We start from the raw sequence: 55,765 nt of genomic DNA on the forward strand, positions 1-55,765 counted from the left end.
ACCAGCTCGGGGTCCAGCGCCGACGTCGGTTCGTCGAACAGCATGACGTCGGGGTCCATCGACAGCGCCCTGGCGATCGCGACGCGCTGCTGCTGACCGCCGGAAAGCTGCGTCGGCAGCGAAGACTCCTTCTCCGCCAACCCGACCTTCGCGAGGTTGTCCCGCGCGATGCGCTTCGCCTCTTCCTTGCCGCGCTTCAACACCTTGCGCTGCGCGACCGTGAGGTTGTCGAGCACGCTCAGGTGCGAGAAGAGGTTGAACGACTGGAAGACCATGCCGATCTTCGTGCGGGCGCCGTCGATGTCGACGTCCGGGTCGGTGATCTCGCTGCCGTTGACCACGATCTTGCCCTGCTGCGGTTCCTCGAGGAGGTTGACGCAGCGCAACAGCGTCGACTTGCCGGAACCCGACGGGCCGATGATGCAGACGACCTGGCCCCGTTCGACGCGCAGGTCGATGCCCTTGAGCACCTCGAGTTCACCGAAAGCCTTGTGCAGTCCCGAAACCTCGACGATCGCCTGGGTGCTCATACCGTTCCTCCGCCGGGCACTCCGGCCCCGTATTTCTTTTCGAGCCGCTGCTGCAGGATCGACAGCGGGATCGTGATGACGAGATAGCACAGACCGGCGACGACGACCGGCGTCAGTCCTCTGGCTTCGATCAGCGCCTGACGGCTGAACTGCGCCAGTTCCTGCTGCAACGGCGTGGTGCCGAGCAGGAACGCCAGCGAAGAATCCTTCGTCAGCATGATCAGTTCGTTGGCCAGCGGCGGCAGGATGATCCGGAACGCCTGCGGGATCACGACGGTGATCATCGTGCGGGCGGGCGACATGCCGAGCGAACGCGCGGCCTCGACCTGTCCGCGCGGCACCGCCTGGATCCCGGCGCGGATGGTCTCCGCCATGTAGGCCGAGGACACGATGCCCAGCGCCAGCATGATCGCGATGTTGCGCGGCAGGTTCGTGTTGAAGGCCGTCGGCACGCCGATGCCGACGGCGATGAAGATCAGCAGCGCGGGCAGGCCGCGGAAGAACTCGATGTACCCACGCGCCACCCAGCGGTACGGGCCGACCGAGGAAAGCCTCATCAGGGCGAGCAAGAGGCCCAGCCCGAGACCGAGCACGAAGCCGAGAGAGGTGAAGACAATGGTGTTCTTCAGTGCGACGGTGATGACGGCCGGGAACTGGTTGGCGGCGACCTCGAGATCGAAGAACGCCTTGCCGATCCTGCCCCAGTCGGCCAGCAAGGCGAGCACGATGACGATCACCAGCAGCAGGACGTATTGCCCGTTCCGGAACGCCGAACGTCGCTGGCGGCGGCTCAAAGCCATTTCTCTCCTCAAACAAGTGGCGACAAACCGGTGGCCGGTGCGCTCTGCACCGGCCACCGGGAACGGATTATCAGCTGGCGGTCGGGCCGCCGGGCTGCCAGGTCGGGGCCTTGCCGAACCACTTCTGGTAGATCTGCGCGTACGAGCCGTCCGCCGCGGACGCCTTGAGCACCTCGTTGATCTGGCCGAGCAGGGCGGTGTTGCCCTTCTTCACACCGATTCCGTAGAACTCGTTCGTCTTGAACTCCGTGACGACCGTGGTGTCCGGGTTCGCCTTCGCGAAGTCGTAGAGCACGCCGTTGTCGTTGACGCCCGCGTCGATCGTGCCGTTCTTGACGGCCTGCTCCAGCAACGCGAGGTCGTCGAACGTGACGATCTCCGCGCCCTTGGCTTCCTTCTCCGCGTACTTGGCGCCGGTGGTGGCCGACTGGACACCGATCTTCTTGCCCGTGACGTTCGTAAGGTCCTTGATCGGCGACCCGACCTTGACCAGCAGCGCCTGGGTCGCCTCGAAGTACGGGTCGGAGAAGTCGAACTTCTGCTTGCGCTCGTCGGTGATCGTCATGCCCGCGGCGGCCAGGTCGCACTGCCCGCTGTTCATCGATTCACCGGACTCGATGTTCTCGAAGGCGATGTCGACGATGGTCTGCTCGACACCCAGCTTCTTGCCGACCAGGTCGACCAGGTCGACGTCGAAGCCGACGATCTTGTCGCCCTGCTTGACCTGGAACGGCTGGTAGGGCAGGTGCGTGCAGGTGGTGACCTTGCCGGAAGCGACGAGCTGGACGCCTCCTGCCGCGGTACCGCCTTCCTCACCGCAAGCAGTCAGCACTCCTGCGGCTAGGGCGAGCGCCGGGATCAGGGCGAGCGCTTTGAATCGGGCCACGTCGTCACTCCTTGTAGTTCCCATGTGTCGAGAGCACGCATATTGCCACTCATCCGGCGGCAATCACAGCACTACGACGTTACAGCGCCGTTTCGGCCGTCACTGTCCTTGTGCGGGTTATCGCGCCAACGTGGCAGGGTGAGCGGTTACGGCGACGACGACTTTGCGAGGCGGGCGGCGAAACCTCGAGCGTCAAAACCTCGAGCGCGGTTCGACGGCTGTCTCTCGTCGTACGCGGCCGCGTACGACGAGATGTTCACCGCCGACGCACGGTCCGCCAGCCGTATCGAGCACTGTACGAATCGATCTCCGCGCTGACCTCGACGGATCTTTCCGCCGAATGGAGCGAACTCGAACGCGGTGTGGCGCAACGGGTCCGCGCGCTCGAAGCCTTTCTCGCCGACAGGCGGATCCTGCGTGAAGGTGTGCTGCCGCGACGGCTGATCACCTCGTGTGAGCCTGTTCGCCCAGCATCGGGTCCGCCCTGTCGGCGATTACGCCTCGCATCTGCGGCGCGCTGCGGGCGGCGGCCGCGGCGAACGTCGCCGATCCGATGGTCGTCGTCCACTTTGGACGTCTCGGTGCAGCTGACCCGGCTGACGTGAGCCGTCAAGCCCGGCGCCGGAGCAGCAGCTCACGGCGGCGCTGAACAAGTTCGCCCAGGGCCACGCGACGAGGCCGCGGTATCGGGTGGCCGGGTCGGCCGATACCGACGCCTAGCCCAGGAACCCCCGCAACGCCGCCGCGAGGTCAGCCGGGTTCTCCTCGGCCATGTGGTGCCCGGACTCGATGGCGAAGCCGCGGACGTCCTCGGCCCACTCGCGCCATACGGCGACCGGATCGCCGTAAAGATCGGCCATGTCGTCGCGGCTGGACCACAACATGAGCAGGGGGCAGGCGAGTTTCCGCCCGGCCGCCTTGTCGACGTCGTCGGCATCGCGGTCGGGACCCAAGCCCGCGCGGTAGTCCTCGAGCATCGCGTGGACGGTCTCGGGATCGTGGATCGCGCGCAGGAAGTCGGCGTGGTTCTCGGCGCCCATCGCGTCGGGATCGCCGCCGTACCAGGCGTCCGGGTCGGCGTTGATCACGCGCTCGGCGGGCTTCGCGAGCTGCCCGAAGAAGAACCAGTGCCACCATTCACGCGCGAAGTTCGCGTCGGCACGGGCGAGCGCTTCGCCGATCGGGACGCCATCGAGGATGACCAGCTTGGTGACGTTCCCGGGGTGGTCCATCGCCAGCCGGTGCGCGACGTAACTGCCGCGATCATGTCCGGCGACGGCGAACCGCTCGTGGCCGAGATGGCGCATGAGCGCGACGATCGCGTTCGCCATGGCGCGTTTCGAATGCGCGGAGTGGTCTTCGGTGGTCTCGGGTTTCGAGGACTGGCCATAGCCGGGGAGATCCGGGCAGACGACGGTGAACCTGTCGGTGAGCCGAGGCGCGACGTCGTACCAGGTGGTGTGGGTGCGCGGATGGCCGTGCAGCAGGACGAGAGGCGGTCCTGACCCACCGTGACGGACCCTGAGGGTCGCTTCACCGACATCGACGTTTTCGAGCTCGAAACCCTCGAACATGATCCTCCCGCGCTTGCGATGAAAGGTCCTTTCCTGGTGAATTTTGCTGGGAAAGGACCTTTCATCGCAGCGTGAGCGGGAAAATCAGCTCCGGGCGTGCGCGTCCAGGATGTGCGCGACCGCTTCGGTGACCCGCTGCGCGAAGTCGATGTTCAGCCACTCGTCCGGCACGTGGATGTTCGAGTCCGGCCCGCAGGCACCGGTGACCACGAACTGCGCCTCCGGGTACTTCTCACCGAGCAGCCCCATGAACGGGATCGACCCGCCCATGCCGTAGCTCTTGTGCGGCGCGCCGAAGACCTCGCCGCTCACCCGGTGCAGGGCCTCGTCTAGCCACGGTGCGGTGGCGGGCGCGTTCCAGCCGTTCTCGGCCTGGAATCCACTCAGCTCGACCGAAGCGTCGTAAGGGACGTCCGTGGTGAGCACGCGGCGGACGGCCGCCATCGCGGTCTGCGCGTCGACGGTCGGCGGCAGCCGGAAGCTCAGGGTGAGCGTGGTGCTGTCGCGCAGCACGTTGCCCGCGTCGGCCGGGAGCGGGAAGCCCTCCGCGCCGATCACCGAAAGCGTCGGCCGCCACGAGTTGTTGAGCAGCAGTTCGAGGTCGTCGTCGGACACCGTCCGGCCGACCACCGGGAACAGCGTCTTCGCCGCGCCGGGCGCGATCTCGACGACACCGCGAGCTTCCTCGACGCGGTTCTCCGGGATGTCGACGCTCAGTTCGGCGAGCTTGATCTCGCCGGTCTCGACGTTCTCGATCCGGTCGATCAGTGCCCGCAGCACGCGGAACGAACTCGCCACGATGCCGCTGGCCATGCCGGAGTGCTGCGCGGATTCAAGCACCTTCACGGTGACGTTGACGTGCAGCATTCCGCGCAGGCTGGTGGTCAGCCACAGTCGTTCGTAGTCCGTGCCGCCCGCGTCGAGGCAGACGACCAGCGAGACGGCGCCGAGCCGCTCCTTCAGGTGCTCGACGTAGGCGGGCAGGTCCGGGCTGCCGGACTCCTCACCGGTCTCGAGCAGCACGACGGCGCGGGAGTGCTCACCACCGGAGGCGCGGACCGCCTCGATCGCCGTCGTCGCCGCGTAGCCGGAGTAGCCGTCGTCGACCGCGCCGCGGCCGTACAGCCGCCCGTCGCGGATCACCGGCGTCCACGGGTCGAGCCCCTCGGACCAGCCACCGACCGGGGGCTGCTTGTCGAGGTGCCCGTACATCAGCACGGTGCCCTTGTCGGCCGCTTCGGACGTCGCCGGGATGTCGACGAGCAAGAGCGGGCTGCGGCCTTCGAGTTCCACGACCTCGAGCGTCGCGCCGGGGATCTCCCGGGCGGCGATCCAGGATCGGACGTGCTCGACGGCACCCGCGAGGTGGCCGTTCGCCGCCCACTCGGAGTCGAACGCCGGCGACAACGCGGGGATCGCCACCAGGCCGGACAAGCTGGGAAGGACGTCGTGCGCCCAGTTCGAAACCACGGTTTCGCGTACGGATTTCTGCTCCACGTCCGCCATCCTGCCACGGGTCGGCAGGGGTGTTGTGGGTCACAGCGACGGGCACGGATCGTCATCGCTCAAGCCGGGCGATACCCCCATCCGGGCTCGTCGTCCGCTGGTCGGCGCCCGGGTGAAACCCCTACTTTCGGCGGCCCCACACTCGGGCGTCCTAGCATTTTCCCTGATCAGGCACCCTTTCTCAGCAACAAATCAGCATCCGCCACTGACCAAAACGGCGTCCGGCATGCCAGGATGTGCGCACGAACCGTCAACGCCGATGGTGACCCAGCGCTTCAGATCCGACGTGCTGGTCCCCGCCGGCGCAGTCACTGTGGCCGCCACAAGTGGCCGCCAGAGGCGCCGACACCAAGGAGAGCAGCTCATGCCGTCCGAACACTGGACGCACCCGGAACCTGGAGATGGTCCCGCCGCCGTATCGGCGCAACCTTCCCCCGAACAGGTGATCGCCGGTTTGCGAGCAACGAGTGAAGGTGGCGCTGAGCTGACTCAGCTGCTCACCCCCGAAGGCGAACGGGTCCCCTCGCCGCGATTCGACCGCTACGTCGACGACATCGACACTGAAGCCCTCAAGGGCCTGTACCGCGACATGGTCCTGGTCCGCCGCGCGGACCGCGAGGCCAACGCGATGCAGCGCCAGGGCCAACTCGGCATCTGGGTCCCGCTGCTCGGGCAGGAGGCGGCGCAGATCGGCTCCGGCCGCGCGCTGCGGAAGGGGGACATGGCGTTCCCCAGCTACCGCGAGCACGGTGTCGCGTACACCCGCGGCGTCGACCTCAAAGAGGTGCTCGGCATCTTCCGCTGCACCGACCACAGCGGCTGGGACTACCAGGGCCACGGCTTCCACCCGTACACCATCGTGATCGGCAACCAGGTGCTCAACGCCGCCGGTTACGCGATGGGCCAGAAGTTCGAAGGCAAGGTCGGCGACGACGACGGCGAAGCCACCATCTGTTACTTCGGTGATGGAGCGACTTCGCAGGGCGACGTGCACGAAGGCTTCGTCTGGGCCGCCGTCTACGACGCGCCGCTCGTGTTCTTCTGCCAGAACAACCAGTGGGCGATCTCGGAGCCCACCGAACGCCAGTCTCGCCTGCCGCTGTACCAGCGTGCCCGCGGTTACGGCTTCCCCGGCATCCGCGTGGACGGCAACGACGTCCTCGCCTGCCTCGCGGTCTCCCGCTGGGCACTGGAGGAATGCCGTCACGGCAACGGCCCGGTGCTGATCGAGGCGTTCACCTACCGGATGGACGCGCACACCACCACCGACGATCCCACCCGCTACCGGCTCTCCGACGAGCTGGAGGAGTGGAAGCTGAAGGACCCGATCGAGCGCGTCCGGGCGTATCTCGCCCGCGGTGGCGGCGCCGACCAGGCGTTCTTCGACCAAGTGCAGGCCGATTCGGACGCCTTCGCGGCCGAGCTGCGCGACTACTGCTTCAACATGCCCGAACCGCCACCCGAGCGGATCTTCTCCAACGTCTACGCGGAATCCACGCCGCTGCTCGACGCGCAGCGTGAAGAATTCCTGTCCTACCTGGACGGTTTCGTCGAGGCGGGTGAGCACTGAAATGAGCGACCCCCAGAAACTCACCATCGGCAAGGCGATCAACCTCGGCCTCCGGCGCGCCATGGAAGAGGACCCGAAGGTCCTGATCATGGGTGAAGACGTCGGCAAGCTCGGCGGCGTCTTCCGCATCACCGACGGCCTCCAGAAGGACTTCGGCGAGCAGCGCGTGCTGGACACGCCGCTGGCCGAATCGGGCATCATCGGCACCGCGGTCGGCTTGGCCGTCCGTGGTTTCCGCCCGGTGTGCGAGATCCAGTTCGAAGGCTTCATCTTCCCTGGCTTCGACCAGATCTCCAGCCAGGTCGCGAAGCTGCACTACCGGACGCAGGGCAAGGTCAAGATGCCCATCGTGATCCGGGTGCCGTTCGGCGGCGGCATCGGCGCGGTCGAGCACCACTCGGAGTCGCCGGAATCGCTGTTCGCGCACATCCCGGGCCTCAAGGTCGTGTCGGTTTCGAACGCCGTCGACGCCTACTGGGGCATCCAGCAGGCGATCAAGTCCGACGACCCGATCCTGTTCTTCGAACCGAAGAAGCTGTACCACTCGGGCGCCATGAAGTCCGAAGTCGACGTCGAGGCCACACCGGACCAGCTGTTCAAGTCCCGTGTCGTCCGTGAAGGCACCACGGCGACCGTCGTCGCATACGGCCCGTCGGTGAAGGTCGCGCTCGACGCGGCCTCCGCCGCCGAGGACGAGGGCAAATCGCTCGAGGTCATCGACCTGCGGACGCTGTCCCCGCTCGATCTGGAGCCGGTGTTCGAGTCGGTGCGCAAGACCGGACGGCTCATCGCGCTGAGCGAGGCGCCGTCGGAATCGTCGCTGACCTCGGAGATCGCCGCGCGCGTGCAGCAGGAATGCTTCTACTCGCTGGAAGCCCCCGTGCTGCGGGTGACCGGATTCGACACGCCGTACCCGCCGGCCAAACTCGAGGAGCACTACCTCCCCGATCTGGACCGGGTGCTGCACACCGTCGACCGTTCACTCGCCTGGTAAGGGGGAAGTTCCTGAAATGCCCGAGTACAAACAATTCCCCCTCGCCGACACGGCCGAGGGGCTGACCGAAGCCGACATCATCGCCTGGCAGGTCAAACCGGGTGACACCGTGACGGTGAACCAGATCGTGGTCGAGGTCGAGACCGCGAAGGCCGCCGTCGAACTGCCCATCCCGTGGGCGGGCGTCATCACCGAACTGCTCGTCGAGCCGGGCCAGACGGTGGAGGTCGGCGCGCCGATCCTCACCATCGACGTCGACCCCGGCGGCAAGGCCGCCCCTTCCGCCCCGGCACCCGCTGCCGCGAAGGAAGAGGAACCGGCCGAGGAGGAGATGAAGCCGCTGGTCGGCTACGGCTCCAAGGCCGTCGTCACGCAGCGCCGGGCACGGAAGGGCGCGGCACCCGCCGCTCCCGCCCCCGCTGTGGCCGTTACCCCGGCGCCCGCCCCTTCGAAGCCGAAGGGCGGGTACGTGCCGCTGGCGAAGCCGCCGGTACGCAAACTCGCCAAGGACCTCGGCGTCGACCTGCACGCCCTCACCGGCACCGCCGACGGCGGTGTCATCACCCGTGACGACGTGCACGCCGCCGCCAACGGTTCCGTCGCGCCCGCCGCCATTCCGTCCACTGTGGACAGCGGCTACGACCCCGCCACGCGGGAACGCCGGGTGCCGGTCAAGGGTGTCCGCAAGGCCACCGCGGCCGCGATGGTGCAGAGCGCCTACACCGCCCCGCACGTCACGGAGTTCCTCACCATCGACGTCACGCCGATGATAGAATTCCGGGAGAAGCTGAAGAAGTCGCGTGAGTTCGCCGGGGTCAAGGTCACCCCGCTGACCTTCGCGGCGAAGGCCGTCTGCCTGGCGGCCAAGCGCACTCCGGACGTCAACGCGGTGTGGGACGAGGCCGCGCAGGAGATCGTCTACAAGGACTACGTGCACCTCGGGATCGCCGCGGCCACGCCGCGCGGGCTCGTCGTGCCGAAGGTCCGCGACGCGGATTCCCTCTCGCTGAAGGACCTCGCGGCCGCGATCTCCGAGCTGACCGATGTCGCCCGTCAGGGCAAGACCACACCGGCGGCGATGCTCCACGGCACCTTCACGATCAGCAACATCGGCGTCTTCGGCATCGACACCGGTACCCCGATCATCAATCCCGGCGAGTCCGCCATCCTCGCGCTCGGCGCGATCAAGGACACCCCGTGGGTGGTCGACGGTGAGATCAAGGTTCGCAAGGTCATGCAGCTTTCGCTGAGCTTCGACCACCGCGTGGTCGACGGGCAGCAGGGCTCGGAGTTCCTGGCCGACGTCGGCGCACTGATGGCCGACCCGGCGGTCGCGATCACCTACTGACGTTTGCGCGTGAAGGCCCCCTTCCCTCGGCTCAGCCGCGGGAAGGGGGCCTTCACGCGTCTCAGTCTTAATCGGTTGACGGAGTGAGCACTCACTCCGCACACTGGAGGCATGACAGAAACCACCTCCCGGCGGAGAGCGCCGGGGATGAGCGCCGACGAGAGGCGCCGGATGATCGTCCAGTCCGTGCTGCCCTTGCTGGTGGAGCACGGCGCCGGCGTCACGTCGGCCCAGATCGCCCGCGCCGCCGGTATCGGCGAGGGCACGGTCTTCCGCGTGTTCAAGGACAAGGACGAACTCTTCGCCACCTGCTTCGCCGAAGCGCTGAAGCCCGACCAAGTACTCGACGCGATCGCCGTCATCGACCTCGAACAGCCCCTCGACGAGAGGCTCATCGAAGCGGCCGACGCGCTCAGCGCGCACCTCCAGCGGATGGGCGCGCTGATGGCGGTCATGCACGGCTCCGGCAAGCGACCGGAACATCGCCATGACGACCGCAGGGACCGGCGGAAGGAGTCGATGAACGCGATGCGCGACGCCATGGTCGAGCTGTTCGAACCAGAGAAGGACCGGCTCCGCCTGCCCGCGGCACAATCCGCGGCCCTCTTCCTGTCGCTGCTGTTCAGCGGCCGGATCCGGTTCGGCGAGACCGGCGACGAACCCACCACGATGGAACTCGTCGACGTGTTCCTCAACGGCGCCTTGGGGGCCGAGTGATCGGCCCGCCCGGTGGGGGAGGCGGCCTGGAACTGTTCATGGCGCGCGGCGGCAGGCGACGCCGCCCGCCGTCGACGGTGCCCGACAGCGGACTGACCGGTCCGGTCGAAATCCCGGAGCCCGAACCCGAAACCGGCCCGAAAGACCTGAAGTCCCGGCTCGACCGCATGTGGGTCAACGTCTCGGGCACGGTCCGCGGCCTGCCGAAGGTCGCGAAGCTGACCTGGCAGGCGAGCCCGTTCCTGACCATCACGATCACCGCGGTGACGCTGCTTTCCGGGCTGTTGCCCACCGCGACCGCGTACATCGCGAAGCTGCTGATCGACTCGGTGGTCGCGGCGATCCAGGGACACGGGACCAAGAGCGCGATCGTCGGCGTCGCGCTGTTCCAGTTCGGTGTCCTCGTGCTCACCGCCCTCTCGCAGGCACTGACCACCTACGGCCAGACCCTGCTGCAGGAACGGATGACGCTGACCATCCGCCACCAGGTGATGGACCACGCGAGCCGGCTGCATCTGTCGTACTTCGAGGGTTCCGCGTCCTACGACATGCTGCGCCAGGCCGCGCAGGAGGCGCCGACCCGGCCGCTGTCGATGATGAACTCGGCGCTGGGCCTGGTCCGGACGGCGATCACCTTCGGCAGCATGATCGCACTGCTCGTCTCGATCAGCCCGCTGCTGGCGCTCGTCGCGCTGGTGGCGCCGATCCCCGCGTTCATCTCGCAGTCGAAGTACGGCGCCCGCGCGTTCTGGCTGACGCTGATGATGTCCCCGCTGAAACGACGCATGGATTATCTGTCCTCTTTGGTCACCACGGACACCTACGCCAAGGAGACCAAGCTCTTCGGCCTCGGCCCGTACTTCGTGGACCGGTTCCAGCGGCTCGGCCAGGTCTCCTACGACCGCCAGCGGAAACTGACCCGCAAGCGCAGTGTCAGCTCGACGTCATGGGGTCTGCTGAGCACCGCCGCCGGATCCGCGATCGCGCTGTACATCGCGCTGGAGGCCGTCGGCGGCAGGCTCACCCTCGGCGATCTCGCGCTGTACACGGCCGCCGCGGCATCGGTGCAGACGTCGGTCCAAGGCCTGTTCACCGCGTTTTCCGGGATGTACGAGAACAATCTCTACCTCGACACGCTGTATCGCTTCCTCGGCACCGAACCGGAGATCCTCGCGCCACCGGAGCCGCGCCCCCTTCCGTCCACTGTGGAGGGACACATCGAGTTCGAAGAAGTGTCCTTCACCTATCCCGGCGCACCCGAACCGGCACTCGACGGCGTGAGTTTCGAGATCCGGCCGGGAGAAACGGTCGCCGTCGTCGGCCGCAACGGTGCCGGGAAGTCGACGCTGTTCAAGCTGCTGTGCCGGTTGTACGACCCCACGGGCGGCCGGATCCTGCTCGACGGTGTCGACATCCGCGAGTACGACCCGGTGGAACTGCGGAAGCGGATCAGCGCGATGTTCCAGGACTACGTGACCTACCAGGGCACCGCGTCCGAGAACATCGGGCTCGGCGATCTGACACACCTTGTCGACCGCGAGCGCATCGAGGAGTCGGCCAAACGGGCCGGGGCCGACGAGCGGATCGAGCGCCTGCCCAGCGGGTACGACAGCCCGCTCGGCCGCTGGTTCGACCAGGGCGTCAGCCTTTCCGGCGGCGAATGGCAGAAGATCGCGCTGGCCAGGGCGTTCCTGCGGGAGGCGCCGATCCTGATCCTCGATGAACCGACGTCCGCACTGGACGCCCAGGCGGAGCATGACCTCTTCTCGCGCCTGAGGGAGCTTTCGGAGGGACGTACGACCCTGTACATCTCGCACCGGTTCTCCACCGTCCGGCAGGCGGAGCGGATTCTGTTGCTGGAGCACGGGAAGGTCGCCGAATACGGCACGCACGACGAGCTGATGGCGGCGAAGGCGGGCTATGCCGACCTGTTCACCTTGCAGGCCGCCGCCTATCTCGATGAGGCCGTCGGCTGACTGGGCCCCCGATACGGCGACCTCGGTCACCGTATCGGGGGTTGGGAGCAAAACGGGCAAGCCGTACGTTGTCCAAGTATGGCTGTCGCGTTCTTGCTCTATGTCGTCGCCGAGATCGCCGCCGTGTGGGCGGTGGGCTCGGCCGTTGGCGTGCTCGGCACGATCGCGCTGCTCTTCGCCGGTGCGTTCGTCGGGTCCTGGCTCGCGCGCCGCGAAGGCGGCCGCGCCTTCCGGGCGTTCGCCGAGTCCGCGCGGCTCGGCCGACCGGCCGACGCGGAGAAGGAACTCACCGACGGGATGCTGATCGGCTTCGGCGGCCTGCTGATCCTGCTGCCCGGTTTCGTCAGCGACGTCTTCGGCCTGCTGCTGATCCTGCCGCCGACACGGAGTGTCGCGCGCAAGGTCTGGCAGAAGCGGATGGCCCGCCGGGCGGTCAAGTTCGCCAACCAGACCAGCGGTCCGGTGATGGTCGTGGACAGCGAGGTCGTCATGGACACGCCGCCCGCCGAGGCCGCCAAGAAGCAGCCGCCGGTGATCGAGGGCCGCATCGTCGAGGGCTGAGTGCCGCCAGCTTAGACACTAGCTTCGCCACTAGACTCCAGTGTCTAAGCTAGTGTCTAAGCTAGTGTCTAAGCTAGGACGGCGGCATGCTCCACGACGAACTCGCCGAGATCATCGCGGTTCTTCGCGATCTCGGTGGCGACCACGCCTGTGTCGAGGCCAAACGGGCTGAGACCAAACTGCCGAAGAGTATCCGCGAAACACTTTCCGCCTTTGCCAACACCAGCGGAGGCGTGCTGATCCTCGGCCTCGACGAGGCTCACGGGTTCGAGGCAACGGGAGTCAAGGACCCGGCGAAGACCGAGGCCGATCTGGCCGCGATGTGCTCGGAGAATCTTGAGCCACCGTTGCGCCCGCTCATCGGTACTCACCGTTTCGAAGGCGTCGATCTGGTCGTCGCGGAGATCCCGGAACTAGCGCCGGGCAACAAGCCCTCGTACAACCGCGGTACCGGCATGACGCAGGGAAGCTTTGTCAGGGTCGCCGACGGTGATCGCAGACTCAGCCCCTACGAAGTCCAACTGATGTTGGCGAACCGGGGGCAACCTCGGGACGACGAACAGCCCGTCACCGGTACGACCGTCGCGAACCTCGACCAGTCACTCGTCGAAGCCTTCTTGAGCCGACTCCGTCGGCACCGCAGCAGGGCATTCGCACACCTGGACAGCACCGCGGCTCTGCAACGCGCGAAGGTGCTCATCGGCGACGAACTGTCTCTCGCGGGACTCCTGGCGTTGGGAGAATTCCCTCAGGAGTTCTTTCCTCAGCTCATGCTGACTTTCGTCCACTATCCGACGAAATCGGGACCGGACGGGCGAGGCGGGACTCGTTTCATCGACAACGTCGCGGCCGAAGGCCCCATTCCGGTGATCGTGGACGAAGCACTGATCGCACTTCGTCGCAATATGAAGCGCAGGTCCACCGTTCGCGGCGCCGGGCGAGCCGAGGCGTACGAATACCCCGAGACCGCGTTACGGGAAGCTGTGGTGAACGCCTTGGTCCACCGCGACTACTCCGGGCCTTCACAAGGGACACAGGTGCAGGTCGAGATGTATCCCGATCGGCTGCTCATCCGGAATCCCGGCGGCCTGTACGGGTCGGTTCGCGAGGAGAACCTGGGGGTCGAAGGCACCTCATCGGCCCGCAACGCGACGTTGCTGAAGATACTCGAAGACACCCCGTTGCCGGGTTCGGACCGCCCGATCTGCGAAAACCGCGGTTCCGGAATCCCGGCGATGCTGGCCGCCATGCGAGACGCCAAGCTCAGTCCACCGCGGTTCGCCGATGACATTTCGACCTTCACCGCGACCTTCCCGAACCATACTTTGATGGGGGAGGACGCGGTCCGATGGATCGCTTCGCTTTCGGAACACGGACTCACCGACAGCCAGTGTCATGGCCTCGCGATGCTGTTCCACGAGAAGACGCTCAACAATCAGGCGTACCGGAACGCCAACGATCTCGACTCCCGGATAGCCACCGAAGAACTCGGCGATCTCGTCGCGCGGGGTCTACTGGTCCCCGTCGGCGGTCGACGGTATGCGCAGTACAACCTGGCCGAGGATGTCGCTCCCGCCGCCACCGATGATCCGGCACCTGTGAAACGTCGCGCCGATCGACGCGAGGACATCCTCATCGCGTTGGGCGACGGTGAGGCGACGCGGGCCGACCTGGTGTCGAAGACCGGGCTGCATGACCGCACGGTGACGCGGTGGCTGAGCGTCTTGCTCAGGCAGGGTTTGATCGAAGCGACGGAGAAGAACCTTCGCAGCCCCAACACACGCTATCGCCGCACTCCCCAGCGAACTTTCGACGAGGGCTGAAGGGAGCCCTCCCCGCATCCCAAGCCACGAAAGCGTCCTTCACCGCATCGCATGCGGTGAGGGACGCTTCAGCTCCCGCTCGGCTTCGGGATGTCGAAGTACCCGCTGAACCGCACCGCGGGCGCGTATTCGCCCTTCACCTTCACCTTGCCGGTCACGAACATCGCCGCCACGGCCGCGTTGCCGGTGGCCATCCGGATGAAGTCGTCGACGGACAGTGTGATCGTGGTGTCCGGAGTGCGTGCGAGATCGGTGCTGGAAACGCAGACACCGTCTTCGATGACCGTTTGAAAGCGATCGAAACCGTCTTCTCCGTCACCATCGGTGAAACGCCATGCGACGACGAAGTCGACATGACTCGCGCGTTCGGGGGCGAAATGGTCCGACATTCTGCGGAAAATCTCGTCGAGGAACGCCGAACGCAGTTCCCGATGGTCCGCGATCGCCTTGAGCTGCTCCCGTGACGCCCGCTGCACGATGTCGACGAGCACCTCGGTCTCCAGCGAGCTCAGCTCGATACCCGCGCCGGTTTCGCCCAGCATGTGCAAGGTTTCCAGCACCTGAACGAACTGCTCGGGGCTCAGCTTGGCGAGCTCCAGCTTCTCCGCGAAGCCGTTGACGACGTGCTCGCCGCCGGTGCGCGTCTTGTGCAGCCGTAACGGGCGGGAAAAGCGCACCTTGTCCCGCAGGCGCCGGTTCGGAGAATTTCGGGGCACGGCACGGAAGTGTATCCGCTCGGCCGGGTCAGGACGGTTTCGGAAGGTCGAAGAAACCGATCAGGCCCGCCGCGAAGGCCAGGTCACCTTTTACTTTGATCTTTCCCGTGACGAATAGCACAGCGGGGGTCGCCTGATGGGTGATGAGCCGGAAGAAATCGACGGGCGCGATCGTGATCGTCACTTTCGGCTTCTCCTTCATGTCCCGGCTGACCGTGCACTCACCGTGCGAAATCACCGTCTCGTAGCGGTCGTACCCGCCGTCGCCATCGCCGCCGGAAAGCCGCCAGTGCACGACGGCGTGCAGGGTCTTAGCCCGGTCCTGCCGGATGTGGGCGCCCATGCGGTCGAAGATCTCGCGCAACACACGTTCCCGGAGCGGCCGCTCGGCGACGACGCTCTCCAGCTGCGTGCGCGAGGCCCGGGCGACGAGATTCGCGAACCGGGCCGGGTCGACCTTCCGGAGGTCGAACGCGGGTGCGGACTCCGCGAGCCGCCCGAGCGCGGCCAGCAGCCGCCGGACGTCGTCCTTGCCGAGGTCCTTCGGGTCGATGGCGCCCGCGACCTCGTTGACGTCGAGAGAGTGCGCCTCGGCCGAATCCGGCTCGATCCGGTCCAGCGCGTCGACCAGCGCGCGGCCCGTCAGCCCCGCGATCTCGGTCATTTTTTCCCTCCAGCTCCGCCTACCAAGGCGTAAGGCTACCCGCCAGTAGGTAGCCGGGCAAGCGTGCCGAAAGCACCCGCGCCGGAGGTAGCCCGGTAGCGTCTTACGCGAACTAAGGGGAGGTCCTGAGTGTCCGAGGAAGTACCGCGTCCCGCCGAACGCGCCAAAAGGCTGCCGAGAGCGGTGCGGGAACGCCAGATCCTGGACGCAGCGGTCTCGGTGTTCTCGCGCTACGGCTATCACTCCGCGTCGATGGACGAGATCTCCGAGGTCGCCGGCGTGTCCAAGCCGATGATCTACACCTACCTCGGGTCCAAGGAAGACCTTTTCGGCGCGTGCATCCGCCGCGAGGCCACGCGCCTGCTCGAGGCGGTGCAGGACGGGATCAAACCCGATCTGCCGCCCGACATGCAGCTTTGGCACGGGCTTCGCGCGTTTTACCGGTTCGTCGCCGATTACCGCGAGTCCTGGACGGTGCTGCACCGCCAGGCCATGACCGTCGGCGGCGCCTTCGCCGCGGAGATCACCGACATGCGCACCCGCGCGATCGAACTGGTCGCCGCGCTGGTCGTCTCCGCCGGCACTCGCAAGGGCCTCGGCGAGCAGGCCGAGTTCTCCGGCGCGGGGCTGTCCGCCGCGCTGGTCGGGGCGGCCGAGTCGCTGGCCGACTGGGCACTCGACCACCCCGATGTCTCCGACGGCGTGCTCGCCTCGTGGCTGATGAACCTCGTCTGGCTCGGGTTCAACGACCTCGTCGAGGGCGACGTCTGGAAGCCGTCAGAGAGCGACGACTGACCCCTCCAAGTGCGGCTTCGGCTTGCGCGCGTTCCAGAGTTCGAAGGCCCAGTCCCTGCCTTCACTCCAAGTGGTGAACGCCGCCTTCGCGGGCAACAGCACCGGCTGCTTGAACTTGACGTCGACCGTGAACGCCTCCGGCAGCCTGCCTTCGAACGCCGCGAGCGCGTGCGCCTTCGTCCACATGCCGTGCGCGATCGCGGCCGGGAACCCGAACGCCTTCGCGGTGATCGGGTGCAGGTGGATCGGGTTGCGGTCGCCGGAGACCTCGGCGTAGCGGCGGCCGATGTCGCCGGGCACGTGCCAGATCGCGTTGGGTGAGGGCTGCGAGAGCTGGCCGCGTGAGGTCTTCTCCCCACTGCCGCCACCCCGGCGCAGGTACGTGCTGATGTCCGTCCACACAGGACTGTCGCCGACGAGCAGTTCGCTGAGCACGTCGAACTGCTTGCCCTTCTCGTGCGGGCGCAGGTCTTCGGCGCGCACGCGCAGGGTGAACGACTCGTCGAGCCGCAGTGGGCGGTGCTGGGTGATCCGGTTGCCGACGTGCACCATGCCCAGCAGCGGGAACGGGAAGTCGGGTTCGGTCATCAGCGCCATCTGCAGCGGGAACGCGAGAATATGCGGATACGTCGCCGGAAGAACGTCGCCCAGCCGGAATCCGCACACCTGGTTGTACGCGGCGAGATGCGCGGGATCGACGACGACACCCTCGCGGACGAACTCGGTCGACGGCAGCGTGCTCCCGCCGCTCTTGCGCAGCGAACCGAGCAACGCCTTGGGGTACAACGAAGACAGGCTCGGTGACTCGCGAAGTTCCTTGACCGCCATGATCACGCCCCCAGCAGTGCCTGGCCGCAGACGCGGACCACGTTGCCGTTGACCGCGGCCGAAGCCGGGTTCGCGTACCAGGCGATCGTCTCGGCGACGTCGACCGGGAGCCCGCCCTGGCCGAGGCTGGACAGCCGCCGTCCGGCCTCGCGGATGAACAGCGGCACCGCGGCGGTCATCTTGGTCTCTATAAAGCCCGGTGCGACGGCGTTGATCGTGCCGCCGTACTCCGCGAGCGTCGGCGCGCCGACGTTCACCATGCCGATGACGCCCGCCTTGCTGGTGGCGTAGTTGGTCTGGCCGACGTTGCCCGCGATCCCGGCGATCGAGGAGACGCCGACGATGCGGCCGTTCTCGTGCAGCACCTTGCCGGACAGGAGCTTCTCGTTCACCGCGAGCTGCGACGCGAGGTTGACCGCGATGACCGAATCCCAGCCGCCTTCGGTCATGTTGCCGAGCGTCTTGTCGCGCGTGATGCCGGCGTTGTGCACGACGATGTCGACGCCGCCATGGCGCGAGGTGAGGTACTCGGCCAGCTTCTCCGGCGCGTCGGCGGCGGTGATGTCCAGCTGGAGTGCCGAGCCGCGGACCTTGTTGGCCACCTTGGACAGGTCCGCGCCCTGCGCGGGGATGTCGAGCGCGACGACGTGGGCGCCGTCGCGGCCCAGCACCTCGGCGATGGCGGCACCGATGCCGCGGGAAGCGCCGGTGACGAGCGCGACCTTGCCGTCGAGGGGTTTCTCCCAGTCAGCCGGGGCCGACGCGGTCTTGGTCTCGGTCCCGACGCGGATGACCTGGGCGTCGACGAAGGCGGACTTCGACGACAGCAAGAACCGGAGCGTCGACTCGGTGGCCTCTTCGGCGCCTTCGGCGACGTACACGAGCTGCGCGGTCGCGCCGCGCTTCAGCTCCTTACCGACGGAGCGGACGAAGCCTTCGAGCGCGCGCTGGGCGATCCTCTCGTGCCCTTCGGCCAGCTCCGGCGGCGTTCCGAGGACGATGACGCGGCCCGACGAACCGACACTGCGGATCACGGGGTGGAAGAAGGAGTAGACCTCGCGAAGTTGCTTCGGGTCCTTCACGCCTGTCGCGTCGAAGACGAGCGCGGCGTGCTTGTCTACAGCCGTCGAGATGACGTCAATGCCCGCGCGGTGCAGCTGCGCCTCGATCACCTTTTCGAGCCGGCCGCCCGGCGCGGCGCCCAGAAGTGCGGGACCCTCGAGAGGGGGCTGACCGGGCTTGTACCGGCGGAGCGTCGCGGGGTTCGGCAGGCCGAGCTTCGGCACCACGAACTTCCCCACCGGGGATTTCGTGAACTGCTGGTACCTGTCAGCCATTACATGCCTCCCGTGCAGTTTGCATCACGTCGCAGTCTAACCTACCCGTGAGTAGGTTACAGTGTGAGAGAGCCTACGGAGGAGTGGAAAAAATGGCCACGAAAAGGACGGCACCCGTGCGCAAGGTCGCGATCATCGGCGGCAACCGGATTCCCTTCGCCCGCTCGAACGGTCCGTACTCGAAAGCGTCGAACCAGGACATGTTCACGGCCGCCCTCGACGGCCTGGTCAGCCGCTTCTCTCTGCAAGACGAGGTGATCGGCGAGGTCGCCGCCGGCGCCGTGCTCAAACACGCCCGCGACTTCAACCTCGCCCGCGAAAGCGTCCTCGGCAGCAAGCTGAACCCCGCCACCCCGGCGTCCGACGTGCAGATGGCCTGCGGCACCGGCCTCCAGGCGATCGTCAACGTCGCCAACAAGATCGCGCTCGGCCAGCTCGACTCGGCCATCGCGGGCGGCGTCGACACCACGTCCGACGCCCCGCTGGCGGTCAACGACGACCTCCGCCAGATCCTCGTGCAGCTCAACGCCGCGAAGACGCTTCCCGAACGGCTCAAGCTCGCCGCGAAACTCCGTCCCGGCCACATCGTTCCCGAGATTCCGCGCAACTCCGAGCCGCGCACGGGCCTGTCCATGGGCGAGCACGCCGCGCTGACCGCGAAGGTCTGGGAGATCACGCGCGAGGCGCAGGACGAACTCGCCGCCACCAGCCACCAGCGTCTCGGCGCCGCCTACGACAAGGGCTTCTTCGACGACCTGGTGACGCCGTTCCTCAAGCTCGCACGCGACCAGAACCTGCGCCCGGACTCCAGCGTCGAGAAGCTCGCGAAGCTGAAGCCCGCCTTCGGTGGTCCTGACGGCACGATGACCGCGGGCAACTCGACGCCGCTGTCCGACGGCGCGTCGACGGTCCTGCTCGCGACCGAGCAGTGGGCGAAGGCCAGGAAGCTGCCGGTGCTGGCGTACCTGACGTTCTCGCAGACCGCGGCCGTCGACTACGTCCACGGCGACGAGGGCTTGCTGATGGCGCCCGCGTACGCCGTCCCGAGGATGCTCGAGCGTGCCGGGCTCACTTTGCAGGACTTCGACTTCTACGAGATCCACGAGGCCTTCGCGTCGCAGGTGCTCGCCACCCTCAAGGCGTGGGAGGACCCGGCGTTCGCCAAGGAGAAGCTGGGCCTCGACGAGCCGCTCGGCTCCATCGATCGGGCGAAGCTGAACGTCAACGGCTCGTCGCTCGCGGCCGGGCACCCGTTCGCCGCGACCGGCGGCCGTATCGTCGCCACCCTCGCGAAACTGTTGAGCGAGAAGGGATCCGGCCGCGGGCTCATCTCGATCTGCGCGGCGGGCGGCCAGGGCATCACCGCGATCCTCGAGAAGTAATCCGTTCGCCTGAAGCTGATCCGCGGAAAACCCGGTGCCTTTGTCGGTGCCGGGGTCTAGTTTGTCCGCATGTTCGCAGTTCAGGCGAAAGCGCTGGTCAAAACCTACGGGTCCACCAAGGCGCTCGACGGGGTCGATCTGTCGATCCCGACGGGCAAGGTGCTGGGCCTGCTGGGGCCGAACGGTGCCGGAAAGACGACGACGGTCCGCATCCTGACCACGCTGCTTCGCCCGGATTCGGGCGAAGCGGAGGTGGCCGGGCATGACGTGCTGGCCCAGCCCGACGCCGTCCGTCGGTCGATCGGGTTGTCCGGGCAGTACGCCGCCGTGGACGAGAACCTCACCGGGTTCGAGAACCTGTACATGGTCGGCAGGCTGTACGGGAGCAAGAAGGCCGCGGCGAAGTCCAGGGCGCGTGAACTGCTCGCGCGGTTCCGGCTGGAGGACGCGGCGGACCGGCCCGCCAAGACGTACTCCGGCGGTATGCGGCGACGGCTCGACCTCGCGGGAGCGCTGGTCGCCGAGCCGACCGTGGTGATCCTCGACGAACCGACCACCGGGCTCGACCCACGCGGCCGGATCGACACCTGGGAGGTCATCAAGGAACTGGTCGCCGACGGCACCACGGTCCTGCTGACCACGCAGTACCTGGAGGAGGCCGACCAGCTCGCCGACTCGATCGTGGTGATCGACAAGGGGAAGGTCATCGCGCGCGGCACGGCCGACGAACTCAAGCAGGAGATCGGCGGCGAACGGCTGGAACTGGTCGTCGCGAACACGAGTGACCTCGCGATGACCACGCAGGTGCTGACCGAGGTCGGCTCGGGGACCCCGTCGGTCGACGAGCACACCCGGAAGGTCGACGTCCTGGTCGAGGGCGGGCCGAAGGCACTGATCGAGGCGCTGCGGCGGTTGGACGCGCAGGGCGTCGCCATCCAGGACGTCGCGCTGCACCGGCCGACGCTCGACGACGTGTTCCTCTCGCTGACAGGGCACGCCACGGACGAGGGGGACAAGAAGTGAGCACGGTCGCCAAAGCCTTTTCCGACGGTGGTGTGATCACCTGGCGGAACCTGAAGAACGTCCAGCGCAACCCGGACTGGCTGATGGCGGCGACGTTGCAGCCGATCATGTTCGTGCTGCTGTTCGCGTACGTCTTCGGCGACGCGATCGGCGGGGAGGCGGGCGGGCTCGCCTACCGCGAGTTCCTGATCGCCGGCATCTTCGCGCAGACGGTCGCGTTCAACTCGGCGTTCACCGTGATCGGGTTCGCGAACGACCTGCAGAAGGGCATCATCGACAGGTTCCGTTCCCTGCCGATCTCCCGGCTCGCGGTGATCTTCGGCCGGACCACGTCCGACCTGGTGATCAGTGTGGTCGCGCTGATCGTCATGTCACTGTGCGGGCTGCTCGTCGGCTGGCGGATCCGCGGCAGCTTCCTCGACGCGGTGCTCGGCTACCTGGTGATGCTGATGTTCGCCTGGGCACTGTCCTGGGTCGGCGCGTGGATCGGGCTCGTCGCGCGCAGCGTCGAGGTCGCGCAGAGCGCCGGGCTGATGTGGATGTTCCCGCTGAGCTTCATCTCGACGGCGTTCGTCCCGGCGGACAAGCTCCCGGGCGTGCTGAAGGCGATCGCCGACTGGAACCCGTTCACCGCGGTGATCAACTCGGCTCGCGACCTGTTCGGGAACCGCTTCGGCGCGGCACCGACGGGCTGGCCCGCCGAACACGCGTCGCTGTACGCGATCTTGTGCTGCATCGCCATCATCGCGATCTTCGCGCCACTGGCGACGGCCCAGTACAAGAAGGTCGCGAGCCGCTGAGAATTTTTTCGGCAGAAATGTCGAAGCGCCGTCGAGCCGCTCGACGCGCTGGTGACGACGGGGTACAACAAGCCCCGCCAAGACACTGAGGAGCAGCGATGCGGTTTCTGATGATGCACCGGCTGGACGAGAGCGCCCCGGAAGCCTGGAACCCCAGCAAGGAGTTCATCGAGCAGATGGGCGCCTTCATCGAGGACTCGTTCAAGAAGGGCATCTTGATCACGGCGGAAGGCGTGCACCCGTCCGAGCGGGGCGCGAAGGTCCGCAAGGGGCGCGGCGGCAAGATCACCGCCACCGACGGCCCGTTCACCGAGGCCAAGGAGGTCATCGGCGGCTTCGCGCTGATCAACGCCGCAGACCTGGCCGAGGCCGTCGCGTTCGCGGAGACCTACGCGGCCCTGTTCGACGAGATCGAGGTCGAGGTCCGGACGGTCGTCGAGGAAGAGGACATCGCCGCTCTCACCGAATGACCCCTGGAGAGTGTTATGAAAGGTCCGTTCATAACAAATCCTGTTATGAACGGACCTTTCATAACATCCGCGGCTACTTGGTGATGGCCTTCTCGGCGCGCTTCGCCAGCTTCTCGGCGCGCTTCTCCGTCTTGGACGCGGCCCGGCGGGTACGCCAGCCGAGCGACGGCTTGCCGGCGGTGTCGGCGGCGGCCAGGAGGAGCCCGCCGGCGAGGCCGGCGTTCTTGATGAACTGGATCTGCTGCTGCTGACGCTCGGCCGGTTCCTTGATCTCCCAGAACCGGTGTGTGGCCAGCGTGGTCGGAACCAGGCTGCCGAGCAACAGCAGCGAGGCCAGCCGGGGCGCCTTCCCGGTGGCGAGCGCGAAACCGGCGCCGACCTTCACCGCCGCGTCGATGCGGACCAGGGTGGCGGGGTCGCGCGGCACGGCTTCCGGCACCACGCCCTCCAGCTTGTCGAAAGTTCCGGTGAGGAACGGCTCCGCGGCCTTCGCGTGGCCCTGGGTGTCCCTCAGCGCGCCGATCCCGCCGGAGATGAAGATCGCGGCGAGGAGCGGACGTGCGACGCGGCGGAGAATCACGGTCGTTGCCTTTCTTGATCCGAACCCTGAGGACAGCAAATCTATCCCCAGACTTCCCGTCCGCCGGGGCGCCGAACCGCGCTAACGGAGTATCTTCGAATATTTCTCTGGTGCTAGAAAGCCGTAGATTCCGTTAGCGGGCCGGATACGCCCGCGGCAGCTTGAAGCCGCGGTCCGCCGCGACCTTCCGCAGCCTGTCCGGATAGTCGGTGATGAGACCGTCGACGCCGTCGTCGACGAGCTTGTGCATGGTGGCCGGGTCGTCGATCGTCCACGGCACGACCTTGATCCCGGCGCGATGTGCCTCGCTGACCAGCGCCTTGGTCGTGAACGGCCGGTAGTCGGGGTCGCCGACCTTGCCGCCCTGCGGGTTGCCGTGCACCGGCGAGAGCGCGCTCGCGCCGAACGACTTCACCGCGCGGACGGGGCTGCCGCCGAAGTCGTCGATGTCGAGCCCGCCGAGCCACGGCGACTTGCCCGGCTGCCCGGCCTGGAGGAACTCCGGCTGGGTCAGCGCGACCGTCGGGATCCATGGCGCGACCTCGCGCAGCAGCATCAGCGTGCCCCAGTCGAAGCTCTGGACGGTGACGTTGTGCGCGAATCCGGAGAACAGGATCTCGCGCACCACCCGGTGGACGAACTGCTCGCGCGGCGCCGTCTCCTGCGGAGCGGCGGCCTCGACCTTGGTCTCGATGTTGAACTTGGCGCCCCAGGCGCGGTGGTCACGCGCGAGGCGGAACAACTCGGCGAGCGTCGGCATCTTGGCGCCGGGGGACAAGGTCTGGCCAGGGTGTGCGGGCTGCCGAATCGACCCGCAGTCCAGCGTGCGGACCTGCGCGAACGTCAAATCCTTGACGTATTTCCCGACGTACGGGTACGCCGGGTCGCCAGGCGTCGCGGGCGCGGTGTCGCGACACTTCGCCGGGGTCGTCTTGCGGTCGTGGGTGATCACCTCGCGGCCGTCCTTGGTGATCTGGATGTCGAGTTCGAGCGTGGTCACCCCCAGCTCCATCGCCTTGCCGAACGACGCGAGCGTGCTTTCGACGGTGAGGCCGAGCCCGCCACGGTGGGCCTGGATGTCGAAGGCGCGACGCGGCTGCGCGTCGGCGACCCCGGCCGTGCCCAGGGTCAGCGCAGCGGCCATGACCAGCGCGAATGTCTTCATTCGTGAACCATGCCACGGTCGGGTTAATGGCGATTGACTTTGACGCAACGTCAACCTCTACCTTCGTGGACATGCCGAACGAGAAGGAGTGGTCGATCCAGGACATCGCCCGCTCGGCCGGAACCACGAGCCGCACGCTGCGCCACTACGGCGACATCGGCCTGCTCGAACCGAGCCGGGTGGGAGGCAACGGATACCGCTACTACGACCAGGGCGCGCTGGTGCGGCTGCAACGGATCCTGCTGCTTCGCGAACTCGGGCTGAGCCTGCCCGCGATCGGCGAAGTACTCGAAGGCGAGCAGGACACGACGGCGGCGCTGCGCACGCACCTGAAGTGGCTGGAGCAGGAGCGCCAGCGGCTCGGACGGCAGATCGAATCGGTCAGAACGACCTTGAAGAAGACAGAGAGAGGTGAACAACTGATGGCAGCGGAAGTGTTCGACGGCTTCGACCACACGAAGTACGAAAAGGAGGTGACCGAACGCTGGGGCGCCGACGCCTACAAGCAGGGTGACCGCTGGTGGAAGTCGCTGAGCGCCGAGGACAAGAAGGCGCACCAGCAGGAACAGAAGGACATCGCGGTCGCCTTCGGCGAGGCCCGCGCCAAGGGCCTGCCTGTCGACGGTGACGAGGCTCAGGCGATCACGCAGCGGCTGTACGAGTGGCTTCGACCGGCCGTGCGGGGCGTCTCGAAGGGCTACTTCGCCGGTCTCGGACAGCTTTATGTCGACGACCCGCGCTACGGGCAGTACGACGAGAAGCACGGCATGGGCACCGCGGAGTACATCCGTGACGCGATGGCGGTATACGCCGAGCGAAACCTGAGTGAGTAAGAACGAGGGGCGGGGCTGCAGACCCGTCTACTCGGAGTAACCCGCCACGACACGCCTACCCTTCTATGGCGGAATATCGGCTCAAGGCTAGAAACGCCGATAGCGTGCGAGAGTGGATCCCATCCGCAACCCCTTCGCGCCGGGCGCCGGTCAACGGCCGCCCGAGCTGGCCGGTCGTATGCGTGAGCTCCAGGCCTTCGAGGTCGTCCTCGAACGGGTCGCACGCGGGAGACCGGAGCGCAGCCTGATGCTGACCGGCCTGCGTGGCGTCGGGAAGACCGTGCTGCTGGGCGAGCTGCGGTCCAAGGCCATCAAGCACGGCTGGGGCGCGGGCAAGATCGAAGCCCGCCCCGACACCGAACTCCGGCGGCCGCTTTCGGCCGCGTTGCACCGCGCGATCCGCGACCTCGCCGTGCGCCACCGCGCGCCGGACCGGGTCGAGCAGGTGCTCGGCGTGCTCAAGGCGTTCGCGCTGCGCGCCAACAAACCGGACGCCAAGCTCCGCGATCGCTGGCAGCCCGGTATCGACGTGCCGGCCGCGCAGGGCCGGGCCGATTCCGGCGACATCGAGATCGACCTGGTCGAGTTGTTCACCGAGGTCGCCGAACTGGCCGCGGACGTCGGCACCGGCGTCGCGCTGCTGATCGACGAGATCCAGGACCTGCTGCCCGAGGACGTCTCCGCGCTCTGCGCCGCCTGCCATGAACTCTCCCAGTCCGGGGCGCCGCTGGTCGTGGTCGGCGCCGGCCTCCCGCACGTGCCTGCCGTGCTTTCGGCGTCGAAGTCGTACTCGGAGCGCCTCTTCCGCTACGCGCGCATCGACAGGCTGGAGCGCGAAGACGCCGATCTCGCGGTGATGGCACCCATCGAACGCGAGGACGCGGGGATCGAACCGGAGGCGTTGGACGCGCTGTTCGACGCGTCCGGTGGCTACCCGTACTTCATCCAGGCGTACGGCAAGGCCGCCTGGGACGCCGCCCCCGCCGATCCGATCACCGTGAAGGACGTCCAGGTCGCGGCCCCGGAGGCGGAATCGGAACTGGCGGTCGGCTTCTTCGGCTCCCGCTACGAGCGCGCGACGCCTGCCGAACGCGAGTACCTGATCGCGATGGCCGAGCTGACGCAGGGCCGCGACGAGGCGGCGGGGACCGCCGATGTGGCCGTTTACCTGGGGCGGAAGCCTTCGTCACTGTCTCCGGCGCGGGACAGCCTGATGAAGAAGGGCCTCGTGTATTCGGCCGAGCGCGGGCACATCGCGTTCACCGTCCCGCACTTCGGCCACTACCTGCTCGGCCGGGACTAAGCCTCTCTGGCGCTCTATAGCGCGATCACTAGAAAGCGGTAGAGACCTCTACCGTTGGCTTCATCGCGGTCTCTTCCTCAGTATCCCGTGAACGCCAGCGATCCCTGGCGTTACCAAAAAGTGACCGGCGCCACCAAATCTCTCCGGATTTTCCTGCCCGTTGCCGATGATTCATCGGTAAGTGTGCCAAGTCACCGGATAATCGTTGGCTTCCTTGTGAAAAAGAGTGCATACTAGAGACACAGCCACCGAGACTCAAGACCCTCAAGGGGATGACTTAAACCGATGAACAACATCGCCGCCAAGCTCCGTGCCCGTCGCGCCGAGGCTCGCACTCGCCGGGCCCTGAACCGGGCGATCGACACCGCGGCCACCGCGACCGTTCGTCAGGAACTCATCGCTATCTCCCAGGCGCGTCACACGCACATGCGCTGATCTGACAACAACCGTTGTAGATGTCGCCCATTCGAGTGACCTACGACACATAGTGCGCGAGGTGTAACGACGCGGAACGCCGCGTCGATACCCACTACGACCCCGTGATGCTGGCGGACCCCCGACCTGGCAGCATCACGGGGTTTCCATATGTCCGGGTCCGGAAAGCTCTTGCCCGCTTCACGCCGTAATGTTTGACTTCGTCAACGAATCTGTTGAGGTGGTCAAATGAACAATTCAGCGGACCGGGTGGCGACTGTCCGGGCCTTCAACCGCCTGTACACCGGCGTGATCGGCGTCCTCGACGAAGGACCGGCCGACGCCGAATACACCCTGAGCGAAGCCAGGGTCATCTTCGAACTCGCGCAACAGGATCCGACCCAGGTCACCGACCTGCGCAAACGTCTCCACCTCGACGCCGGTTACGCGAGCAGGCTGCTCGGCAGGCTCGAAGGCCGCGGTCTCCTCACACGCGAGCGCAGCGACGAAGACGCCCGCCGCCAGGTCATCCGGCTCACCGAGGCCGGCCGGAACGCGTTCGCCGTCCTCGACGCGCGCTCAGTCGACCGCATCGGCTCGCTGCTCGGCCGGTTCGCCGACGACGAGCAACAGCGCCTGCTTGGCGCGATGGGCACGATCACGTCGCTGGTCGGTGAGCGCGCTTCGGACTCCACGCTGGTCCTCCGCCCACCACGACCGGGTGACTTCGGCTGGGTGGTCCACCGCCATGGCGCCCTCTACTCCCGCGAGCACGGCTGGGACGAACGCTTCGAAGCCCTCGTCGCCCGCGTCGTCGCGGACTACGTCGACAAACGCGGCGAGCCTCGCCAGGCAGGCTGGATCGCCGAACTCCACGGAGAGCGCGTCGGCAGCGTCTTCTGCATGCCCGCCGAAGACGGCGTCACCGCGAAGCTGCGGATGCTGCTCCTCGAACCGGCCGCACGGGGACGCGGGGTCGGAAAACGCCTGGTCGCCGAGTGCGTCGAGTTCGCCAGGGGGTCGGGCTATCAGGCGATGGAGCTCTGGACGGTCTCGCTGCTGGACGCGGCGAGGGGGATCTACCGGAAGGCAGGCTTCCAGCTGGCGAGCGAAGAGACGATCGCCGGCTTCGGCTACGAACTGACCGGGCAGACCTGGCGATTGGAACTGTGAGCAACGGTGTCGATTCGCGGCGCGCTCGCTCGTCTAGGGACCATCGATCCTTAGGGAGGACGCCATGCCCCACTACATCGGATTCATCCGCGCGACCACGGATTCGCACGACCACCTCGGCCCCGACGAGGCCCAACGTGCGCTCGAGAACTACCTGAACTGGGCTGACGAGCGCACGAAGGAAGGCCGGTTCGTCGGCGGCGGCGGGCTGTCGAAGAGCGGCCGGGTGCTGCGTGGTTCCGGCGGCGAGGTCGGCGCGACCGACGGGCCGCACACCGAGGCCACCGAGATCGTCGGCGGCTATCAGGTCATCGAGGCCGAGGATCTCGACCAGGCGGAGAAGATCTTCGCGACGCATCCGCATCTGGAGTTCGGGCCGATCGAGGTGCGCAAGGTCGGCGACCGCGGTTGCGAGGACTGATGACGATCGCGGTGGACGGCGCCGGGCCGTCATGAGCCGCCCGGCCGGCGTGGTGGAACACCTGTTCCGGCACAGTGCCGGGCGGATCGTCGCCACGCTGGCCAGGGCGCTCGGCCCCGAGCGGCTGGACCTCGCCGAGGAGGCGGTCGCCGACGCGCTGGAACAGGCCTTGCGCACCTGGCCCCAATGCGGGGTGCCGGACAACCCGCGGGGCTGGCTGTTCCGGGCCGCGCGAAACCGGGCGATGGACGTCGTCCGTCGCGAACGGACCCTGCGGGCCCTGCTGCCGCGGCTCGCGGAACTCGACGTTTTCGAGGTCGACCGGCGCACGGACGACGAACTCGTGCTGATGCTGCTGTGCTGCCATCCCGCGCTGCCGACGGTTTCGCAGGTGGCGCTGACGTTGAAGACCGTCGGCGGGCTCGGGGTGAACGAGATCGCGGCGGCGTTGCTGACGAAACCGGCGACGGTCGCGCAGCGGCTCGTGCGGGCGAAGAAGTGGCTGCGGGAGTCGGGGAAACCGCTCACCCTTCCCGGCCCGGACGCGCTGGAGTCCAGAGTGGACAGTGTGCTGGCCGTGCTCTACCTGTTGTTCAACGAGGGTTACGACACGACGACCGGCGAGGTCGCGGTCCGCGGCGAACTGTGCGGTGAGGCGATCCGGCTCGGACGGCTGTTGCTCGACGAGCCGAAGACGGACTTGCCGAAGGTCCGGGCGCTGGTCGCGCTGATGCTCCTTCAGGCGAGCAGGCTGCCCGCGCGGGTCGACCGGGACGGCGACCTGCTGCTGCTTGACGAGCAGGATCGCGACCGCTGGGAGCACACGATGATCGCCGAGGGAACGCGCCTGTTCGAGTGGGCGTGCTCAGGGCCGGAGATGTCGGCATACCACGTCGAAGCGGCGATCGCGCTGTGCCACAGCACGGATGCACCGCCGGACTGGCGCCGTATCGTCGGGCTCTACGACGATCTGCTGGCGCTGCGCCCGTCGCCGGTGGCGCGGCTGAACCGCGCGATCGCCCTGTCCATGGTGGACGGCGCCGCTGCCGGGATCGCGGAACTCGAAGCCATCGAAGCCGACCTGCCGGACTACACCCTGTTGCCCGCCGTCCTCGGCGCGCTCTGGTTGCGCGCCGACGACCCGGTGCGCGCCGCCGTCCACTACCGGCGGGCGCTCGCGCTGCCCTGTTCGGAACCGCGGCGCCGCTTCCTCACCCGGCGCCTGGCCGCCTGCGACACCCGAAGTTCACGCGGACAGGGTTATCTGGAGTAGTGAACTGGAACGCGTACGTTGACGGCTATTGCGAACGCCTCGCCCCCGGCCTCTGGGGCGAACCGCTGAACAGCATCGGCAACCTCGCGTTCCTGGTCGCCGCGATCGCCGTCTGGCGGCAACCGAAGGGACGCGTGTTCGGAGTCCTCATCGGACTGGTGTTCCTCGGCAGCACGGCGTTCCATCTGCTCGCCACCCGCTGGTCCGCGGCCGCCGACACCGGCTTCATCCTGGTGTTCGTCCTGTACTACGCCGCGATGTTCCCGCATCTGTTCTTCGGCGCGAGCCGCAAGGTCTCCTGGCTCGGCATCCCGGTGTTCCTCGCGTTCACCGCGATCGTCGCCTCGCTGGGCGGCGGGCTGTACCTCTCCGCGCTGATCGGGCTCGTGGTCTTCGCGATCATCCTCAAGGGTGAGCATCGAAGGCGCTTCGCCATCGCAGCGGGAGTGTTCGGGGCGTCCCTTTCGTTCCGGACGGCCGACCACACCGTGTGCGGGAACTTCTCCGCCGGAACGCACTTCGTCTGGCACCTGCTGAACGGTCTCGTCCTCTACCTGGTGGCGACCGCGGCGACGCTGCGACATTCAAAGAAAGAGGCCGCGCCCAAGTAGGACGCGGCCCCTTCGCTCACCTGAGACCTAGTGGACGCCGATTTCGCGGAGATCCTTGTCGTGTTCGTCGGCGTGGTAGTCCTCGGGCGCGGTGTCGTCCGTGCCGTTGAAGACCTTCATCTGCCGCGCGACCACCGTGAAGACCACCGCGATCAGCAGGTTCGCCACCAGCGCCACGAATCCGACGTAGATCTGCAGCTGTGAGCCGCTGAACGGGTGCCAGCCGAAGATCGACAGGTTGCCCATCGACAGCGCCGAGCCGCCGAAGTGCGACTTGCCGGTCGCCGCGTTCGGGATGTTGTAGAGCATGATCAGGCCCCACCCGATGCCGACGATCCAGCCCGCGATCAGGCCCCAGCGGTGGAACCAGCGCGTGTAGAGCGAGATCGCCACCGCCGGCAGCGTCTGCAGGATCAGCACCCCGCCGATGAGTTGCAGGTCGATCGAGAACTGCGGGTCGATGAACAGGATGAACGCCACCGCGCCGAACTTCACGATCAGCGAAGCGAGCTTGGCCTGCTTCGCCTCTTCGCCCGGCGTCGCGTTCTTCTTGATGTACTCCTTGTAGATGTTGCGGGTCCACAGGTTCGCCGCCGCGATCGACATGATCGCCGCGGGCACCAGCGCGCCGATCCCGATCGCGGCGAACGCGATACCCGCGAACCACGACGAGAACTGCGAGTCGAACAGCACCGGGACGACGGTGTTCGTGTCGGGTTTGCCGGTGGCGTTGTTGGTGATCGGCGAGACCGAGGCACTGATCGCCACGTAACCGAGCAGCGCCAGCAGGCCGAGGACCAGCGAGTACGCCGGGAGCGCGACCATGTTCCGCTTGATCACGCTGCGGCCGCGCGAGGCGAGCACGCTGGTGAGCGAATGCGGGTACAGGAACAGCGCGAGCGCCGAGCCGAGCGCCAGCGTGGCGTACTGCAACTGGTTGTTGGTGGTGAGCAGGATGCCGTCCGCCGGATTCTGCGTCTTGTCGAACTTCGCGTCGGCCGCGTCGAAGATCGCCGACCAGCCGCCGAGCTTCGAGGGCAGGTAGATGATCGCCACGATGATCACGAGGTAGATCAGGATGTCCTTGACGAACGCGATCAGCGCGGGCGCGCGCAGGCCGGACTGGTACGTGTAGACCGCCAGGATGATGAAGGCGACCAGCAGCGGCAGGTGACCGACGATGCCGGAGCCGTTGATGCCCATGGTCCGCAGCACCGCTTCGAGGCCGACGAGCTGCAACGCGATGTACGGCATCGTCGCGATGATGCCGGTGATCGCGATCAGCAGCGCCAGCGTCGGCGAACCGAACCGGCCGCGGACGAAGTCGGCGGGCGTGACGTAGCCGCGGACGCGGGAGACCGACCACATGCGCAGCGCGGGCATCAGCACGATCGGATACACGATGATCGTGTACGGCAGCGCGAACATGCCCATCGCGCCGGCGCTGAACATCAACGCGGGGACGGCCACGAAGGTGTAAGCCGTGTAGAGGTCACCGCCGAGCAGGAACCAGGTGATCCACGATCCGAACTTGCGGCCGCCGAGGCCCCATTCGTCCAGATGGTCGAGAGTGTTGCCCGCCTTCCAGCGCGAGGCGACGAAGCCGAGGACGGTGACCACCGCGAAGAGGATCGTGAAGATGATCAGCTCCGGCCACTGGATGTCGCTCACTTGACGTCCCCCTCGTCGAGTTCGTCCACGGACAGCCGGTCGGGACGGTGACTGGTCGGCTTGTCCCTCGTCATCGCGTAGACGATCCCGGTGCACAGGACGCCGACGGCGACGAACACGAATTGGAACCAGTAGAAGAACGGCATCCCGAACAGCCGGGGGCCGTCCGTATTGAACAAGGACGTGATCAGCACCAGCAACGGGATGACCAGCAGGAGGTTCCAGAGGCTGAACTGGAAACCCCTCACCTTTCCGTCTGCCTTACCTGACGCCATCGGACCTCACTTAACACTCCCGAAACCGGCGGATGGACCCGATGACCCTAGTCCATCCATGCCCCCCGCCCCCACCCTCGACGGAGGGCTCCGCCCGCTGATCAAACCCTGTCCCGCCCGGGTCACGCGTGCCTGATATCGATTTGATCAGCGACGCCCTATACGACGAAGGGCGGTTGCCGCCGGAGTCCCCGCCGGATATCAATAGCCGCAAGTCGCGAACAGGAACTTCGCACGCAAGATCAAAGGGGCATCGGATGACGAAACTCCGCTATGCGGTGGTGATCCCGGCAGTCGCCGGCACCATGCTGGCCGGGTTCACTCCTGCGTTCGCAGGACCGGAGGCGGCCAAGCAGCAGCCTCTGAACTCCACCAACATTCCGGCGCAGTACGCGAGCCAGAAGCTGGGCTGGCACAAGTGCACGGCGAACGAACTGCCGTCCGCATCGCCTCCGGGGGCCGAGAACATCGAGTGCGCGACCTACCGCGCACCGCGTAACTGGTACAAGCCGAACGAAAACATCGACCTGACGATCGCCGTCAGCCGCCTCGCCGCCACCAGCGGCAACGCGACGGCCAGCGTCATCACCAACCCGGGTGGCCCCGGCGCCCCTGGCCTCAACTTCCCGGCCCGTCTGCGTAACCAGACGAAGCTGCGCGTGAACCAGGAGATCGTCGGTTTCGACCCGCGCGGCACCGGCAAGAGCACCAACATCACCTGCGGCAACGCGATCGGCACCGGCTCCGACCTCGACCCGCGCGACCGCAGCCGGGCGAACCTCAACCTGATCCTGGACGCCACCAAGTACGCAGCGGACTCCTGCCAGGTGAAGTCCGGCGAACTGGGCCCGCTCATCAACACCGCCCAGACCATCCGCGACATCGACCTGCTGCGCGTCCTCCTGGGCCGCGACAAGATCAACTGGGTCGGTTACTCGGCAGGCACCTGGATGGGCGCGCACTACGCGCAGCAGTACCCCACCCGGACCGGCAAGTTCCTGCTCGACTCGGCGGCCGAGTTCACCACCTCCTGGCAGAACTCGTTCGACGGACAGCCGCTCGGCTTCGAGCGCCGCTGGCGTCAGGACTTCCTGGCGTGGATCGGCAAGTACGACAAGGTCTACGGCTTCGGCAAGAACGGTGAGGCCGCGCGCCAGACCTACGAGAAGGTCCGCTTCGCGCTGACGCAGAACCCTGTCGAGGTGGACGGCGTCCCGGTTTCGGCCAACGCCCTCGACTCGACCATCGCGGGGTACCTCTACTCGAAGCGCAACTTCCCGGCACTGGCCGACTACCTGGTCAACCTGAAGACGCTGACCGAGGGCACCGGCACCCAGCAGCAGAAGGCCTCGGCCGCGCAGAAGGTCAAGGCGGAGACGGTGGACGGCGACGGCGTCATCGGCCCGCAGCCGCTGTTCGTCCCGACCGACGGCGACTCCTACAACGCCAGCTTCTGGACCATCCCCTGCAACGAGGGCAAGTGGACCGGCAACCGGCAGAGCGTCATCCGCCAGTCGCAGAAGCTGATCGACCGCGACCTGCCGCTGCTCGGCGCCGGCTGGCTGATCCAGCCGTGCATCTTCTGGAAGAACAAGCCGGTCGACCTGCCGAAGCTCGACGGCCGCGGTGTCCCGCCGGTGCTGATCGTCCAGTCGGTGCACGACCCCGCGACCCCGATCGAGGGCGCGACCCGTGCGCACCGCGCGTTCGCCGGCTCGCGGATGATCACGGTGACCGGTGAAGGCGACCACGGCATCTACGCCGGCGGCAACGCGGGTGTGGACAAGGTCGTGGAGGACTTCCTCGTCGACGGCAAGGTGCCGAACGACCAGAGCCTCCCCGGACTCCCACTTCCGGTGCCCGCGGGCGGCTGAAGCCCCTAGGGATTGTGGCCCCGTCGAGTTCCGGCTCGGCGGGGCCCTTTTTTTCGCGGTCCACAGACCTGTGCACAGAGTTGTCCACAGGCTGGGGGTAACTCGGTGGAGGTCGTGAGTTGAAGGGCACGGTGGAGCCAACCGTTTCTCGCCGGCGTAGGGATGGCGGTTTCGCGTGATGGGATGGACGACACGCGTGTTCAGGCGGACGACACGCGTGTTCAGGCGGACGACACGCGTGTTCAGGCGGACGACACGTGACGGAACCCCACGCCTGGCTGGGCCGGTATTAGTATTGGGTCCATGGTGCGAGTGCCGTTGACGAACGAGGAACGCGAACGTGGCGAGCGGCTGGGGCTGGCGCTCCGGGACGCCCGCGCGTCGGCGTCGCGAAGCATGGTCGAGGTCGCCGCGGAGGCCGGGATCTCGGTGGAGACGCTCCGGAAGATCGAGACCGGCCGGATCCCGACGCCCGCCTTCTTCACGGTGGCGGCGATCGCGGACGCCGTCGGGCTGCCGCTGGACGCGCTTCGGGCCGCCACCGAGGGCGGCGCCGAAGAGGTCGCCGAAGCGAGTTAGGGCCGCAGGGTGGCCAGGGTGTGTGCCCGGTCGTTCAGGTAGAGGAAGCCGTCGATCGGCAGGTCGAAGCTGTTCAGCAGGCTTTCCAGGGTGGCGAATTCGTCCACGCCGAGCCGCAGGTTCTCGTTCACCGCGTGCGCGATGAGGACGTCGGCCAGTTCCTCCCACTCACCCGACCAGTGCAGGGTGCGGTAGAAGGCCAGGACGTCCGGCGCGAGACGGTCGGCGATCTGGTCGAGCAGGCTCTCGCCGAAGAAGCTGATGCGGCCCGCGGCGAGGTCCTCGACGGTCGGGTTCGCCGGGTCGGCCGCGGTGTCGGGATTGCGGACCACGCCGGGGCCCGCCACCGGATAGCCGGTTTTGACGTTGCCGTCGTCCTCGACCAGCACAATCACGTGCACGCCGTACCGCTCGCCCGTGCAACGCCAGCGGCCGTTGTACTGTCTGCGGCGGGGTTCGCTCGGATCGTTAGCGACGTCCTTGACGACCGCGATGATCTGCTCGTCGGTCCAACCCGCGGGGAACTCGCTGGTCGCCCGCTGCCCGTTTCCCGGTGCGTGCCCGCCGCCCACTCGTGCTCCTTTCGTCGCATCGAGGGTAACCCGCGTTCGGGGTATTCGACTGATCCGAACGCGCGAGCGGGTGACCTCAGACGAGCACGGACAGCAGCACCGACCCGAAGACCAGCACGTCGACGCCTCGCAGCGCCTGTATCCCGGCGGCGCCGCCGCTGACGTCGTAGTTCATCGGCGGCCGGGTCGCCGTCCGCAGCGCGGCGACGACGGCGAGCGGGATCGCGAGCCATACCGGCCAGGCCGGGGTCACCCCGAGCGTCAGCGTCACCAGGCCGAGCAGCGCCCCCCACCCGAGCCCGAGCACGGCAGTCATCAGGCCGTTGACCAGCCGCAACTCCCAGTCGGACGTGCCGAGCCACCGCTTGCGGCCGGGGTTGCGCCACAGTTCGCCGAGCCCGCCGACGAACGGCACGAGCGCCGCGTACGCGCCGAGCGCGAACAGCGGCGCCACCGGGACGGCCGGGAACGCCAGGTGCCCGGCCCCGACCAGGCACGCGATCACCACACTGGCCGCGGCGTAGCGCGACCGGCCGAGCACGCCCGCCCACGCGAGCCGCAGCGTCGTCGGCCTCCGTAGCGACAGCCACGGCACCGGCCTCGATTCCGGGATCAGCAGCATCGGGTCCATGAAGACCGCGGCCATCGCCCGCAGAATCCGCGCGTTCCAGCCGTCAACGAGTTCCTGGCGCCCGAGGCCGGACACCGGCTCACCGCCGAAGGCCACCGCCACCGCCACGACGAACAGCGCACCGGCCAGCACCTCGACCGCCATCGGGCCCAGCCCGGCGGCCGCCACCGCCAGCCCGGCCACCGCGAGCACGATCGGCGCCACCGTCTCACCGTGGATCGCCGTCCGCCGCGCGGTGACGGCGGCCAGGATCGCCCCGGAGGCGGTCAGTGCCGACATCGCGATCCACACGTCCCGCGAGCCGCCGCCGATCGCGGTGACCAGAGCCCCGGTGTAGCCGACCACCACGACCAGCCCGAGCCAAAGCGTCCACATTCGCTTCACGACGACGCGGCGCCTGTCGACGCCCGCGAAGTCCATCCACGTGAGCGCCGCCGGTTCGGCCCAGACGAAGCCGCGACGCAGCAGGCCGCGCCAGAAGATCGCGCACAGCACGATCAGGAGGCCGAACACCGCCGGAAAGTCCACATCGGACTGTCCGAAAAGGATCGATCGTAGCTTCGGCAGGTTCTCGAACGCGGTGAACAGCGCGCCGAAACCGAACAGTGCCAGGAAAGTCTGGTAGTCCCCGCTGAACAGCCCACCGAATCGCTGCCGTCCCGGGACGTGCGTGGGGGCTTTCGTGCTCACCACAACTCGAGGGTCGAGTCGGCCGCTTCGAGCAGCGGGGGATGGTGCGTGGCCACGACGACGGCGGCCCCGGCCTTGGTCGAACGCGCGATCAACGACGTCAGCCATTCCTTCCCGGCGACGTCGAGCGCCCGTTCGGGCTCGTCGAGCAGCAGGACGTCGTGCGGCCGCGCCGTCGCGCCGAGGAGCAGCAGTCGGCGGCGCTGCCCGGCGGAGAACTTGCCCGCGGTGACCTTGGCCCGTTCGGAAAGACCCGCGTCCGCCAGCAACGCGCTGAAATCGCCGAGGTCGGCTCCGAACGAACCCTCCAGCAGTTCGAGATGCTGGAGGGGAGTCAGTTCGGCGAAGAAATCGGAATCGTCGAACAGGACGGAAACCTTGCGGCGGAAGGAAAGGTCCCGTTCGTCGGGTTTCACACCCGCGACGACGACCCGGCCCCGCTGCGGCGTCTGCGTTCCGTAAAGACACCTCAGCAAGGTCGATTTCCCGACCCCGTTCGGGCCGACGATGACCGCGCATTCACCCGATTCGACCTCGAAATCGAGGCCGTCGAACAAGCTGTGTTCCCCGGCTCGGACGCCGAGCCCGCGTACGTCGATCATCGGCCGCGCAACAACTCGATCACCGGCGCGAGCGCGTCCATGTTGTGCTCCAGCACGGTGAAATAGGTGAAGCCGAACCGTTCGCGATGCGCCAGGAGCTGCTCGGCGATCTGTTCGTGGGTGCCGACCAGAGCCGTCGGCAGTTCGGCGAGCTGGTCGACGGTGAGTGCGCCCTCCAGCAGTTCGCGCAGGTCTTCCAGCCCCGTCCGCCGGTCGTCGACCACGGAAACGAAATGCGGGAGGAGGTTGAATTCGGCTTCGCGGCCGTTCAGTTTCCCGCGGACGAAGTTCACCCGTTCTTCGATCCCGGCGGCGTCGTCGAGAACGAGTGCGCCGCCGTCGGGAACGGCGGCCGTGCCGGTGAACCCGATGATGTCGGCGTGTTCGGCGGCGAGGGTGAGCAACCTGTCCCCGCGACCGGCGATCATCAGCGGCGGGCCCGGTTTCTGCACGGTCTCCGGTTTGTGGTTTTCGTCCGCGTAAAGCCGTTTGAGTTCTTTGATGGTGTGTTCGAGGTGGTCCACGCGCTTTCCGGCGCGGGGGAACTCCATGCCCGCCGCTTCGAATTCGGCTTTCACATAGCCTGCCCCCAGGCCGAGTTCCAGCCTGCCCTCGGTGAACCGGTCCGTGCCGGTCACGTCACGGGCGAGCAGCACCGGGTTGTAGAACGCGGTGTTGATGACGAAGGTGTTGAGCCGCACGCGGCTCGTGACCTCGGCGGCGAGCACCAAGGCGGGGAACGGCGGCGCCAGGCCGAGGTGATCGGCCGCGCCGATGACATCGAAACCGAGTTCTTCGGCCTTCCGGCACTTCTCGACCCACGCCGCTCGGGTCTCCGGGACGACCATGTTGACGCCGAATTTGACCATGCGGCCACGTTACCCAAGCGGGAAAGACGAAGGCCTCATCCTCAGGAATGACCGTGAGGATGAGGCCTTCGACTCGTTCGGGGTGATCAGCCGAGACGCTGCTTCAGCGCGTCCAGTTCGTCACGCAGCGACGACGGGACCTTGTCGCCGATCTTGTCGAACCACTCCTCGATGAGCGGCAGTTCCTGGCGCCACTCGTCGGCCGAGACAGCAAGCGCGGCCTGGATGTCGGCCAGCGGCTCCTTGAGGCCGTCGGTGTCGAGGTCCTCGGCGTTCGGCACGAAGCCGACCGGCGTCTCGTTCGCGTTGCCCTTGCCCTCGACGCGGTCGATGACCCACTTCAGGATCCGCGAGTTCTCGCCGAATCCCGGCCACAGGAAACGGCCGTCGTCGCCGCGGCGGAACCAGTTGACGTAGAAGATTTTCGGCAGCTTGTCGGCGTCGGCGTTCTTGCCGAGGTCCAGCCAGTGCTTGAAGTAGTCACCGGCGTGGTAGCCGAGGAACGGCAGCATGGCCATCGGGTCGCGGCGCACGTTGCCGACCGCGCCGGCGGCGGCCGCGGTGGTCTCCGACGACATGGTGGCGCCCATGAACACGCCGTGCCGCCAGTCGCGGGCCTCGTTCACCAGCGGGACCGTGGTCTTGCGACGGCCGCCGAACAGGATCGCCGAGATCGGCACACCCCGCGGGTCGTCCCACTCGTCCGCGAGGATCGGGCACTGCGACATCGGCGTGCAGTAGCGCGAGTTCGGGTGCGCGGCCTTCTCTTCCGACTCCGGCGTCCAGTCCTGCTTCTTCCAGGAGGTGGCGTGCGCGGGCTTCTCGCCCATGCCTTCCCACCAGATGTCGCCGTCGTCGGTGAGCGCGACGTTCGTATAGACCGTGTTGCCCTTTTCGATGGTGCGCATCGCGTTGGGGTTGGTGTGCCAGTCGGTGCCCGGCGCGACGCCGAAGAAGCCGAACTCGGGGTTCACCGCGTACAGGCGGCCGTCCTCGCCGAACCGCATCCACGCGATGTCGTCGCCGAGGGTCTCGGCACGCCAGCCGGGGATGGTCGGCTGGAGCATGGCGAGGTTGGTCTTGCCGCAGGCGCTCGGGAACGCCGCCGCGACGTAGTGGACCTTGTTCTCCGGCGAGATCAGCTTCAGGATCAGCATGTGCTCGGCCAGCCAGCCCTCGTCACGGGCGATGACCGAGCCGATGCGCAGCGAGTAGCACTTCTTGCCGAGCAGCGAGTTGCCGCCGTAGCCGGAACCGTAGCTCCAGATCTCGCGGCTCTCCGGGAAGTGCGAGATGTACTTGGTGGGGTTGCACGGCCAGGAGACGTCCTTCTGGCCCGGCTCCAGCGGGGCGCCGACGGAGTGCAGCGCCGGGACGAACTCGCGCTCGGTGCCGTCCTCGGTGACGAACTTGTCCAGCGCGGCCTTGCCGGCGCGGGTCATCACGCGCATGGAGGCGACGACGTAGGCGAAGTCGGTGATCTCGACGCCGAGCTTCGGGTCCTCGGCTCCGAGGGGACCCATGCAGAACGGGATCACGTACATCGTCCGGCCGCGCATGCACCCGCGGTACAGCTCGGTCATCGTGGCCTTCATCTCGGCCGGGTCCATCCAGTTGTTGGTGGGACCGGCGTCGGATTCGTTCTCCGAACAGATGAAGGTGCGCTCTTCGACACGGGCGACGTCATTCGGGTCGGAGGCGGCCCAGTACGAGTTGGGTTTCGCGTCGAGCTGCACGAACGTGCCGGCGGAGACCAGCTCGGCGTTGATCCGGGCGGCCTCTTCGTCGGACCCGTCGACCCACACCACGCGGTCCGGAGTGGTCAGTTCGGCGACCTCCCGGACCCAGGACAGCACGCCGCTGTGCGTCGTCGGCGCTTTTTCCAGTCCGGGGATGGCGACTGCGGTCATCTCTACTCCTGACTTCCGACGGCAGAAGCCCACATCGGGAACGACGCTGTTCCGATGCGGGCTTCAGTGCCGGCGACCGAATGGCTTCGCACACCGGTGGGAAGACCGGTGTGCAGGTTTTGGGATTCCCCGAGAGTAGCCGGATGACCGGCAGGTAACCGAGAGCTGACCTGTCGGTTCTCTCACAAGAACGATAAGGGAATCGATTCAGTATCACCGGAATGGGCCATACGCGGGAATTCTTCCGGTGATCGACGGCACAGCGACCGGGCGAACCGGACACGAGAAAGCCCGGTACGAGGACTCGTACCGGGCCGTTCTGTGACCAGAATTACATCAATTCGCCTGGAAGAATGGACTGGACCACTCTGCTTTTGGTTTAGTCCATTCTTGGATTTAGTTGGGGCTGATCCACTGGCCGGTGGCGGAATCGATCTTCGCCACCCCTTCGAGTGTTTCCGTGCCCGCGCCGCCCCAGGCCGCGTCGCCCGCGGGGTCGCCGTCACCGGCGGCCGGAGTGCTCACGAAGGCCGAGCCGATGTCCTCGTTGACCACGCCGCTGGCGGTTTCGGTCCACTGCCCGGGGCCGGTGTGCTCGTAGGTCTTCGAGTTGCCCGAAGCGTCCGTCTCGACCGCGATGTCCGCGTTGCCGTCGCCGTCCTTGTCGGTGAAGGCGATCGTGCGGCCGTCCTCGGTCTGGACGACGACGGTGTCCGGGGTCCCGTCGCCATCGGTGTCGATCGTCGGCGGGCCGACCTCGACCTCGCCGCCGGGCATGTCGGCGTGCATGCTGCCGCTGGTGCCCGCGTCGCTGCCGCTGTCGTCGTTGTCTCCCGCTTCGACCCAGGCGCCGGAAGCTTCGTCGTAGACGGCCTCCTGCACGACCTTGCCGTTCTCGTCGAGCACCGCGTACTGGTCGGCTTCGCCGTCGCCGTCGGTGTCCACGAACGCCTGGCCGGTGCCGTCGTCGTGCTGGATGACGGCGGCGTCGTTCACGCCGTCCTTGTCGAGGTCGTAGTTGAGCTCGGCCTGGTACTCCTCGCCGTCAACGTGGACCGTGACCGCCTCCGTGGAGCCCGCCTCGGTGTCCGTGCCGCCGCTCTCGTCGACCCACATGGGATAACCCCCTCGTTGACCTGCTGGTGTGTCGAAGCTTAAGACTCACCGTAGGCCCGTTCGGTTCCGGTCCACAACACGACCACCCTGGTCAGGCGTCGCGCAGTGACCGAATGCGACCGAGAAGAGTCTCCGCGCGGTCGCGGCCGTCGGAGACGTCCTTCAAACGCTTCGCGACGACCGAGATCTTCTTCGCCCGTTCCTGCGCGCCCATCTTGATCGTCTTGTCGACTTCCTTCAGCTCCGCCTCGATCGCGTCGATGCGGCGGCCGAGGGCTTCGTCGAGCGCCATCGACAGCTGCTGTTCGGCCTCGATCAGCTGCTCCGCGACGAGCTGGTCCAACGTGGACCGCGCGTCGGCGATCGCCTCGACCAGCCATTGCTTCATATGCTGCTTGTCCGACGCGTGCTTGCGGGTCCGCGCCATCCACCAGCCCGCGCCGAGGCCGATGATGATCGTGGCCGGCAGGATCACCGGGTTCAGGATCGCGACGCCCGCCAGTGGCAGCGCGGCGACCTTCCCGGCGCCGAGACCGCCGGAAACACCCATGAAGATGAGCAGTTTGTCTTCGGCCGTCGGCGGCTTCTTGTCCGGCGGGCGCAGCACGACCGGCGGGCCGCCGGCCCTGGCGAACTGGCCGCGGATGATGTCGAGCTCCTCGGCCGAGAACAGCTCCGAAAGCGCGACGTTGGTGACCTGGTTGAGCCGCTGGGAAAGCAGCATCGAGATCCGCTGCGACGTCGTCTGCAGTGCGATGTCGACCTGCTGGGGCAGCGCGGCGAGTTCGTCACGCTTCGCGCCGTCGATCCGCTGCCGGAAATGGGTCGACGCGTCACGCATCTGCCTGCTGGTCTCGTGCCCGACCTCGACGCGGGTCCGCTGGATCTCCGCGCGCAGTTTCAGCTGCCAGCCCCGCGTCGAAGACCGGCGTTCGGTGCTCAGGTCGTCGCGGCGCTGGCGCAACTGTTCCGCCTCGGCCTCGCCGGCGGACAGCGCGCGGCTCTCCGCCTGTGCCTTCGCCTTGAGTTCCGCGAGCGCGCTCGACAGCGCGCGCAGAGTGTTGGCCTCGCCCAGCATCGCGGAGCGGCCGACCAGCTTCTCCTGCAACGCGCCCTGGAGCGCGGCGATGCCCGCCTTCTCTCGCAGCATCATGGCCATCTGCTCGTTCGGCGCCTTGGCCGCCGTCTCGAACATGCGCGCGGACACCGGATGGAACACCGCGTCGGCGAACCGGGGAGCGTGCTCGGCAAGCAGCCGCCGATCGGCTTCGAGGACCTCGCGCCAGCCGCGGAACTGGTCGGTCTTGGTCAGCGCGAACAGCACTGTCTCGACGCGCTCGCCCATGTCCTGCAAGAAGTGCAGTTCCTGCGCGGTGAACGGCGAGGACGCGTCGACGACGAACAGCAGCGCGGTGGCGCCCGCGGCCGCCTCCTTCGCCAGTTCACCGTGCATCGAGTCGAGTCCGCCGACTCCCGGTGTGTCCACAATGGACACACGGTCGAGCAGCGGGACCGGACCGGAGACCTCGACGTACCGCGGCGGGAGCTGGCCTTCCGGCAGCTCGTGCGCGGCCGAGACCCAGTGGATCAGGTCGTTCAGGTTGATCGGCACCGGGGCCAGCTGCCCCGGATAGCAGGCCTGCGCGGACCACTGCCCGGCGTGTTCGAAGACGAGGTACGTGGCCGTGGCGACGTCGGCGTCCACAGGGGACAGTCCCGGCATGGAGAGCAGCGCGTTCACGAGCGAACTCTTGCCGCGGTTGGTCTCGCCGACCACCACGACCGACGGCTTCTTCGGCCGCGTCTTCCGGATGTCCTCGACCCATTTCGCGGCCTGAGGATCGGCTTCGCGGACGACGGTGAGCAGCTGTTCGCGCGTGCTCTTCACGATCGCCGGCAGGTTGGCCGCCGCGCTCGGAGCGGTCACTGGGCCTTCTTCGCGTAGACGATGACGATCGGCGCGCGCAGGACCCGGTCGTGATCGGCGAACCCGACGACCTCGGTCTCCGCGACCAGGCCTTCGAGTGCCGGGTCCTCGGCCGCGATCGCGCCGCCGGCCTCGTGCACGGCGGGGTCGAACCGCTCGCCGTCCGGGCGCAGGGCACGGACGCCGATCCCGGCGAGGCCGTGTTCGAGCCGCTCGACGACGCCGCCGCTGCGGGCGCGGTCGAGGGCGTACAGGCAGAGCTGGATCAGCGCCTGCCGGTCGGCGAGAGCCTGTTCGAGGTCGGCCGGACCCGTGGTCGTGGACTCCACATCGGTCTTCGACGCGGGTTCGGCGGCCTCGGTTCCCTCGGACGGCGAAGTCCCGCCGTCCACTTCGGCGATGATCGCCGCGATGTTCACCGCCGCGATCTGACCGGTCGGCACGTCGTCCGGATTCACCTCTTCGACGGCCTTCTTGCGCAGCCAGGCTCCCACCCGCATCGACCCCCGTTACTGATGTCCCGGGCTTCCCGATCGGCCCGGAGAGATTTCACCAGTGTCGGATACTTCCCCGCCGCCCGGGGGCCGAATCGGCAGAACGGGCCGAAGGAATCTGGTGAGGATCACCTTCATCACCGCGAGTTCCGCAGCCGGATCGAGGCCTGGTTCCAGAATCGCGCGGGACAGCGGCGCGTCGATCAACGCGACGAGCCAACTGGCCACCGCCTTCGGCTCGATGCCGGGATCGATCCGGCCCGCCTCCACCGCCCTGGTCACGAGACCGACGAGGCCGTCGCGCAGGACGCGGTCGTTGCCCTGGACCAGCTCGGCCAGTTCGGCGTCGCGGGTGCACTGCGCGGCGACCTCGAGGACGAGCTTGGCCGCGAAGGGTTGCAGGAGCTGTTCGGACAGGTACATGAGGATGTGGAGGATGGCCTCCCAAGGGTCCTCGATCTCCCCGGCGGCCGCGAGCAGGGCCGCGGTCTCGTCGCCGTCCTGCTCGAAGATGCCCGCGAACACCGCGCGCTTGTTCGGGAAGTAGTGGAAGAGGCTGCCGGTGCTGATCCCCGCCGCGCGGCAGATCTCCGCCGTCGTGGTCTTCTCGAAGCCCTTCTCGGCGAAGCACATCGTGGCGGCGTCGAGGATCGCGCGGCGTTTCGCCTCGTACTTGGCCGGGTCGACCGTCCTCATTTCACCGCCGGTGGCTCGGTGTGCCAGGGATAGCCATGCTCGGTGAAGGCCTTGGCGATGGCTTCGCGGTCGACGTCACCCTTCTCCCGCGCCAGCTCCCGGCCGTCGGCGGCGAGCAGGACGAGCTCCTTGCCGTCGAGGAAGACGGCCTGGAGCTGTGCTTCGTAGGCGCGGCTGCGGCCTTTCGAGGTCAGCGTGATGCGCGTCGGCGTCACCTTGACGATGAGCCGCTCGTGCGCCCAGACCGCGGCGAACAGCAGGCCGAGGACGAGCCCGGCGCCCATCCCGCCGAGCGCGCCCCAGGGCTGGGGGATGTCCGAGACGAGCTGGAAGGGGCCCTTGAAAGGGACCCAGCTCAGGGAGACCACCCAGCCGGAGATCGACTGGAGGAACCAGCCGAGTGCGGCACCCGCCAGCGGGCAGCCGAGCCAGGAGGCCGTGCGCAGCCACTGGGGCTCGTCGACAATCGTTTCCATGGTGCCCATTATTAGACCGAGCGCTCGGTTTATCAATCCCGGGTCGCGAGGGGGGTCAGGCGAGGGGGTCGCGGATTTGCTGCCAGATGAGGAAGTACGCCCGGTGCACGACGTGCGCGACGCGACTCTGGGCGGGCGTCGCGCCGAAGGAGGCGAAGGAGCGCCACCAGCCGGCGCGTTCCAGGGCGTGCGCGGCGAGGTCGGCGCGAGGAGCGCCCGGCTTGCCGAGCTGGGCGCCGATGTCGGCGTTGCTCCCGACCCGCAGGACCTCCTCGGACAGGTCCTCGGGCATGTCCACCGCGCCGGACGCGACCAGCGTGAGCGCTTCGAGCAGCCGGAGCTGATGCGCTTCGGGCTTGGCGAGCAGGACCTCGATCGCGTCGTGGACGCGCTGCCGTTCGGCCTGGTCGCCCGACGCGTGGGCCAGCGCGGTGACCGAAGCCAGCGCGGCGGCCGCCTTGATGCCGTCGGCGCGGGCGGCGAAGACGATGCTCAGCCGCTGGCGGACGGCTTCGAGTCCGGAGGCGTCGAGCAGCTTCCGCCGCAGCGAACCCGCGGTGATCTCCGGCTCCGCGCGGATCGCTTCGACGGCGTACCGGACGCCGAACAGGTCCAGTTTCTCCAGCAGCCGCAGCCTGGTCCCGGCCGCGACGTCGCAGTCCCAGCCGGTGAAGATGTCCGCCGAGATCAGCATGGTCTCGAGGATGTCGTCGTCCATCCCGGCCAGTTGACGCAGCGCCTCGGCGTCGCCTGAGGTGAACCCGCCGGACTCCGCCGACTCCGCGATCAGCCCGATCACCGGCAGCACGTCCGCGACGCGGGGCTTCAGCGTCGACGCCTGCTTCTCCGACAACAGCGTCGCGGCCTTCCACACGTCGCCGCCCGAGCCTTCGACCGATTCCGGCGCGATGGTGTCGGCCTTGTTGAGCACCGCGATCGCGTTGACCGGACCGGCCTCGCGGCTCGCGGTCGCGGCGGTGAACGCGGCCAGCGCCTGCTGGTCGTCGGCGCGCACGCCCTGTGTGACCACGTAGAGCACGGCCTCGGCGCCCGCGACGGCGTTGCGCGAGGTGTCGTCCAGCTCGTCGGAGCCCTCTTCGTTCTCTTCTTCGTCATCTTCGGGCTTGCGGTGCTTCGCCGCGCCCAGCAGCTGCTCGGTCCGCGACACCGACGCGGCGTCGAGCGACCCGAGACCCGGGGTGTCGATGACGGTCATGCCCTGCAAGACCGCGTTGGTGAGGTATGCCTCGATATGCGAGACCTTGTCGATGTCGATGCCGAGCTCGGCCGGGATCATCCCGTCGGCGGCGAAGGGCAGCACCTGTTTGCGGCCGTCGTTGAAGACGATCTCGACGCGGTCGACCGTGCCGTACTGGAACCGGGTCACCAGCCGGGTGCACTCACCGACGTCGGTCGGCGCGACCCGGCGCCCGATCAGGGCGTTGACCAGCGTGGACTTCCCCGATTTGATGCGGCCGGCGACGGCGACCTGGAGCGGACCGCCCAGTCGGCGCAGCACCTCGGCGAAGCCGGCCGCGGTCCGCGCGGACACCTGCGGCTGCAAGCGGTGGCAGAGGTTCGCCACCGACATCGACAGCGGGCCGGCCAGACGCCCCTGCTCCGTCGCTGACGTCACGACACCCGCCCCCTCCCAGTCGCCGAGTTTGCCGACTCGAATCGTGCCATGCCGCTCATCCTCGGGTCGCACCGAAGGTGGTACCGGCGACCGACGCGCGAACGGCCGGGGCCGACATAGTGTTACCAGGTGCGACGGTTAAGCCTCTGGATGCGTGCCCACCCCATGGCCGGGGACAGTTTCATCGCCGTCGTCCTGCTGATGACCGACATGCTGTTCTACGTGGCCGCGGTCGAGACGCCGGAGATCCCGATGAGCCCGTGGTACGTGGTGGTACCGCTGGACATCGCCATGGTCGCCCCGCTGGTCTTCCGGCGGAAGGCGACGCTGTGGTCGGCGTACCTGGTGATGGCGATCAGCATCCCGCACGGCGCGCTGGAGCTGGGCGCGGCCAGCGCGTTCGGGGTGATGATCAGCATCTACTCGGTGCTGGTGTACGTCGGGCGCAAACAGGGGCTGCTGTACCTGCTGGCGACCCTCGTCACGTCGGCGGTCCAGCTGTGGGTCGACCCGCCCGAGGACTTCTGGGTACTGGTGATCATCGGTGTCTTCTCCACCGCACTGTGCTGGACGCTCGGCGAGTTCGCCGGCGCGAGGCGCGCCTATCACGAGGAGGTGGAAGCCAGGTTGCATCTACTGGAAACGGAACGGGACCAGGCGACCAGGATCGCCGTCGGCGAAGAACGCGGCCGGATCGCCCGTGAGCTGCACGACGTGGTCGCGCACGCGGTGAGCGTGATGGTCGTGCAGGCCGACGGCGCGTCCTACGCGGTCGACGGGAATCCCGAGATGGCGAAACGGGCTTTGCAGACGATTTCGGAGACCGGCCGCGGCGCGCTCGCCGAACTGAGACGGCTGTTGGACGTGCTCCGCAGTGACGGTGACGACGAGCCGCGCGTGCCGCAGCCGGACGCCAGCGCGCTGACCGACCTCGCGGACCGGATCCGGCAGGCCGGGGTGCCGGTGACGCTGGCGATCGGCGCGGACGCGCTGGCCGGGCTGCCCGCGGGTGTCTCGCTCGGCGTGTACCGGATCGTCCAGGAGTCGCTGACGAACACGCTGAAACACGCCGGGCAGGGTGCGCAGGCGGAGGTGCTGGTGCGCCGGGAGAAGGACGTGATCGACGTGCGGGTCACCGACGACGGCGCGGGCCGCGCGAAACAGCTGGTGCCCGCCGCCACGAAGACGGCGTCACACGCCGCGCCGTCCGGACCGCGGAAACTCACGGTCCCCGGCGGGAACGGATTGATCGGAATGAGGGAGCGGGCGAACGTCTTCGGCGGCACGCTGGAGGTCGGACCCGCTCCCGGTGGAGGGTGGCAGGTGCACGCGAGGCTCCCGGTTAGGTTGGCGACGTGATCCGAGTGGTGGTCGTCGACGACCAGGAATTGATGCGCGTGGGGTTCCGGATGGTGTTGGGCGCGCAGGCCGACATCGACGTCGTCGGTGAGGCCGGTGACGGCGCCCAGGCCATCCGCCTCGCGGAGGAACTGCGGCCGGACGTCGTGCTGATGGACGTCCGGATGCCGGTGCTGGACGGGGTCGAGGCGACGAAGCGGATCGTCGAAGCCGGGACGGCACGGGTGCTCGTCATGACGACGTTCGACCTGGACGAGTACGTCTACTCGGCGCTGCAAGGCGGGGCGAGCGGGTTCCTGTTGAAGGACACGCAGCCGGATCACCTGGTGTCGGCGCTGCGGGCGGTCGCTTCGGGCGACGCCGTGGTCTCGCCGTCGGTGACCCGGCGCCTGCTCGACCGATTCGTCGGCGGTGGCGGGAAGCCGATGCGGGACGCGGCGGAACTCGACGTCCTCACCGAACGGGAGCGCGAGGTGCTCGTCCTGATCGCGAAGGGCCTCTCGAACCTGGAGATCGCCGAGACGCTGTTCCTGTCCGAGGCGACGGTGAAGACGCACGTCGGGCGGATCCTGTCCAAGCTGGACCTGCGTGACCGGGTGCAGGCGGTGGTGCTCGCCTACGAGACCGGGCTGGCCAGGCCTGGAGTCTCCTGAGGCTCAATCGCCGCAAGTAGCCGACTACTTGCGGAGGTTAAAAGTGGTCATTCGGTGAGCACTTTGCGGTGGATCCTTGTCTCCAGAGCCCCTTACCGGAGGAGACGGAAATGCTGCGAGGACTCACCACCACCACGTTCTACGCCGACGACCTGGCCGCGGCGATCGACTGGTACGCCGACCTCTTCGGGATCGAGCCGTACTTCGTCCGCGACGGTCACGACGAGAAGCCCGCCTACGCCGAGTTCCGGATCGGCGACTACCAGCACGAGTTCGGCCTGGTCCGGGGCGACTACCGGCCGACGCCGGCCCAGCCCGGTCCCGGCGGGGCCATCGCGAACTGGGCCGTCGACAACGTCGAGGAAGTCTTCGCGAAGCTGCTGGAGAAGGGCGCGAAGGAATACGAGCCGATCACCACGCGCGGCCCCGGTTTCGTGACCGCGGCGGTGGTCGACCCGTTCGGCAACGTCCTCGGCGTCATGGTCAACCAGCACTACCTGGACGTGCTGGCAGGCAGGAAGTAGTTCAGCGGAACGGCGACGGATCGGCCGCAGCCACCTCCGGGTCCTTGCCCGCGTCCCTGACTTCGGACATCCACTTGCCGAAGTCGGGGCGTGAGCCGTCGACGTCGGTCAGGCCGTATTCGTTCATCAACGTCCACGAGGCCAGCGTCTTGCCCGCGAACCGCGAGACCTCCGGATCGGTCGCCAGTTTCGCGACGCCCCGCCCGAGCAGTGCCGGGGTCTCCGAGATGGCGAAGTCGACAGGCGCGGTCTTGCCCACCGCGTCCCGCCAGGTGTCCTCGGTGACCTCGAACAGTTCCAGCATCGACTCCGACCGCAGGAAGCCCGGCGTCACGGTCATGCCGACACAGTCGTACTTCTTCAGTTCCGCGCCGAGCGCCCTGCCGATCGCGCGGATGCCGGACTTCGCCAGGAAGTACGGGATCCCCGCGCCGACGTATTCGTCGTGATCCCCGTCGGTGACCTCGATGACGAGGCCGCCCTCCCGCCGCACGACCAGCGGGAGAAGCCGGTGCAACGCGATCAGGTGCGTGTCGATCGCGTTGTGCACCAGCGTGAGCGCGTTGTCGAGGCTGGAATCCCAGTACGCCCGTTCGAAGTCCGCGAACGGGTCACCGCCCCAGACGTCGTCGACGAGGAGGTCGATCCGGCCGTCCACTTCGGACTCGATCCGCGCCCTCAGTGAGTCCACATCGGACACTTGGGTGAAGTCGGTGCGGACGGGGATTCCCCGGCCGCCCGCCGCGTCGACGAGTTCCGCCGTGTCCTCGATCGTCTCCGGCCGTTTCATCGGCGACTGGTGATCCCGCGTCGTACGCCCGGTGACGAACACCGTCCAGCCGATCCCGCCCAGCTCCACCGCGATCGCGCGACCACATCCCCGCGTCGCCCCCGCGACCACGGCTACCTTCTGTTCCATTCAGGACTCCCCTTTCCACGCGGTCAGCACCGCGTCCACGTCTTGCCCCACACGGTCGACGTACCGGCCCTTCGGCCGGATCGACCAGTCCAGCGAGGCCCCGTTCGCCACCCCCAGCAGCACCCGCGCCGCGCGGACGACACCCGGCGCACCCGGCAGGTCACGCGCCGCGAGCCGCACCAGCCGTCGCAGTTCCGCTTCCACGGCGGTGAAATGCTCGCCGAGCAGGGCGCGGAGTTCCGGATCCCCGATGTCCACCCCCAACTGCCCGAGGTGGTTCGCCGCGGTTTCCGCCGAACCCATGCCCTCGTAGATCACGACGACCGCCGCCCGCAGTCCCTCCACGGAATCGGCAAGCTCACCGCAGTCCCGCATCCGCCCTACGACCGACTGCGTGTTCAGCTTGCTCAACGCCCGTAAGAGACCGGTTTTGGAGCCGAACCGCTGGGCGACCGTGCCGACCGCGACCCCGGCCTCCGCCGCCACCTGGGCCAGCGTGAAACCCGGGCCGACCAGGCCGATGACGGTTTCCGCCGCCTTCAGCAGTCGTTCGTCGGTGATGGTGCGAGGTCTCGCCATGCGATTATTGAACCATGGTTCATTAACCATGGTGATTCAGGGTCACACTCAGGGGTGTCACCGATCGCGTACGCCGTCGGAAGACGGCAAGCTACGCCTCAGGTCGGGTACCAGGTTGGCACCTCAGGATGACGCGCTCGGCCACCCACATGGACGACGATTGCTCTCGCAGTCGCCGAGGGGAGCAGACATGATCGAGGCAGCGGGCCTCACCAAGCGGTACGGCAAGACACTGGCGGTGAACAACCTGTCCTTCTCCGTCGCGGGAGGAAAGGTCACCGGATTCCTCGGCCCCAACGGTGCGGGCAAGTCGACGACCATGCGGATGATCCTCGGCCTCGACAACCCGACCTCGGGCCAGGTGCGCATCGGGGGCAAGCTCTACCGTGAACTGAAAGATCCCTTGCGGACGGTCGGCGCGCTGCTGGACGCCAAGTGGGTGCACCCCAACCGGTCGGCGCGAGCGCATCTGCTCTGGATGGCGAGGTCCAACAAGATCCCGGCCGCCAGGGTCGAAGAGGTGCTCGAAACCGTCGGGCTCACCAGCGTCGCCGGAAAACGCGCCGGTGGTTTCTCCCTCGGCATGTCGCAGCGACTGGGGATCGCGGCGGCCCTGCTCGGCGACCCGGAGGTCCTCCTCTTCGACGAGCCGGTCAACGGCCTCGACCCCGAGGGCATCCTCTGGATCCGGAAGTTCATGCACCGGCTCGCCGACGAGGGCCGCACGGTGTTCGTTTCCTCGCACCTGCTTTCGGAGATGGCGCTCACCGCGAGCCACCTGATCGTGATCGGCAAGGGACAGCTGATCTCCCAGTCCTCCACCGAAGACTTCGTGGCACGGGCCGCCGAGAACACGGTCAAGGTCCGGTCGCCGCAACTGCCCGCGCTGCGCGCCGCCCTGACGCAAGCGAGCGCACAGGTCTCCGACGTCGACAAGTCGCTCGTCGTGTCCGGTATGGACAGCGACAAGATCGGCGAGATCGCCGCGGCGAACCAAATCGTGCTGCACGAGCTGAGCCCGCAGACCGGCTCCCTGGAGCAGGCCTTCATGCAGATCACCGGCGATTCGGTCGAGTACCACACCGGTCTCGAAGCCGAAGCCGCCGAAGTGGTCGCCGCCGCCCAGTAGCCACTCGACTCCTTTGAGGAAAGAAAAGTCATGACTCTGCTCGCTGTGGAACGCATCAAGCTGTTCACCACACGCTCGCCCTGGTGGTGCGCGCTGGCCGCCCTCGCGGTCGTGATCGGTTTCGCCGCCATCATCTCCGGCGCCGCACCCACCGGTGAACTCACCGACGTCAGCCTGACCCAGTTCGGCTACGGCTTCGGCATGGCCGTGATCATGGTGCTCGCCGCGCTCTCGGTGACCACCGAATACCGCTTCAGCACCATCCGGACCACCTTCCAGGCCGTGCCGAACCGCACCGCGGCGCTGCTGGCCAAGACCGGCGTGGTCGCGATCCTGTCGCTCGTGATCGGCGAGATCGCCGCGTTCGGCGCCTGGGGCCTCGCCTCGGCCATGCGGCCGGAAGACCTCGCACTGGACACCGCCGCGGAGTGGACCAGCGTCGCCGGGGTGGGCGTGGTGTTCGCACTCGCCTCGGTGATCGCGATCGCCGTCGGCATCCTGATCCGGCACAGCGCCGGCGCCATCTCGCTCGTGCTGATCTACGCCCTCGCGGTGGAGAACCTGATCCAGCTCATCCCGAAGATCGGCAAGGACATCTACGACTGGATGCCGTTCCACGTCGCCGACAGGTTCCTCACCGGTTCGGGCCCCACCGCGGCGGAAGCCCCGTTGAGCCAGGCCGGATCGCTGGCCTACTTCGCCGGCTTCGCGCTGGTGCTGCTGGTCATCTCGCTGGTCGTCGCCAACAAGCGCGACGCGTAAGAACTTCCACAGGGGAGGAAGCCGGACGCTCGGCTCGGGGGAGTGAAGCGTCGGCTACGGGGAGAAAAAAGGGGAACAAGGACCGGGCCGCCTAATCGGGGGGCAGCCCGGTCCTTTCCCGCGTAATGTCGTCATCCACCGGAGGGAGGGCCGATGATCGAGGCCACCGAACTCACGAAACGCTACGGCGAAAAGACCGCCGTCGAAGACCTTTCCTTCACCGCCGAAACAGGGCGCGTGACGGGGTTCCTCGGACCGAACGGGGCGGGGAAGTCCACCACGATGCGGATGATCCTCGGCCTCGACAACCCCACGTCGGGCTCGGTGACCATCGACGGCAAGGCCTACCGCGAACTGCATGATCCACTTCGGACGGTCGGCGCGATGCTCGACGCCACCTGGCGCCATCCCGGCCGCTCGGCCCGCGAGCACCTGCGGTGGGTGGCCGCGACCAACGGCCTGCCGGACAACCGCGTCGACGAGGTGCTCCGGCTGGTCGGCCTGGAATCGGTCGCCCGCAAACGGGCCGGGCAGTTCTCGCTCGGCATGTCGCAACGGCTCGGGATCGCGACGGCGTTGCTCGGCGACCCCCGGGTGCTGCTCTTCGACGAACCGGTGAACGGACTCGATCCCGAGGGCATCGTGTGGATCCGGCAGCTGATGCACGCGCTCGCCGCCGAGGGCCGCTCCGTGTTCGTGTCCAGCCACCTGCTGCCGGAGATGGCGCAGACCGCGCAGGACCTCGTCGTGATCGGCCGGGGCAAGCTGATCTACCAGGGCACGATGGAGGACTTCGTCGGCCGCGCGAAGAGCCTCGGCGTGCGGGTCCGCAGCCCGCACCTGCCCGAACTGCGGACGGCGCTGACCGAGAAGGGCACCGAATTCCGCGAGGAGGACGGCGCGCTCATCGTGTCCGAAATGGACAGCGACGACATCGGCGAGCTCGCCTTCGCCGCGGGCGCGACCCTCCACGAACTGAAGCCGCTCACCGGCTCGCTCGAAAACGCGTACATGCAACTCACCGCCGAAGCCGTCGAGTACGGCGCCGGCCAGGTCCCGGAGGTCGCCCGATGACCACGGCGAACATGCTCCGCGCGGAGCGGATCAAGCTGCTGAGCACGCGCGCGCCCTGGTGGTGCGCGGGCATCGCGATCGTGGTCGCGCTCGCCTACACCGCGTTGTTCTTCGGTTTCGTTCCGCTGGAGGGACAGACCGGCGTCGACTCGACCCAGATCGCCGGTGCGCTCGCCCGCACCGTGGTGCTCATCCTCGCCATTCTCGCGGCGGCGACGGAGTTCAACTGGGGCACGATGAAACTCACCTTCCAGGCGGTGCCGTCCCGGGTGCCCGCCCTGCTGGCGAAGGGCGCCGTCGTCGGGGTGTTCTCGGGCCTGATCGGACTGCTGGTGGGCTTCGGCTCGTGGGCTGTCGCGTATCTGATCAAACCGGCCTCCGACCTGGGGCTGGTCTCCGGCTCCGACTGGCGCGCGGTGGCGGGCCAGGGGCTGACCTTCCTGCTGACCGGGCTCCTCGGCGTGGGACTCGGCCTGCTGTTCCGCAATCCCGCGCTGGCCCTCGGCTTCGCGTTGGTCTGGACGCAGTTGATCGAGGGCCTCGTCCTGCTGATTCCGCGCGTCGGCGACGACATCTACCAGTGGATGCCGTTCTTCGCGGCAAATCAGTTTTCCGGATCGGACCTGACGGTTTCGATGATGAAACTCGAACCCCCGTTGGGCCCCTGGGGCTATTTGGCTTATTTCGCAGGCATCTGCGTGATTGTCTATGCGGCCGGGCTGATGATCACCCATCGACGGGACGCGTGAGCTTTTACCGCCTCCGAAGGAGTTAAGTCCACGTTAAGAGCCTGTGGCTTCTCTCACAGGAAGCGGACATACTGTTCCTGACCGGACGATGCTCGGTACGAGCCTATTTTTCGGCTCTCGGCCCCGGAGGTGATCCTTGACGGTGGATTCCGGTCAGGGAGTGGAACGCGCGATCCCGCAAGCCCGCACGGAAAGTATGCAGCCCCGGCTCGAGCCCATGCTCGACCTCGAATGGTCACAGGCGATCGAACTGCCCCGCACGGTGGCGTCCGCGACCCGGCCATCCGATATCCGCCGCGCGTGGGTGCATCGCGCGCCCGAAGACCTCGTTGTCGCGCTGTACCGCGCGTCCAGTGGAATGCACGGCGAAATCCCCGCGCCGTGGTGGCTTCGCGGCGTCGTGGACGGCAGGCTCGAATCGCGGGAACTCGGTTTCCGCATCGAAGATCGCATCGCGGGCCTGCTCGGCAGACGTCCCGGCTGGGAATTCGTCCCGTGGGCCGCGGACGGGGAATCCGGCTACTGGGAGTTCATGCCTTCCGAACGCGGAGCGTCCGGGCATTCGATCCCGACCACGGTGCTGAACACAAGCCGCCACGACGGCTGGATCGACGTTCTCCCCGCGCATTCCAGCACGACGCCGCCGCCGATCGCGGTCGCCGGATTCGCCGGCCTGCGGTCACGGCTGGGGGAGTTCGAAGCGGTCCGGTAAGGACGACAGGCGGAGCGGAGGCGTACCGCGGAAATCAACCGCGGACGGAACTGCCCGGCCGAAACCCCGCTATCACGGCGGCAGGGCGCCTGTCGGCCTACGTGACACGGCTTACCAACGAAGCGCCCTCTCGGCGTGATCGTGGACGCGGGTTCGCCGATGCGCACAGCCCCCACGTTTAATGGGTGGGTGGAAAACGAGGACCAGCCACGGATGCGCAGCGTGGTCAGCTATGTCAACCGCGGCGGCCGGATGACCGTCGGGCAGCAGCGAGCGTGGGACGAGCTCTGGCCGTCGCTCGGCCGCACGGTCGGCGAACTGCCCGAAGGCACGGTGGATTTCGGCGATTGGTTCGGCAGGCAGGCCCCGGTCATGGTGGAGATCGGGTCGGGGATGGGCGAGACCACGTCCCAGCTCGCGGCCGCCGCGCCGGAACTCAACTACGTCGCGGTCGAAGTCTACGAACCGGGGCTGGGCCAGCTGATGCTGCGCGCGGAGAAGCTCGGAGTGAAGAACCTGCGGCTGATGCACGGTGACGCCGTCGTTCTGCTGACTTCGCACGTCGAGCCGGGCTCGCTGTCCGGGGTCCGGCTGTTCTTCCCGGACCCGTGGCCGAAGAAGCGGCATCACAAGCGGCGGATCGTGCAGCCGGAGTTCGTCTCGCTGGTGGCCTCGCGGCTCGTGCCGGGCGGGACCTTCCACCTGGCGACCGACTGGGAGAACTACGCGGAGCAGATGATGGAGGTCTGCTCGGCCGAGCCCCTCCTGCGCAACCGCCACGCCGGCGAGCCCGGGGGCTGGGCACCGCGCCCGGCGTGGCGTCCGGTCACCAAGTTCGAGAACCGCGCCGACGTCGAAGGCCGGATTTCGCACGACCTGATTTTCGAGCGGGTCTGAAACGGGTGAAAGGGCCGGTCAGGACGTCCCCACGTCCTGACCGGCCCTTTCGTCACTTCCCCGCACCTCGGGACGCCCCCTGCGCGTCCCCGGTGCGTGCGACCAGCGACTCCACCCACGAGACCCGCCCGCCCTGATGGCATGACGCCATTCGGGCGAATCTTCTACTCGTCGGCGAGCGGCTCCGACTGCACCCGCTTGAGCGCCGGGGTCGAGACGGAGGCCCCGAGCAACGCCACCCCGATTCCCAGCACCACGGGCGCCAGCAGCCACGGGCTCAGCACGACCGGGTCCTTCTCGATCATGCTGTAGAGCCC

At 67.6% G+C, this 55,765-nt stretch carries 57 protein-coding genes and 1 pseudogene (2 of these 58 cut by a window edge); 31 read left to right on the top strand and 27 right to left on the bottom strand.

Features of this window, described 5'->3' with window-relative positions:
* From BS329_RS06620 to BS329_RS06630, 3 genes are all read right to left on the bottom strand, one after another.
* Positions 1 to 530 carry the 5' portion of an amino acid ABC transporter ATP-binding protein gene (locus BS329_RS06620; protein WP_076156554.1) on the bottom strand. The gene continues 226 nt to the left of window position 1, outside the view, so the window shows 530 of its 756 coding nt (coding positions 1–530); its start codon is at positions 528 to 530; its stop codon lies off the left edge, out of view.
* Positions 527 to 1,330, bottom strand: a complete 804-nt coding sequence (locus tag BS329_RS06625; protein WP_076156557.1) for an amino acid ABC transporter permease — start codon at positions 1,328 to 1,330, stop codon at positions 527 to 529. Before BS329_RS06625 ends, BS329_RS06620 begins: the two co-directional genes overlap by 4 nt.
* 70 nt (positions 1,331 to 1,400) lie before the next feature.
* The gene (locus BS329_RS06630; RefSeq protein ID WP_076156560.1) at positions 1,401 to 2,216 is read right to left on the bottom strand and encodes a basic amino acid ABC transporter substrate-binding protein; all 816 of its coding nucleotides are present in this window, start codon (positions 2,214 to 2,216) and stop codon (positions 1,401 to 1,403) included.
* Between the two features lie 138 nt (positions 2,217 to 2,354).
* Here BS329_RS06630 and BS329_RS41755 point away from each other — a divergent pair.
* Positions 2,355 to 2,781 (top strand): annotated as a pseudogene (locus tag BS329_RS41755) (circularly permuted type 2 ATP-grasp protein); the annotation flags it as partial.
* A 151-nt stretch (positions 2,782 to 2,932) separates the two neighbouring features.
* Here the strand turns inward: BS329_RS41755 and BS329_RS06640 are convergent.
* Positions 2,933 to 3,790 (bottom strand): alpha/beta fold hydrolase, encoded by an 858-nt coding sequence (locus BS329_RS06640; protein WP_076156566.1) that lies wholly within the window; start codon positions 3,788 to 3,790, stop codon positions 2,933 to 2,935.
* Between the two features lie 84 nt (positions 3,791 to 3,874).
* On the bottom strand, positions 3,875 to 5,287 hold the full coding sequence (locus BS329_RS06645) for a M20/M25/M40 family metallo-hydrolase (protein WP_084749444.1): 1,413 nt from the start codon (positions 5,285 to 5,287) through the stop codon (positions 3,875 to 3,877).
* Between the two features lie 373 nt (positions 5,288 to 5,660).
* Here BS329_RS06645 and pdhA point away from each other — a divergent pair, with 373 nt between their 5' ends.
* The 7 genes from pdhA (at position 5,661) to BS329_RS06680 (ending at position 14,285) form a co-directional block, all read left to right on the top strand.
* Positions 5,661 to 6,866 (top strand): pyruvate dehydrogenase (acetyl-transferring) E1 component subunit alpha, encoded by a 1,206-nt coding sequence (gene pdhA, locus BS329_RS06650; protein ID WP_076156571.1) that lies wholly within the window; start codon positions 5,661 to 5,663, stop codon positions 6,864 to 6,866.
* A gap of 1 nt (position 6,867) precedes the next feature.
* Positions 6,868 to 7,860 (top strand): alpha-ketoacid dehydrogenase subunit beta, encoded by a 993-nt coding sequence (locus tag BS329_RS06655; RefSeq protein ID WP_076156574.1) that lies wholly within the window; start codon positions 6,868 to 6,870, stop codon positions 7,858 to 7,860.
* Positions 7,861 to 7,876: 16 nt separating this feature from the next.
* On the top strand, positions 7,877 to 9,208 hold the full coding sequence (locus BS329_RS06660) for a dihydrolipoamide acetyltransferase family protein (RefSeq protein ID WP_076156577.1): 1,332 nt from the start codon (positions 7,877 to 7,879) through the stop codon (positions 9,206 to 9,208).
* 147 nt (positions 9,209 to 9,355) lie between these two features.
* Positions 9,356 to 9,925: a TetR/AcrR family transcriptional regulator gene (locus tag BS329_RS06665; RefSeq protein ID WP_076156580.1), complete on the top strand. Its 570-nt coding sequence runs from the start codon at positions 9,356 to 9,358 to the stop codon at positions 9,923 to 9,925.
* Positions 9,926 to 9,951: 26 nt separating this feature from the next.
* Positions 9,952 to 11,901, top strand: coding sequence for an ABC transporter ATP-binding protein (locus BS329_RS06670; RefSeq protein ID WP_143252913.1), 1,950 nt, complete (start codon positions 9,952 to 9,954; stop codon positions 11,899 to 11,901).
* Between the two features lie 78 nt (positions 11,902 to 11,979).
* A complete protein-coding gene (locus tag BS329_RS06675; protein WP_076156583.1) occupies positions 11,980 to 12,462 on the top strand; it encodes an FxsA family protein in 483 nt (160 codons plus the stop codon).
* 86 nt (positions 12,463 to 12,548) lie between these two features.
* On the top strand, positions 12,549 to 14,285 hold the full coding sequence (locus BS329_RS06680) for an ATP-binding protein (RefSeq protein ID WP_076156584.1): 1,737 nt from the start codon (positions 12,549 to 12,551) through the stop codon (positions 14,283 to 14,285).
* A 68-nt stretch (positions 14,286 to 14,353) separates the two neighbouring features.
* On the opposite strand, the gene BS329_RS06685 is transcribed toward BS329_RS06680, so the two are convergent.
* Positions 14,354 to 14,962, bottom strand: a complete 609-nt coding sequence (locus BS329_RS06685; RefSeq protein WP_208619170.1) for an SCP2 sterol-binding domain-containing protein — start codon at positions 14,960 to 14,962, stop codon at positions 14,354 to 14,356.
* A 67-nt stretch (positions 14,963 to 15,029) separates the two neighbouring features.
* On the bottom strand, positions 15,030 to 15,665 hold the full coding sequence (locus BS329_RS06690) for an SCP2 sterol-binding domain-containing protein (RefSeq protein ID WP_076156586.1): 636 nt from the start codon (positions 15,663 to 15,665) through the stop codon (positions 15,030 to 15,032).
* 129 nt (positions 15,666 to 15,794) lie between these two features.
* Here BS329_RS06690 and BS329_RS06695 point away from each other — a divergent pair, with 129 nt between their 5' ends.
* Positions 15,795 to 16,460 (top strand): TetR/AcrR family transcriptional regulator, encoded by a 666-nt coding sequence (locus tag BS329_RS06695; protein WP_076156588.1) that lies wholly within the window; start codon positions 15,795 to 15,797, stop codon positions 16,458 to 16,460.
* Here the strand turns inward: BS329_RS06695 and BS329_RS06700 are convergent.
* Positions 16,443 to 17,288 (bottom strand): MaoC family dehydratase, encoded by an 846-nt coding sequence (locus tag BS329_RS06700; RefSeq protein ID WP_076156591.1) that lies wholly within the window; start codon positions 17,286 to 17,288, stop codon positions 16,443 to 16,445. The two genes, BS329_RS06695 and BS329_RS06700, sit on opposite strands and share 18 nt — an antisense overlap.
* 2 nt (positions 17,289 to 17,290) lie before the next feature.
* Positions 17,291 to 18,625 carry a 3-oxoacyl-ACP reductase gene (locus tag BS329_RS06705; RefSeq protein WP_076156593.1) on the bottom strand — a complete coding sequence of 445 codons (1,335 nt, stop codon included), beginning with the start codon at positions 18,623 to 18,625 and terminating at the stop codon, positions 17,291 to 17,293.
* Positions 18,626 to 18,717: 92 nt separating this feature from the next.
* Between BS329_RS06705 and BS329_RS06710 the strand changes: the two genes are divergently transcribed.
* From BS329_RS06710 to BS329_RS06725, 4 genes are all read left to right on the top strand, one after another.
* On the top strand, positions 18,718 to 20,007 hold the full coding sequence (locus BS329_RS06710; RefSeq protein WP_076156596.1) for an acetyl-CoA C-acetyltransferase: 1,290 nt from the start codon (positions 18,718 to 18,720) through the stop codon (positions 20,005 to 20,007).
* Between the two features lie 69 nt (positions 20,008 to 20,076).
* Positions 20,077 to 21,030: an ATP-binding cassette domain-containing protein gene (locus BS329_RS06715; protein WP_076156599.1), complete on the top strand. Its 954-nt coding sequence runs from the start codon at positions 20,077 to 20,079 to the stop codon at positions 21,028 to 21,030.
* Entirely contained in the window at positions 21,027 to 21,830 is an 804-nt protein-coding gene (locus BS329_RS06720) for an ABC transporter permease (protein WP_076156601.1), read from the top strand. Before BS329_RS06715 ends, BS329_RS06720 begins: the two co-directional genes overlap by 4 nt.
* Before the next feature lie 98 nt (positions 21,831 to 21,928).
* Positions 21,929 to 22,300, top strand: a complete 372-nt coding sequence (locus BS329_RS06725) for a YciI family protein (protein ID WP_084749414.1) — start codon at positions 21,929 to 21,931, stop codon at positions 22,298 to 22,300.
* A gap of 73 nt (positions 22,301 to 22,373) precedes the next feature.
* Here the strand turns inward: BS329_RS06725 and BS329_RS06730 are convergent, their stop codons facing one another.
* Together BS329_RS06730 and BS329_RS06735 are read right to left on the bottom strand one after the other, a co-directional pair.
* Positions 22,374 to 22,880, bottom strand: coding sequence for a DoxX family membrane protein (locus tag BS329_RS06730; protein WP_076156604.1), 507 nt, complete (start codon positions 22,878 to 22,880; stop codon positions 22,374 to 22,376).
* Between the two features lie 133 nt (positions 22,881 to 23,013).
* The gene (locus BS329_RS06735) at positions 23,014 to 24,045 is read right to left on the bottom strand and encodes a glycerophosphodiester phosphodiesterase family protein (RefSeq protein ID WP_076156607.1); all 1,032 of its coding nucleotides are present in this window, start codon (positions 24,043 to 24,045) and stop codon (positions 23,014 to 23,016) included.
* Between the two features lie 71 nt (positions 24,046 to 24,116).
* Between BS329_RS06735 and BS329_RS06740 the strand changes: the two genes are divergently transcribed.
* The 7 genes from BS329_RS06740 (at position 24,117) to BS329_RS06765 (ending at position 30,073) form a co-directional block, all read left to right on the top strand.
* The gene (locus BS329_RS06740; protein WP_076156610.1) at positions 24,117 to 24,878 is read left to right on the top strand and encodes a MerR family transcriptional regulator; all 762 of its coding nucleotides are present in this window, start codon (positions 24,117 to 24,119) and stop codon (positions 24,876 to 24,878) included.
* 112 nt (positions 24,879 to 24,990) lie between these two features.
* Positions 24,991 to 26,181, top strand: a complete 1,191-nt coding sequence (locus BS329_RS06745) for an ATP-binding protein (RefSeq protein WP_076156613.1) — start codon at positions 24,991 to 24,993, stop codon at positions 26,179 to 26,181.
* A gap of 285 nt (positions 26,182 to 26,466) precedes the next feature.
* Positions 26,467 to 26,616 carry a hypothetical protein gene (locus BS329_RS43800; RefSeq protein WP_007032374.1) on the top strand — a complete coding sequence of 50 codons (150 nt, stop codon included), beginning with the start codon at positions 26,467 to 26,469 and terminating at the stop codon, positions 26,614 to 26,616.
* A 228-nt stretch (positions 26,617 to 26,844) separates the two neighbouring features.
* Entirely contained in the window at positions 26,845 to 27,768 is a 924-nt protein-coding gene (locus BS329_RS06750) for a bifunctional helix-turn-helix transcriptional regulator/GNAT family N-acetyltransferase (protein WP_076156615.1), read from the top strand.
* Between the two features lie 64 nt (positions 27,769 to 27,832).
* The gene (locus BS329_RS06755) at positions 27,833 to 28,189 is read left to right on the top strand and encodes a YciI family protein (protein WP_076156618.1); all 357 of its coding nucleotides are present in this window, start codon (positions 27,833 to 27,835) and stop codon (positions 28,187 to 28,189) included.
* Between the two features lie 31 nt (positions 28,190 to 28,220).
* Positions 28,221 to 29,462, top strand: a complete 1,242-nt coding sequence (locus BS329_RS06760) for an RNA polymerase sigma factor (RefSeq protein WP_076156620.1) — start codon at positions 28,221 to 28,223, stop codon at positions 29,460 to 29,462.
* Positions 29,462 to 30,073 (top strand): hypothetical protein, encoded by a 612-nt coding sequence (locus BS329_RS06765; RefSeq protein ID WP_076156623.1) that lies wholly within the window; start codon positions 29,462 to 29,464, stop codon positions 30,071 to 30,073. Before BS329_RS06760 ends, BS329_RS06765 begins: the two co-directional genes overlap by 1 nt.
* A gap of 27 nt (positions 30,074 to 30,100) precedes the next feature.
* On the opposite strand, the gene mctP is transcribed toward BS329_RS06765, so the two are convergent.
* Together mctP and BS329_RS06775 are read right to left on the bottom strand one after the other, a co-directional pair.
* Positions 30,101 to 31,744: a monocarboxylate uptake permease MctP gene (gene mctP / locus BS329_RS06770; RefSeq protein WP_076156626.1), complete on the bottom strand. Its 1,644-nt coding sequence runs from the start codon at positions 31,742 to 31,744 to the stop codon at positions 30,101 to 30,103.
* Positions 31,741 to 32,019: a DUF3311 domain-containing protein gene (locus BS329_RS06775; RefSeq protein ID WP_076156628.1), complete on the bottom strand. Its 279-nt coding sequence runs from the start codon at positions 32,017 to 32,019 to the stop codon at positions 31,741 to 31,743. Before BS329_RS06775 ends, mctP begins: the two co-directional genes overlap by 4 nt.
* A gap of 257 nt (positions 32,020 to 32,276) precedes the next feature.
* Here BS329_RS06775 and BS329_RS06780 point away from each other — a divergent pair, with 257 nt between their 5' ends.
* Both BS329_RS06780 and BS329_RS06785 read left to right on the top strand, forming a co-directional pair.
* Positions 32,277 to 33,893: an alpha/beta hydrolase gene (locus BS329_RS06780; RefSeq protein WP_076156631.1), complete on the top strand. Its 1,617-nt coding sequence runs from the start codon at positions 32,277 to 32,279 to the stop codon at positions 33,891 to 33,893.
* 303 nt (positions 33,894 to 34,196) lie between these two features.
* On the top strand, positions 34,197 to 34,472 hold the full coding sequence (locus tag BS329_RS06785; RefSeq protein ID WP_076156633.1) for a helix-turn-helix domain-containing protein: 276 nt from the start codon (positions 34,197 to 34,199) through the stop codon (positions 34,470 to 34,472).
* Here BS329_RS06785 and BS329_RS06790 read toward each other — a convergent pair.
* The 11 genes from BS329_RS06790 to BS329_RS06840 all read right to left on the bottom strand — a co-directional run bounded on the left by BS329_RS06790 (position 34,469) and on the right by BS329_RS06840 (position 46,046).
* Entirely contained in the window at positions 34,469 to 35,044 is a 576-nt protein-coding gene (locus BS329_RS06790; protein WP_244197045.1) for an EndoU domain-containing protein, read from the bottom strand. The two genes, BS329_RS06785 and BS329_RS06790, sit on opposite strands and share 4 nt — an antisense overlap.
* 76 nt (positions 35,045 to 35,120) lie before the next feature.
* Complete coding sequence (locus BS329_RS06795; protein WP_076156639.1) at positions 35,121 to 36,368, bottom strand: DUF6297 family protein; 1,248 nt, start codon at positions 36,366 to 36,368, stop codon at positions 35,121 to 35,123.
* Complete coding sequence (locus BS329_RS06800) at positions 36,362 to 36,967, bottom strand: ABC transporter ATP-binding protein (RefSeq protein WP_076156641.1); 606 nt, start codon at positions 36,965 to 36,967, stop codon at positions 36,362 to 36,364. Before BS329_RS06800 ends, BS329_RS06795 begins: the two co-directional genes overlap by 7 nt.
* Positions 36,964 to 37,836, bottom strand: coding sequence for an LLM class F420-dependent oxidoreductase (locus BS329_RS06805; RefSeq protein ID WP_143252881.1), 873 nt, complete (start codon positions 37,834 to 37,836; stop codon positions 36,964 to 36,966). The genes BS329_RS06800 and BS329_RS06805 overlap by 4 nt, the downstream gene beginning before the upstream one ends.
* An 86-nt stretch (positions 37,837 to 37,922) precedes the next feature.
* A complete protein-coding gene (locus tag BS329_RS06810) occupies positions 37,923 to 39,746 on the bottom strand; it encodes a phosphoenolpyruvate carboxykinase (GTP) (protein WP_076156644.1) in 1,824 nt (607 codons plus the stop codon).
* Positions 39,747 to 40,142: 396 nt separating this feature from the next.
* Positions 40,143 to 40,862 (bottom strand): DUF6802 family protein, encoded by a 720-nt coding sequence (locus BS329_RS06815; RefSeq protein ID WP_076156647.1) that lies wholly within the window; start codon positions 40,860 to 40,862, stop codon positions 40,143 to 40,145.
* Between the two features lie 91 nt (positions 40,863 to 40,953).
* Positions 40,954 to 42,789 carry a dynamin family protein gene (locus BS329_RS06820; RefSeq protein ID WP_076156649.1) on the bottom strand — a complete coding sequence of 612 codons (1,836 nt, stop codon included), beginning with the start codon at positions 42,787 to 42,789 and terminating at the stop codon, positions 40,954 to 40,956.
* Positions 42,786 to 43,289: a nucleotide exchange factor GrpE gene (gene grpE / locus BS329_RS06825; RefSeq protein ID WP_208619156.1), complete on the bottom strand. Its 504-nt coding sequence runs from the start codon at positions 43,287 to 43,289 to the stop codon at positions 42,786 to 42,788. The genes BS329_RS06820 and grpE overlap by 4 nt, the downstream gene beginning before the upstream one ends.
* Positions 43,290 to 43,298: 9 nt before the next feature.
* Positions 43,299 to 43,979, bottom strand: coding sequence for a TetR/AcrR family transcriptional regulator (locus BS329_RS06830; RefSeq protein WP_076156652.1), 681 nt, complete (start codon positions 43,977 to 43,979; stop codon positions 43,299 to 43,301).
* Positions 43,976 to 44,455, bottom strand: a complete 480-nt coding sequence (locus BS329_RS06835) for a YqeB family protein (protein WP_076156975.1) — start codon at positions 44,453 to 44,455, stop codon at positions 43,976 to 43,978. Before BS329_RS06835 ends, BS329_RS06830 begins: the two co-directional genes overlap by 4 nt.
* A 55-nt stretch (positions 44,456 to 44,510) precedes the next feature.
* A complete protein-coding gene (locus BS329_RS06840) occupies positions 44,511 to 46,046 on the bottom strand; it encodes a dynamin family protein (protein WP_143252914.1) in 1,536 nt (511 codons plus the stop codon).
* A gap of 195 nt (positions 46,047 to 46,241) precedes the next feature.
* Between BS329_RS06840 and BS329_RS06845 the strand changes: the two genes are divergently transcribed.
* The 3 genes from BS329_RS06845 (at position 46,242) to BS329_RS06855 (ending at position 48,627) form a co-directional block, all read left to right on the top strand.
* On the top strand, positions 46,242 to 47,450 hold the full coding sequence (locus BS329_RS06845; protein ID WP_425266352.1) for a sensor histidine kinase: 1,209 nt from the start codon (positions 46,242 to 46,244) through the stop codon (positions 47,448 to 47,450).
* Positions 47,447 to 48,103 (top strand): response regulator, encoded by a 657-nt coding sequence (locus BS329_RS06850; protein ID WP_037307422.1) that lies wholly within the window; start codon positions 47,447 to 47,449, stop codon positions 48,101 to 48,103. The genes BS329_RS06845 and BS329_RS06850 overlap by 4 nt, the downstream gene beginning before the upstream one ends.
* 110 nt (positions 48,104 to 48,213) lie before the next feature.
* Positions 48,214 to 48,627, top strand: a complete 414-nt coding sequence (locus tag BS329_RS06855; RefSeq protein ID WP_076156660.1) for a VOC family protein — start codon at positions 48,214 to 48,216, stop codon at positions 48,625 to 48,627.
* 1 nt (position 48,628) lies between these two features.
* Here BS329_RS06855 and BS329_RS06860 read toward each other — a convergent pair whose 3' ends face one another.
* Together BS329_RS06860 and BS329_RS06865 are read right to left on the bottom strand one after the other, a co-directional pair.
* A complete protein-coding gene (locus BS329_RS06860; protein WP_076156662.1) occupies positions 48,629 to 49,546 on the bottom strand; it encodes an SDR family NAD(P)-dependent oxidoreductase in 918 nt (305 codons plus the stop codon).
* Positions 49,547 to 50,125: a TetR/AcrR family transcriptional regulator gene (locus tag BS329_RS06865; protein ID WP_076156665.1), complete on the bottom strand. Its 579-nt coding sequence runs from the start codon at positions 50,123 to 50,125 to the stop codon at positions 49,547 to 49,549.
* A 190-nt stretch (positions 50,126 to 50,315) separates the two neighbouring features.
* On the opposite strand from BS329_RS06865, the gene BS329_RS06870 reads away from it, so the two are divergent.
* The 6 genes from BS329_RS06870 to trmB all read left to right on the top strand — a co-directional run bounded on the left by BS329_RS06870 (position 50,316) and on the right by trmB (position 55,448).
* Positions 50,316 to 51,254, top strand: a complete 939-nt coding sequence (locus BS329_RS06870; protein ID WP_076156667.1) for an ABC transporter ATP-binding protein — start codon at positions 50,316 to 50,318, stop codon at positions 51,252 to 51,254.
* 30 nt (positions 51,255 to 51,284) lie between these two features.
* Positions 51,285 to 52,016, top strand: coding sequence for an ABC transporter permease (locus tag BS329_RS06875; RefSeq protein ID WP_076156670.1), 732 nt, complete (start codon positions 51,285 to 51,287; stop codon positions 52,014 to 52,016).
* A 153-nt stretch (positions 52,017 to 52,169) separates the two neighbouring features.
* Complete coding sequence (locus tag BS329_RS06880; protein ID WP_076156673.1) at positions 52,170 to 53,090, top strand: ABC transporter ATP-binding protein; 921 nt, start codon at positions 52,170 to 52,172, stop codon at positions 53,088 to 53,090.
* Positions 53,087 to 53,839, top strand: a complete 753-nt coding sequence (locus BS329_RS06885; protein WP_076156675.1) for a hypothetical protein — start codon at positions 53,087 to 53,089, stop codon at positions 53,837 to 53,839. Before BS329_RS06880 ends, BS329_RS06885 begins: the two co-directional genes overlap by 4 nt.
* Positions 53,840 to 54,035: 196 nt before the next feature.
* Positions 54,036 to 54,551, top strand: a complete 516-nt coding sequence (locus BS329_RS06890) for a hypothetical protein (RefSeq protein ID WP_076156978.1) — start codon at positions 54,036 to 54,038, stop codon at positions 54,549 to 54,551.
* A 213-nt stretch (positions 54,552 to 54,764) separates the two neighbouring features.
* Positions 54,765 to 55,448, top strand: coding sequence for a tRNA (guanosine(46)-N7)-methyltransferase TrmB (trmB, locus tag BS329_RS06895; RefSeq protein ID WP_244197053.1), 684 nt, complete (start codon positions 54,765 to 54,767; stop codon positions 55,446 to 55,448).
* 164 nt (positions 55,449 to 55,612) lie between these two features.
* Here the strand turns inward: trmB and BS329_RS06900 are convergent, their stop codons facing one another.
* Positions 55,613 to 55,765 carry the end of an FtsX-like permease family protein gene (locus BS329_RS06900; protein WP_076156678.1) on the bottom strand. 2,094 nt of this gene lie beyond the right edge of the window, so only the last 153 of its 2,247 coding nucleotides appear in the window; its start codon lies beyond the right edge, outside the window; its stop codon occupies positions 55,613 to 55,615.

It is taken from the genome of Amycolatopsis coloradensis (assembly GCF_001953865.1).
GTDB lineage: Bacteria > Actinomycetota > Actinomycetes > Mycobacteriales > Pseudonocardiaceae > Amycolatopsis > Amycolatopsis coloradensis.

Coding starts and splice junctions, on each gene's coding strand:
- BS329_RS06625 (WP_076156557.1), bottom strand. CDS start 1,330: ATGGCTTTGAGCCGCCGCCAGCGACGTTCGGCGTTCCGGAACGGGCAA.
- BS329_RS06640 (WP_076156566.1), bottom strand. CDS start 3,790: ATGTTCGAGGGTTTCGAGCTCGAAAACGTCGATGTCGGTGAAGCGACC.
- pdhA (WP_076156571.1), top strand. CDS start 5,661: ATGCCGTCCGAACACTGGACGCACCCGGAACCTGGAGATGGTCCCGCC.
- BS329_RS06655 (WP_076156574.1), top strand. CDS start 6,868: ATGAGCGACCCCCAGAAACTCACCATCGGCAAGGCGATCAACCTCGGC.
- BS329_RS06660 (WP_076156577.1), top strand. CDS start 7,877: ATGCCCGAGTACAAACAATTCCCCCTCGCCGACACGGCCGAGGGGCTG.
- BS329_RS06665 (WP_076156580.1), top strand. CDS start 9,356: ATGAGCGCCGACGAGAGGCGCCGGATGATCGTCCAGTCCGTGCTGCCC.
- BS329_RS06675 (WP_076156583.1), top strand. CDS start 11,980: ATGGCTGTCGCGTTCTTGCTCTATGTCGTCGCCGAGATCGCCGCCGTG.
- BS329_RS06680 (WP_076156584.1), top strand. CDS start 12,549: ATGCTCCACGACGAACTCGCCGAGATCATCGCGGTTCTTCGCGATCTC.
- BS329_RS06690 (WP_076156586.1), bottom strand. CDS start 15,665: ATGACCGAGATCGCGGGGCTGACGGGCCGCGCGCTGGTCGACGCGCTG.
- BS329_RS06700 (WP_076156591.1), bottom strand. CDS start 17,288: ATGGCGGTCAAGGAACTTCGCGAGTCACCGAGCCTGTCTTCGTTGTAC.
- BS329_RS06705 (WP_076156593.1), bottom strand. CDS start 18,625: ATGGCTGACAGGTACCAGCAGTTCACGAAATCCCCGGTGGGGAAGTTC.
- BS329_RS06710 (WP_076156596.1), top strand. CDS start 18,718: ATGGCCACGAAAAGGACGGCACCCGTGCGCAAGGTCGCGATCATCGGC.
- BS329_RS06715 (WP_076156599.1), top strand. CDS start 20,077: ATGTTCGCAGTTCAGGCGAAAGCGCTGGTCAAAACCTACGGGTCCACC.
- BS329_RS06725 (WP_084749414.1), top strand. CDS start 21,929: ATGCGGTTTCTGATGATGCACCGGCTGGACGAGAGCGCCCCGGAAGCC.
- BS329_RS06735 (WP_076156607.1), bottom strand. CDS start 24,045: ATGAAGACATTCGCGCTGGTCATGGCCGCTGCGCTGACCCTGGGCACG.
- BS329_RS06740 (WP_076156610.1), top strand. CDS start 24,117: ATGCCGAACGAGAAGGAGTGGTCGATCCAGGACATCGCCCGCTCGGCC.
- BS329_RS43800 (WP_007032374.1), top strand. CDS start 26,467: ATGAACAACATCGCCGCCAAGCTCCGTGCCCGTCGCGCCGAGGCTCGC.
- BS329_RS06750 (WP_076156615.1), top strand. CDS start 26,845: ATGAACAATTCAGCGGACCGGGTGGCGACTGTCCGGGCCTTCAACCGC.
- BS329_RS06755 (WP_076156618.1), top strand. CDS start 27,833: ATGCCCCACTACATCGGATTCATCCGCGCGACCACGGATTCGCACGAC.
- BS329_RS06760 (WP_076156620.1), top strand. CDS start 28,221: ATGAGCCGCCCGGCCGGCGTGGTGGAACACCTGTTCCGGCACAGTGCC.
- BS329_RS06775 (WP_076156628.1), bottom strand. CDS start 32,019: ATGGCGTCAGGTAAGGCAGACGGAAAGGTGAGGGGTTTCCAGTTCAGC.
- BS329_RS06780 (WP_076156631.1), top strand. CDS start 32,277: ATGACGAAACTCCGCTATGCGGTGGTGATCCCGGCAGTCGCCGGCACC.
- BS329_RS06785 (WP_076156633.1), top strand. CDS start 34,197: ATGGTGCGAGTGCCGTTGACGAACGAGGAACGCGAACGTGGCGAGCGG.
- BS329_RS06800 (WP_076156641.1), bottom strand. CDS start 36,967: ATGATCGACGTACGCGGGCTCGGCGTCCGAGCCGGGGAACACAGCTTG.
- BS329_RS06805 (WP_143252881.1), bottom strand. CDS start 37,836: ATGGTCAAATTCGGCGTCAACATGGTCGTCCCGGAGACCCGAGCGGCG.
- BS329_RS06810 (WP_076156644.1), bottom strand. CDS start 39,746: ATGACCGCAGTCGCCATCCCCGGACTGGAAAAAGCGCCGACGACGCAC.
- BS329_RS06815 (WP_076156647.1), bottom strand. CDS start 40,862: ATGTGGGTCGACGAGAGCGGCGGCACGGACACCGAGGCGGGCTCCACG.
- grpE (WP_208619156.1), bottom strand. CDS start 43,289: ATGCGGGTGGGAGCCTGGCTGCGCAAGAAGGCCGTCGAAGAGGTGAAT.
- BS329_RS06830 (WP_076156652.1), bottom strand. CDS start 43,979: ATGAGGACGGTCGACCCGGCCAAGTACGAGGCGAAACGCCGCGCGATC.
- BS329_RS06835 (WP_076156975.1), bottom strand. CDS start 44,455: ATGGAAACGATTGTCGACGAGCCCCAGTGGCTGCGCACGGCCTCCTGG.
- BS329_RS06840 (WP_143252914.1), bottom strand. CDS start 46,046: ATGTCGGTGGCGAACCTCTGCCACCGCTTGCAGCCGCAGGTGTCCGCG.
- BS329_RS06845 (WP_425266352.1), top strand. CDS start 46,242: ATGCGTGCCCACCCCATGGCCGGGGACAGTTTCATCGCCGTCGTCCTG.
- BS329_RS06855 (WP_076156660.1), top strand. CDS start 48,214: ATGCTGCGAGGACTCACCACCACCACGTTCTACGCCGACGACCTGGCC.
- BS329_RS06860 (WP_076156662.1), bottom strand. CDS start 49,546: ATGGAACAGAAGGTAGCCGTGGTCGCGGGGGCGACGCGGGGATGTGGT.
- BS329_RS06865 (WP_076156665.1), bottom strand. CDS start 50,125: ATGGCGAGACCTCGCACCATCACCGACGAACGACTGCTGAAGGCGGCG.
- BS329_RS06870 (WP_076156667.1), top strand. CDS start 50,316: ATGATCGAGGCAGCGGGCCTCACCAAGCGGTACGGCAAGACACTGGCG.
- BS329_RS06875 (WP_076156670.1), top strand. CDS start 51,285: ATGACTCTGCTCGCTGTGGAACGCATCAAGCTGTTCACCACACGCTCG.
- BS329_RS06880 (WP_076156673.1), top strand. CDS start 52,170: ATGATCGAGGCCACCGAACTCACGAAACGCTACGGCGAAAAGACCGCC.
- BS329_RS06885 (WP_076156675.1), top strand. CDS start 53,087: ATGACCACGGCGAACATGCTCCGCGCGGAGCGGATCAAGCTGCTGAGC.
- BS329_RS06890 (WP_076156978.1), top strand. CDS start 54,036: ATGCAGCCCCGGCTCGAGCCCATGCTCGACCTCGAATGGTCACAGGCG.
- trmB (WP_244197053.1), top strand. CDS start 54,765: ATGCGCAGCGTGGTCAGCTATGTCAACCGCGGCGGCCGGATGACCGTC.